A 57671-nucleotide genomic window follows, 5' to 3' on the forward strand; every position below is an offset into this window, starting at 1 on the left:
CACCCGATGTCGTAGAGCGCTGCCGCCGGGGCCACCCGCTCGACCTCCCAGCCCTGCCGGATCGCGACCACGCCGAAGAAGCGGCGGTCGCCGTGCTCGGGGCGGTCCATGAGGTCGCGCATGAGGCGGCGGTAGCGGGGCTCGAAGATCTGCAGCGGCAGGACGACCCCCGGGAACAGGGGGCGGCCCAGCGGGAACAGCGGGATCAGCTCGCCCATCCCGGCAAGCCTACGGGCCGCGCGCGTCTCGCCCGTGCGGGCGCTCCGGGGACGCCGGACGGCGCTGGATACCCTGGGACCCGCGTCGCACCACCCGATCCGACTCCGGAGGCCTCCGTGCTGGCACGCATCGACCTGCGTGGGAACGCGCTGCCCGGCGTGCGAGAGCTCGCCGGACTGCTGCCGCGGGCCGCCACCGACATCGACTCGGTGCTCGCCACCGTCCGCCCGCTGTGCGAGGACGTGCGACTGCGGGGGGCGCAGGCGGTGCGCGAGATCACCGCCCGGCTCGACGGCGTGGACGCCGAGGACTTCGCCGTCCCGCAGGAGGCGCTGACCCGCGCGCTCGCCGAGTGCGACCCGACGCTGCGCGAGGCCCTGGAAGAGTCGATCGCCCGGGTGCGGAAGGTGCACTCGGACCAGCGGCGCAGCGACGTCACCACGGAGGTCGTCCCCGGCGGGACGGTGACCGAGCGCTGGCTCCCCGTCCGGCGGGTGGGGCTCTACGTGCCCGGTGGGCTGGCGCCGTTGCTGTCCAGCGTCGTCATGAACGTGGTGCCCGCGCAGATCGCCGGCGTCGAGTCGATCGCGGTGGCCTCCCCGCCGCAGCGGGACAACGGCGGCCTGCCCGACCCCGGGGTGCTCGCCGCCTGCGCACTGCTGGGCGTCACCGAGGTCTACGCCGTCGGCGGGGCGCAGGCCATCGCCGTCTTCGGGTACGGCGCCGGTTCGTGCGAGCCGGTCGACATGGTGACCGGCCCCGGCAACGTCTACGTGACCGCCGCCAAGCGGCTGCTGCGCGGGCTGATCGGCATCGACTCCGAGGCCGGGCCCACCGAGGTCGCGATCCTCGCCGACGACACCGCCGACCCGGCGCACGTGGCGGCCGACCTGATCAGCCAGGCGGAGCACGACCCCCTGGCCGGGGCGGTCCTCGTGACGTCGAGCGAGGAGCTGGCCGACGCCGTGCTCGCCCTGGTGCCCGGGCAGGTCGCCGCCACCAAGCACTCCGACCGGATCACCACCGCTCTGGACGGCACCCAGTCGGGCGTCGTGCTGGTCGACGACCTCGAGGCGGGGCTGCGGGTCGTCGACGCCTACGCCGCCGAGCACCTGGAGATCCAGACCCGCGACGCGCGCGACGTCGCGATGCGGGTGCGCAACGCCGGGGCGATCTTCGTCGGCGCCTGGTCGCCGGTCTCGCTCGGTGACTACATCGCCGGGTCCAACCACGTGCTGCCCACCGGGGGGTGCGCGCGGCACTCCAGCGGCCTGTCGGTGCAGTCCTTCCTGCGCGGCATACACCTGGTCGAGTACGACGAGCAGGCGCTGGCCGACGTCGCCGGGCACGTCGACGCCCTCGCCGGCGCCGAGGACCTCCCGGCGCACGCGGCCGCGGTGCGGGTCCGGCAGCGGTCGTGACGTCGCTCGACGAGCTCCCGCTGCGGCCGGAGCTGCGCGGCCGCACGCCCTACGGCGCCCCGCAGCTGCCGGCCACCCACCGGCTCAACACCAACGAGAACCCGCACCCGCTGCCGGCCGAGCTGCTGGCCGACCTCGGCGCGGCGCTGGGGCATGCGGCGCTGGAGCTCAACCGGTACCCCGACCGGGACGCCGTCGCGCTGCGCGCCGACCTCGCCGCCTACCTCACCCGGACCGGCGGCCTGGCGGTCGGTCCCGCGCAGGTGTGGGCGGCCAACGGCTCCAACGAGGTGCTGCAGCAGGTCCTGCAGGCGTTCGGGGGCGCGGGCCGCACGGCGCTGGGGTTCACGCCGTCGTACTCGATGCACCCGATCATCGCTGCGGGCACCGGCACGGCGTGGGTCGACGGCCACCGGGCGGCCGACTTCACGATCGACACCGCGGCCGCCGTCGCCCAGGTGCGCGAGGTGCGGCCCGACGTCGTCTTCGTCACCAGCCCGAACAACCCGACCGGCACGGCCGTGGACCTGGCGACGGTCGCCGCCCTGTACGAGGCGACCGAGGGGGTGCTCGTCGTCGACGAGGCCTACGCGGAGTTCGCCCGGGCGGGGACCCCGTCGGCGCTCACGCTGCTCCCGGGCCGGCCGCGGCTGATCGTGAGCCGCACGATGAGCAAGGCGTTCGGCATGGCCGGCCTGCGGCTGGGCTACCTGGCCGCGGACCCCGCCGTCGTCGACGCCCTCCAGCTGGTGCGGCTGCCGTACCACCTGAGCTCGCTCACCCAGGCCGCCGCGCGGGCGGCGCTGGCGCACACCGACGCCCTGCTGGCGACCGTCGACGCGGTCAAGGCCCAGCGCGACCGCATCGTGGCGGCGCTGCCGGCCCTGGGGCTGACCAGCGTGGCCAGCGACGCGAACTTCGTGCTCTTCGGCCACTTCGCCGACGCACCGGCCGCCTGGCGGGCGCTGCTGGACCGGGGGGTGCTCGTGCGGGACGTCGGGCTGCCGGGGTGGCTGCGGGTGACCGCCGGCACCGCCGAGGAGACCGACGCGTTCCTCACCGCGCTGGGTGAGGTCGCGCCGGACCACCGCACGACTCTGGGAGACTGACCCCCATGACCCGCACCGCACGCGTCGAGCGCCAGACCAACGAGACCAAGCTCGTGGTGGAGCTCGACCTCGACGGCACCGGCAGCAGCTCCGTCAGCACGGGCGTGGGCTTCTACGACCATATGCTCACCGCGCTGTCCAAGCACAGCGGCATCGACCTCACCGTGCGGGCCGACGGCGACCTGCACATCGACGCGCACCACACGGTCGAGGACGTCGCCATCGCGCTGGGGCAGGCGTTCGCCGAGGCGCTGGGGGACAAGCGCGGGATCACCCGCTACGGCGACGTGACCATCCCGATGGACGAGGTGCTCGCCCAGGCCGCCGTCGACCTCTCCGGGCGGCCGTACTTCGTGCACGCCGAGCCCGAGAACATGACGCCGATGATCGGGCCGGACTACCCGACGTCGCTGACCAAGCACGTGCTCGAGTCGTTCGCCTTCAACGCGCGGATCAGCCTGCACGTGCGGGTGCTCTACGCCGGCCGGGACGCGCACCACATCGTCGAGGCCCAGTTCAAGGCGCTGGCGCGGGCGCTGCGCGCGGCCGTGGCGATCGATCCCCGGGTCACCGACGTGCCCTCGACCAAGGGCGCGCTGTGATCCCGCGCGGCCGGCGGTGAACGCGGGGCTGCCCCTGCTCCTGCTGGGTGGGTTCCTGCTCGGTGGGGCGTGGAGCATCTGGCGGGCGGACGACGACAGCGTCGGGCGCACCGGCCCGCAGATCGTCTTCGCGGTCATCCTGCTCCTCGCCGCCGTGCTGGCCAGCGCGGCGGGCATCCTGCGCCTGATCTGAGCCGGGCGTGCGCCCGGCCGACGAGGAGCGGTTCCTCGGGATCGTGACGGCCGACCCGACGGTGCGGGCCGTGCTCGAGCGAGCCCCGGTCCTCGGCGTGGGCGAGTGGTGGCTCACCGCCGGGGTGCTGTTCCAGACGGTGTGGAACGACCTGACCGGCCGGCCGCCGGGCAGCGGCATCCGTGACGCCGACTTCTTCTACTTCGACCCCGACACCTCCTGGGAGTCGGAGGACGCGGTGATCCGCGCGGGCGCCGAGCTCTTCGGCGACCTGCCCGTGCCGGTGGAGATCCGCAACGAGGCCCGGGTGCACCTCTGGTACGAGGCCCGCTTCGGGGTGCCGGCGGTGCCGTTCCGCGACTGCGCCGACGCCATCGACCACTTCGCGGCCGTGTGCTGCTGCTACGGCATCCGGGTCGACGGCGCCGGCGGCCTGCAGGTCTACGCGCCGCACGGCTACGCCGACCTGTTCGACCTGGTGGTGCGACCCAACCGGCGGCTGGCGCCCCGGCACGTCTACGAGGCCAAGGCCGCGCGGTGGCAGCAGCAGTGGCCCGAGCTCACCGTCGTCCCGTGGAGCGGGACCCCGGCTCGCTGAACGTGCCCGCGGCTCACCCTGCTCGGGAGTTGGCCGGCTCTGCGCTGATGCGGGGGAGTATCAGGATCTCGGTGCCGTCGGGCCGGTAGGGCGCCATCGGCCGTCGGGTTGTCGTTCGACGCGGAACCCGTGGTGGATCTTGGTGTGGTGCCGTTCGCAGAGCAGGGCTGAGTTCTCCAGCGAGGTGTCCCCGCCGTCGGCCCAGTGCACGATGTGGTGGACGTCGCACCAGTGGGTGGGGGCGTGGCAGCCGGTGAACGAAAGGACCCCTCCGCCCCCCGCCACTCGCAAGCTCGCGGCGGGCCCCTGCGAAGGGGCCGAACGCGGCCGACGTCGAGGGGTTGGCCTTCGGGGCCCAGCACGATGCGGGTGACGGTGCCGTCGCAGGCCAGCCAACGGGCCCGGGCCGCGGAGATCGTCGCCCCGAAGCCGAGGGTGGCCGCGCCGGGGCCGGTGTCCGGGTCGATGAGGTCCTCCAGGTCCACCCGGACCACCACCTGGGGTTTGTGGGTGCGCAGCACCGGCAGGGTGCCCGCGGCCAGGGCGTTGTCGGCGAGCTGCACGAGGGCGTCGCCCTGCTGCTGGGCGCGGGTCCGGGTGTCCCCGGCGGGCCGGGCGGCCTGCAGCAGGGACTCGACCGCGGCCTGGACCTTCTCCCCGCCCACGGCGTCCAGTTCGCCGCGGAAGGAGACCGACCCGTCGGCGTGCTTGACGAAGGTGAGGGAGCGTCCCTCGGTGGGATCGGGTTCGAGCCCACCAGGATCGAGCCGGGCCAGGTAGTGGGCCACGACCTGGCGCAGCTCGGCGTGCGGGCGGCTCGCGGCCACCTCCGCCAGCGCGGCATCGACCCCGGCGAGGTCGACGTCCTGGGCCGCGGCGGCGGCCAGGTTCCCCGGGGTGGCTACCGCGGCGATCACCACCACCGCCTCGGCGGTGATCGCCCCCGCGGCGAAGGCCGCGGCCACCGCCGGCAGCTCCGGCAGCGCCCGGCCCGAGCGCACCAGCCGCGACGCCGCGCCGGCCGAGAGCAGCGCGTGCCCGCGCAGCCAGGAGGCCATCGAGGCCTTCCCGTCGTGCTCGGCGGCCTGGGTGACCTCGCACTCCCGCACCCGGCGGGCCACCTGCGCGGCCAGCCGGTTGGACGCGGTGAGCAGCGCACCCAGCTGCTCGATCAGCTGCGGGCCGAACGCGCCGTCGAGCCGTTCGGCGGCCAGGTCGTCCAGCGCGGCGACCAACCGGTCCACCGCGCCCTCCGCACCTGTCGAACGAATGTGCGAATAATACCGCCGATCGGCCTCCGCCGCTGCATGAATCTGCAGGTCAGCGACTTGTCCACAGATGCCGGGATCAACTTGACGGGGACGGCGATCGGTCCTCGGGGGGGGCGCGGGAACACGTGAGGGGGCTCCGGCGCTGGTCGGTAGCGTGGCAGGCGTGAAGAAGGTGGCGGTCCTCGACTACGGCTCGGGCAACCTGCGCTCCGCGGAGCGCGCCCTGCAGCGGGTCGGCGCCGAGGTCACGGTGACCTCCGACGCGCAGACGGCGCTGGACGCCGACGGCCTCGTGGTCCCCGGCGTCGGCGCGTTCGCCGCCTGCATGGCGGGGCTGGACGCCGTCGACGGCCGCCGCATCATCGGCCGCCGGCTCGCGGGCAGCCGGCCGGTGCTGGGAATCTGCGTCGGCATGCAGATCCTCTTCGAGCGAGGCGTCGAGCACGGCGTGGACGCCGAGGGCTGCGGCGAGTGGCCCGGCGTCGTCGAGCCGCTCGAGGCGCCGGTGCTGCCGCACATGGGCTGGAACACCGTGCAGGCGCCGCGGGACAGCGTGCTGTTCGCGGGGCTGGCCGACCAGCGCTTCTACTTCGTCCACTCCTACGGCGTGCGGAACTTCCCGCTCGGCCAGGACGGCGTCCCCTCGCCGCTGGCCAAGCCGTTGGTGACCTGGGCCGAGCACGGCGACCGGTTCGTCGCGGGTGTGGAAAACGCCGCCCTCTCGGCCACCCAGTTCCACCCCGAGAAGAGCGGGGACGCGGGGGCCCAGCTGCTCACCAACTGGCTGCACAGCCTCGACTGAGGTGGCTCAGCTGCGCAGGTAGCTGGCCCCGTTGACGTCGATGATCGTGCCGGTGGAGAAGCGGGCCTCCGGAGACGCCAGCCAGAGCACCGCGGCGGCGACCTCCTCGGGCCGCGCCACCCGGCCGTAGGGCGACTGCGCCCGCACCGCGTCGCCGCCCGGGCCGTCGAGGACGTCGCGCGCCATCTCCGTCTGCACGAACCCCGGTGCGACGCTGCCCACGCTGATCCCGTGCGGGGCGAGCGCCTGGGCCATCGACTGCCCGAACGCGTTGAGGCCCGCCTTGGCGGCGCCGTAGGCGGGGGTGGCCGGCTCGCCCCGGAACGCGCCCCGGCTGGTCACGTTGACGACCGCGCCACCGCCGGCGGCGACCAGGTGCGGCACCGCCCGGAAGGTCGCGTGCATCGCGCCGACCAGGTTCACCTGCAGCGTGCGGGCCACCACCGCCTGCCAGTCGGCCCAGGAGGTCTCCAGCGGCGGGTGCGGGGTGAAGACGCCGGCGTTGTTGACCAGCACCTGCAGCCCGCCCAGGGCGGCGGCGGCCTCGTCGACCGCCGCTGCGACCGCCTCGGCGTCGGCGACGTCGGCCTGGACGACGGCGTGCCCGCGGCCGGGCAGCTCGGCGGCGACCCGCTCCGCGGCCTCCCGCGAGGTGCCGGAGTGCACGGCGACCCGGTCGCCACGGGCGGCGAAGGCGAGCGCGATGGCCCGCCCGATGCCGCGGGACGCGCCCGTGACGAGGACGGCGCGGGACTCCGGGGCGCTGGTCATGGCGGCAGTCAACCAGCCGCGTCGGCCGCGCCTGCCCCGCCGGGGTGCGCCCGCGCCCTAGGGTGCGCGGGTCCCCGTCCGAGGAGGTCCCGTGCCCGCCGAGCGCCTGTCCCGCCCCGGCCGCCCGGTCGGGCTCGCCGTCGTGGCGCTGCTCCTGGCGCTCGCCGCCTGGACCGTCGCAGGGCTGCAGCCGCCGGACCCGCGCCCCGCCGACGCCCCGCCCGCTGAGTTCAGCGCCGCCCGCGCCGTCGCGCACGTCGAGCGCATCGCGGCCGAGCCGCGCGTGGCGGGCAGCCCCGCGAGCGACGCGGTGGTGGCCGACCTGGTGGCCACGCTGACCGACCTCGGCCTGGACACCCGCGTGCAGAACGCCGTCGGTACCCGGCCCGGCGGGGCGGGGGAGGCGCGCATGGCCCGGGTCCGCAACGTCGTCGCAGTCCTCCCCGGTGCCGACCCCACCGGCCGGCTCTACCTCGTGGCGCACCACGACTCGGTGGAGGGCGGCCCGGGCGCGGCCGACGACGCCGCCGGGGTCGCCACGCTGCTGGAGTCGGTCCGCGCGCTGACGGAGGGCCCCTCGCTGCGCAACGACGTCGTCGTCGTCCTCACCGACGCCGAGGAGGCCTGCCTCTGCGGGGCCGAGGCGTTCACCGCCTCGCACCCGCTGGCCGGCGGGGGGGTGGCGCTCAACGTCGAGGCCCGCGGCACCGGCGGGCCGCCGATCATGTTCGAGACCTCGCGCGGCAACGCCGGCCTCGCCGCGGTGTACGCCGACGCCGCGCCGCACCCGGTCGCGAGCAGCGTCGCCGTCGAGGTCTACCGGGCGCTGCCCAACGACACCGACTTCAGCGTCCTCCTCGAGGACGGCGGCTTCACCGGCATGAACACCGCCTTCATCGAGGGCGCGGCCGCCTACCACTCGCCGCAGGACACCCCGGACCGGCTCGACCGCGGCACGCTGCAGGCCCTCGGCGACAACACCCTGGCTCTGGCCCGCGAGCTCGGGGGCCGCGACCTGGCCGAGCTCGCCGGGCCCGCGGCCGCGGACGCCACCTACTTCCCCCTTCCGGGCCTGCTGGTCCGCTACCCGGGCTCGCTGGTGTGGCCGCTGGCCGGTGCGGCGCTGGCGGCGGCCGCCGGGCTGGCCTGGGCCCTGCACGCCCGCGGGCTCGGCTCGCTGCGGCGCACGGCCGGCGCGGCTGCGCTGGCGATCGTCCCGCTGGTGGCGGCGCCGCTCGCCGCGCAGGGCCTGTGGGCGGCCCTCGTCGGGGTCCGCCCCGGCTACGCCACGATGCTCGACCCCTGGCGGCCGGGCTGGTTCCGGCTGGCCGCGGTGGCGCTGGTGCTGGCCGTGGTCCTGGTCTGGTACGCCCTGCTGCGCCGCCGGGTCGGTGCCGGACCACTGGCCGCGGGTGCGTTCCTCTGGCTCGCCGTGGTGGCGCTCGTGCTCGCCGCTGTGGCGCCCGGCGGCTCCTACCTGGCCGCGTGGCCGGCGCTGGTCGGTGGGCTCACCGGCACCGTCGCCGTCCTCGTGCCCGCCCGGGTCGTCCGCGTCCTGGCCGCGCTGCTCACCGGTGCGGCCGCGGTGCTCGTCCTCGCACCGACCGCCGCGCTCTTCTTCCCGGCCCTCGGGCTGTCCCAGGCGCTCGCGCCGTCGGTCGTCGTCGTCCTCGCCGGGCTCGCCCTGCTGCCGGCGTTCGACCTCCTCTTCCCCGACCCCGCGGGCAGGGCCCGGCTCGGGTCGGCCGCCGTGCCCGTGGTGGCGCTGGCCACCGCGGGGGCGTGCGCTGCGGTCGGGCTGGCGGTCGACCGGTTCGACGCGGACCACCCGGTGCCCAGCCGGCTGGCGTACGTGCTCGACACCGAGCAGGACGAGGCCCGCTGGGTGACGACCGAGACGACGCCGGGGGAGTGGACCGCCCGCTTCGTCGACGGCCGCGGCACGCTCGGCGCCGACCTGCCCTACCTCGCCGGCCGCGACCTGCTGACCGGACCGGCCGAGGTCGCCGACCTCCCGGCGCCGGCGGTCACCGTGGTGTCCGACGAGGTCCTCGGCGGGCGGCGGGAGATCGCCGTGCGGGTGGCGCCTCAGCGGAGCGGCGTCCGGCTGGTCGACCTCGAGCTGACCGTCGACGGCGGCAGCGTCGTCCGCGCCCGGCTCGCCGGCCGGGACGTGCCCGAAGGGTCGCTGGGCGGCAGCGCCCTGCGGATCACCTTCCACGCGCCGCCCGCCGACGGGCTGCAGGCCGCGTTCACGGTGGAGGGCGACGGTCCGGTGCGGCTGCGCGCCACCGACGGCAGCGACGGGCTCGAGGAGCTCCCCGGGTTCGATCCCCGGCCCGAGGGGGTCGACGTCGCCGGCACGCACGGCGCGGACCTGGTGCTCGTCACGGGGATCACCGCGCTCGGCTGACCGGGGATGAGAGCTCTCTCATCCCGCTGTCACCACCGTGCCACCGGGACGGCCGAGGCTGAACCGGTGCGACCTCGTCCGCTGCTCGCCGTGCTCGCCGGCCTCGCCGCCGTCCTGCTCACCGGCGGCCTGGCATGGGCGTTGCTGGGCTCGCCGGCACCGGTGGAGCAGCCGGTGCCGGCGCCCATCGACGTCCCCGCCCGGGTGGAGCTTCCGTCCGAGCCGGCCGCGTCCGAGCCGGTCGCGCCCGGGCCGGGGGACGCGGGTGGGCCGCCGCCGGCCACCGACGTCGTGCCCCCGCCACCCCTGCCCGACGACGATGACGATGACGACGACGGTCCCGGGGACGACGACGGGGGCCCGGACGTTGACGACGACGGTGACGACTGAGCGGTGCACGAGGGGCAGCAGGTGAGGGCCGGGTGGCGCGAGCGCGCCCGGCGCCGGCTGGTGCCCCGGACCGCCCGGACGCGGATCATCGCCTGGGTCCTCCTGCTGGTGCTCCTGGCGCTGGCGCTGGTCACGCTGGTCACCTGGCGGTTGCTCATCCGGTCGATCGACGAGCGGATGGACCTGGCGCTGCGGGCCGAGGTGGAGGAGTTCTCGCAGATCGTCGAGGGCAACATCGACCCGGCGACGGGGGAGCCCTTCGCCTCGGTGGCCGACGTGCTGCGGACCGTGATCACCTACAACCTGGCCCGCCCGAACGAGAAGTTCCTCGGCTACGTGGGCGGCGAGTACCGCTTCCAGAGCCGCATCGAGGCGCCGGTCCTGCTGAGCGAGGACGCCGCCTTCACCGACCTCGTGGGGTCGGTGACCGAGACCCGCGCCGGCAGCTACGCGAGCGGCGCGGGCGAGGTCCGGTACCTCGCGGTCCCGGTCACCCTGGAGGGCGACCCGACCCCGGGCGTCGCCCTCGTCGCCTACTTCGCCGACCAGGAGCGCCAGGCCGCCGACGACACCGCGCGGCTGATGCTGGGTGTCGGCGGGGTGACGGTGCTGCTCGCCGCCGCCGGGGCGTGGGTCGTCGCCGGTCGCGTCCTCGCCCCGGTGCGCGCCGTCGCGACGACCGCGCAGGGGATCACCGAGACCGACCTGACCGGCCGCATCCCGGTCGACGGGCGCCCGGCCGACGAGCTCGGGGACCTCGCCGTGGCCGTCAACGGGATGCTCGACCGGGTCGAGACCGGCGTCGCGGCCCAGCGCCGGTTCCTCGACGACGCCGGCCACGAACTGCGCACGCCGATCACCATCGTGCGCGGGCACCTGGAGGTGCTCGACCCGTCCGACCCCGAGGACGTGCGCCAGACGGTCGCCCTGGTCGACGACGAGCTGGAGCGGATGAACCGCATGGTGTCCGAGCTGCTCCTGCTCGCCCGCGCCGAGCAGCCCGAGTTCGTCCGCCTGCAGCCGGTGGACGTCGCGGAGGTCACCGCCGACGTGTTCGGCAAGGTCCGGCAGCTCGGCGACCGCGACTGGCAGCTGGGCGCCGTCGCCCGGGCCGACCTGCTCCTGGACCCGCAGCGGCTGACCCAGGCGGTCGTTGCGCTGGCCGACAACGCCGTCCAGCACACCGGGACCGGGGACCGCATCGTGCTGGGGAGCCGGCTCAGCGGCGACCGGCTGCTGGTGTGGGTCGACGACACCGGGCCCGGGATCCCCGCGGCGGACCAGGAGCGGGTGTTCGACCGGTTCTCCCGCGGCAGCTCGGCGGCACGGCGCAGCGACGGCGCGGGCCTCGGCCTCTCCATCGTGCGGGCGATCGCGGCCGGTCACGGCGGCACCGTGGAGCTGCACAGTCGCCCGGGGGAGGGGGCGACCTTCACCCTGGTCCTGCCCGCCCGGCCGGCGCCCCCGCACGACGGCGGGCCGGCCGACCTGCCCGCCGGCCCGGAGGGCACCGTCGACGACGCCGCGGACACACCGCTCCTGGGGGCCGGGGTCCCCTCCGCACCGACCGAGGGAGGGTCCCGGTGAGCCGGGTGCTGATCGCCGAGGACGAGCCCCGCATCGCCGCGTTCGTCGAGAAGGGCCTGAAGGCCAACGGCTTCGTGACGGCGGTCGTCGGCGACGGGTTGTCGGCGCTCGACCGCGCCCGCAGCGGCGAGTTCGACCTGGTCGTCCTCGACATCGGGCTGCCGGTGCTCGACGGCTTCTCGGTTCTGCGGGCCCTGCGTGCCGAGCGCTGCACCGTCCCGGTGGTCGTCCTGACCGCGCGGGACAGCGTGCAGGACACCGTCGCGGGGTTGGAGGGCGGCGCGGACGACTACATGGCCAAGCCCTTCCGCTTCGAGGAGCTGCTCGCCCGGGTCCGGCTGCGGCTGGCCGGGGCCCGCGATGCCGAGAGCACTGCCACGGTGCTGACCGTCGGCGGGCTCTCGCTGGACCTGCGGACCCGGCGGGCCAGCGTGGACGGGCGGGTCGTCGACCTCTCGGCGCGGGAGTTCGCCCTCGCCGAGACCTTCCTGCGCCACCCGGGTCAGGTGCTGGCCCGCGAGCAGCTGCTCAGCCACGTGTGGGGGTACGACTTCGACCCGGGCTCCAACGTCGTGGACGTCTACGTCCGGTACCTCCGCAGGAAGCTCGGTGCCGAGCGCATCGAGACGGTGCGCGGCATGGGCTACCGCCTCCCGGCGGCCTGACCCGCGCAGCCGACGGCCCCGGCCCGAGTGGGGACCGGGGCCGTCGGCTCCAGGGATCAGTCGTCGGTGTCCGGGCTGTCGTCGGGGGTGTCGACGTCGGGTGTGTCGACGTCCGGGCTGGCGTCGTCGGGGCTGTCCCCGTCGCGGTCGGACGTGTCCGTGGACGCCTCGGCGACGGCGTCGTCGTCGGGCGAGGCGTCGGGGCTGTCGTCCGCCGCGACGGAGATGGCGGCCGGCGGCTGCGACGAGGCCCCGCCGTCGTCCGCCGCGGCGATGCCGACGCCGGCGACGCCGAGCCCCGCGAGCGCGGTGCCGAAGGTGACGATCTTCCAGGTGGCGGGCGTGCTGCTCATGGTGCAGTCCTCTCGGGAACGGTGCTGGTGCGCTGACGAGGACCACGGTGCCCACCGCGGGTGAGCCCTCCGGGAGACCGCGATGAGGCTGCTCTCATCCGGCGGCGGAGTGCCGCGCCGTGCAGCCGGCCCACTGCTCGGCGAGGGCCAGCCGGGCCTCGGTCGCCGCGGCCCACCCCGGCTGCTGCACCCGGAAGGGGCCGGTGGCCAGACCGACGAGCACGCCCGACACCCGGGCCTCCAGCTGGCCCCGGGGCCAGCGCCCCGCGAGCAGGGAGACCGCCCGCTCGCGGTAGGCGGTGATCGGCTCCCGCTCGACGGCCAGGTGCTCCAGCAGGACCAGGTGTCCCAGCAGGGTGGCCCAGTCGTCGATCCGGGCCCCCGGGCCGGCGGTGTCCACGTCGAGCAGGCCGACGACCGCCCCGGCGTCGTCCACGAGCAGTTGCGCCTCGTAGAAGTCACCGTGCACCGGCACGACGGGGTGCCGGCCGGCGCCGGCCGCCACCGCGGCGGTGACCCGCTCCAGCCGGGGCAGGAGGGCGGGGGACACCGTTCCGAGCACCGCCGCGTGCGCCCGCAGGGCGGGCAGCGGGTCGCCGGGCGCGCCGCGCCTCTTCCGCGCCGCCACGGCCGGGAGCCGGTCGAGCAGGAGGTCGAGTGCCTGCGGGTCGGGCAGCCTCGCGGGGTCCCCGGTCAGCGCCGCCCGCAGGGGCGTGCCGGGCAGGCCGGGCAGCAGGACCACGCCGTCGGCGGTGCTCGCCAGCACCGGCGGGACCGGGACGGCCGGGGCCAGGGCGGTGTGGCGGTGCACGAGGTCCGCGACCGCCGACGGGCGGACGACCTTGAGGAACCAGCGACCGGCGGGCGAGGTCACCTCCACGACCGCGCGCCGGCCGGGCCGGTAGGCGCGCAGCCGCAGCCGGGGGGCGGGGACGTCGACGCCGAGCGCGGCCAGCCGCTCGGCCACCCCGGCGGCCGAGGTCGCCCAGGCCAGCCCGGGCAGCGCGGGGTCCAGCGGCCACCGCCAGAGACCCACGGCGAGCGGTGCACCCCCGGCCTCGCCCTCGACGACGGCGGCCCCCGGCGGCATCGCGGTGCCCGTCGTCGCCGCGAGGTGCTCGCGCGTGGTGCGCCCGTCGGCCCACTCGACGACGGCGGTGTGGCGGACGGTGGCCGCCCCGTCGGGGCGCAGGGACACCGACGTCGCCGCGAGGGTCCGGAGCCGGCCGGACAGCGGCCCCAGCACGGCCGACCAGAGATTGCCGGCCGGCGCGCCGAGCAGGAGCTGCAGCGAGGGGGGCCACCACGGGGGGACCCGCACCGGGCTGAGCGGGCCGCTGTCCACCCCGCCAGCCTCGGTGGCGGCCGTGAACCGCGCGTGAGAGCCCGATGAGGGAGCTCTCACCAGCGGCCCCGGTGCACCACCTCGTCGACGCCCCGCCGGCCCCGGCGCAGCGACGGCGACCGGCGGTCCTCCGCGCCGGGGTAGCCGACCGAGACGCAGCCGACCGGCCGGTACTCCTCCGGCACCCCGAACGCCGACCGGAACGCGCCGACCCGCTCGGCCGGGACGCCGAAGAAGCAGGCACCGAGCCCCTGGTCGACCGCGGTGAGCAGCATCAGCAGCGAGGCCATCCCGGCGTCGACGTCCCAGTAGGGCACCGGCCAGCGGGCCTCGTCGCGGTCGGTCCAGCCCTTGTCCGGCTCGGCGTAGCGGTCGAGGTAGGCGCTCTTGTTGGCCAGCGGCACGACCAGCAGCGGGGCCCGCCGCATGCGGGTCAGCCAGCCGTCCGGGTGGGTGGGGGCCGGCGCAGTCGCCGACCAGAATCGGTCGCGCTCCTCCGGTGTCTCCAGCACGAGGAACGCCCAGCCCTGGCTGAACCCGGCCGACGGCGCCCGGATGGCGTGCTCGAGCAGCCTCTCCCGCACCTCGGGGGGCACCGGGCGGTCGGGGTCGTAGTCGCGCACCATGCGGCGACGGCGGACGACGTCAGCGAACTCCACGGCAGCTCTCCACGCCGTCAGCCTGCCGCACGGGGGCGACGCCGGGTCAGGCCCTCCGGCCGAGCCGGGCCAGCGCCCGCGTCGCCCGGTCGGCGTCGCCGGGCACCTCCAGGGCCGGGCGGCAGATGCCGTCCATGTGCAGGGCGGGGCCGAAGGCGTCCGCGCCCGCCTCGATCCGGTCCAGCTCCTCGTCGGTGAGGCCGGCGTCGGCGCCGACGGCGCGGGCGACGTCCCAGCGGTGCACGACCATGTCCCAGACGTAGAACTGCACGAAGGCGGCGCCGACCGTGGTGGGGCCGAAGAAGCCCTCGAACTCCCGGGCGGCGACGGCGTCGTCCGACACCGCCTCGGCAGTGCGCTTGGCGTGCTCCCGCCAGGCGGTCGCGAGGTCCGCGGCGACGTCCGGGGCCTCGCCGAGGTCGACGCCGTGCGTGGTGAGGAAGTCGCGCTGGGTGCCGATCACGTGCCTGACGACGTCGGCGGCGGTCCAGCCCTCGCAGGGGGACGGGCGGGCCCAGCCGGCCGGGGGGACGGCGTCGAGCAGCGCGGTGAAGGGGCGTTCGGCGGCCTGGAAGCTCGCGGCGGTGGAGGTCATGCCCCGGAACGTAGGAGCGTGCGGCAGGCTCGGTCTTGATGAAACCCGACAGGGCCGGTGGGGCGATGGACCACGTCGAGCGCGCCCACCTCAAGGACCCGGACGACGCCTCGCACGTCATCCACCGCTATCCCGCGGCGCCGGAGTTCGACGGCCTGCTGCAGCGGTTCTGGATCCCGGTGTGGTCGGTCCCGCCCGGCCGCGAGGCCCCGCAGCGGGTCCTGCAGTACCCGGTCGCGCTGCTGGTCGTCTCGGGGGGCTACGCCCGGTTCTACGGCGTCGTGAGCGGGCTGTCGGAGACGACGCTGACCGGCGACGGCTGGGCGGTGGGCGTCATGTGCGCTCCAGCGGCGGGCGCGCTGGTCGCCGGGGGGCCGATGAGCGGGTACACCGACCGGTACGTCGACGTCGCCGAGGTGCTGGGGCCCGAGGGGGAGCGGCTGACCACGCGCGTCCGCGCCGCCATGGCGCAGGACCCGCACGCCCCGGAGGCGCACACCGCGGCGATGGCCGCGTTCGGCGACGCGCTGCGGCCGTTCCTCCCGGTCGACGACGACGGCCGCCTGGTCAACGAGGTGGTGGCGTTCGTCGAGGGCGACCGCGAGGTGGTCCGCGTCGCGCAGGTGTGCGCGCGCTTCGGGCTCTCCGAACGGGCGCTGCAGCGGCTGGTGCACCGCCGCCTGGGGCTCACGCCCAAGTGGCTGATCCAGCGGCGCCGGCTCCAGGAGGCGGCCGAGCGGCTGCGCGGCAACCCGTCGAGCATCGGCGAGGTGGCGGCGGTGCTGGGCTACGCCGACCAGGCGCACTTCACCCGCGACTTCGCCCGCGTGACCGCGATGACCCCCGGGCGGTTCGCCGCCCGGCACGCGGCCGGGAGCTGACGCCGGGCGCCCCGGAGGCGGTCCCTAGGCTGCACCCGTGCCGAAGCTGCAGCTGCTCCCCGCCGTCGACGTCGCCGACGGCCAGGCCGTCCGTCTCGTGCAGGGGGAGGCCGGCAGCGAGACCTCCTACGGCGACCCCCTCGACGCCGCGCTGCAGTGGCAGCGCGACGGCGCCGAGTGGGTGCACCTGGTCGACCTCGACGCCGCCTTCGGCCGCGGCAGCAACCGCGAGCTGCTGGCCCGCGTCGTCGGAGAGCTGGACGTCGACGTGGAGCTCTCCGGCGGCATCCGCGACGACGCGTCGCTCGAGGCGGCGCTGGCCACCGGCTGCCGACGGGTCAACCTCGGCACCGCCGCCCTGGAGTCGCCCGAGTGGTGCGCCCGGGCCATCGCCGAGCACGGCGACCGGATCGCCGTCGGCCTCGACGTCCGCGGCACCCGGCTGGCCGCCCGGGGCTGGACCCAGGAGGGCGGGGAGCTGTACGAGACGCTCGCCCGCCTGGACGCCGAGGGCTGCGCCCGCTACGTGGTCACCGACATCACCAAGGACGGCACCCTCAAGGGCCCGAACCTGGAGCTGCTGCGCGAGGTCTGCGCCGCCACCCCGCGGCCGGTGATCGCCTCGGGCGGGGTCAGCTCGCTCGACGACATCCGCGCGCTGGCCTCGCTGACCGCCATCGGCGTCGAGGGCGCCATCGTCGGCAAGGCCCTCTACGCCGGCGCCTTCACCCTGCCGGAGGCCCTCCGGGTGACCGAGGAGCTGGCGTGAGCGTGGTCCGCCTGGGCTCGGGCAGCCCCTGGGAGGCGGTGGTCGGCTACAGCCGCGTCGTCGTCCGCGGGGACGCGGCCTGGGTCAGCGGGACGACGTCCACCATCGACGGCGAGGTCGCGCACCCCGGCGACGCCGCGGCGCAGACCCGGCAGGCGCTGGCGATCATCGAGCAGTCGCTGGAGCGGGCCGGCTTCGCCCTCGCCGACGTCGTCCGCACCCGGATGTACGTCACCGACATCAGCCGCTGGGAGGAGGTCGGCCGCGCCCACGGCGAGGTGTTCGGCGGCATCCGGCCGGCGTCGACCATGGTCGAGGTCTCCGCGCTCGTCGACCCCGAGCTGCTGGTGGAGATCGAGGCCGACGCCGTGCGGGAGCCCGCGGCGTGACGCTCGCCGTGCGGGTCATCCCGTGCCTCGACGTCGACGCCGGGCGCGTGGTCAAGGGCGTGAACTTCGTCGACCTCCGCGACGCCGGGGACCCCGTCGAGATGGCCCGGGTCTACGACGCCGAGGGCGCCGACGAGCTGACCTTCCTGGACATCACCGCCAGCTCCGGCAACCGCGAGACCACCTACGACGTCGTCCGCCGCACCGCCGAGAGCGTCTTCATCCCGCTGACCGTCGGCGGCGGCGTGCGCGGCGTCGAGGACGTCGACAAGCTGCTGCGCGCCGGCGCGGACAAGGTCGCGGTCAACACCGCCGCCGTGGCCCGGCCCGAGCTGATCGCCGAGATCGCCCACCGGTTCGGCAGCCAGGTGCTGGTGCTGTCGCTGGACGCGCGCCGGACCCGCGACGGCGCGGTGACCGACTCCGGCTACGAGATCACCACCCACGGCGGCCGCCGGGGCACCGGCCGCGACGCCGTCGAGTGGTGCGTGCAGGCAGCGGAGCTCGGGGTCGGCGAGATCCTGCTCAACTCCATGGACGCCGACGGCACGCGCGCCGGCTTCGACACCGACCTCATCGCGCAGGTGCGCCGCGAGGTGAACGTGCCGCTGATCGCCAGCGGTGGCGCGGGCGCGGTGGAGCACTTCCCGCCCGCCGTCGCGGCGGGCGCCGACGCGGTGCTGGCGGCGAGCGTCTTCCACTTCGGCCAGCTCCGCGTCGGCGACGTCAAGGCCGGCCTGGCCGCGGCCGGCGTCCCGGTGCGCCGCGAGGGCGACCAGCCACTCCACTGACGGTTGCCGGGTGAGCGCGCCGGAGCCGGCGTGCGCCGCGCGCGGTATCCCGCATGCGGGACGAAGGTCCGTCGCGGGGGCCGGGAGCCGGGAGCACCATGGTCGCTCCCGACTCCAGGAGGCAGTCATGGCGACTCCCACGCTGCAGTCCGGCATCCGCGGCTTCCGCGGTGAGGTGCTCCGGCCCGGCGACCCCGGCTACGACGACGCCCGCCGGGTCTTCAACGGCATGGTCGACCGTTCGCCCGCACTGATCGCCCGGTGCACCGGCACGGACGACGTCGTGGCGGCGGTGGGGCACGCCCGCGACGCCGGTCTCCCGCTCGCGGTGCACGGCGGGGGGCACGGCGTCGTGGGACACGCCGTCTGCGACGGCGGGCTCATGCTGGACCTCCGCCCGATGAACCGCGTGCAGGTCCAGGTGTCCGACCGTTCGGTGCGCGCCGATGGAGGGGCCACGTGGGCGCAGTTCGACGCCGCCACGCAGGAGCACGGGCTGGCGGTCACCGGCGGGCGGGTGTCGTCGACGGGCGTCGGCGGGCTCGCGCTCGGCAGCGGCAGCGGCTGGCTCGAGCGCACGCTGGGCTACACCTGCGACAGCCTCATCGGCGCCGAGGTGGTGACGGCCGCCGGCCAGGTGCTCGAGGTCGGCCCCGAGCAGGAGCCCGACCTGTTCTGGGCGCTGCGCGGTGGCGGGGGCAACTTCGGCGTCGTGACCCGGTTCGACTTCCGTGCTTCGCCGATGGGGCCGGTGCTCCTCGGCGGCATGGTGATGCACCCGCACGAGGCCGCCGTCGACGTGGTCCGCCACTACCGCGAGTTCATGGCCCAGGCGCCGGACGAGGTCAACGGTGCCGCCGCCTTCATCTCCGCCCCACCGGAGCCGTTCGTACCGGAACCCGTGCGGGGCCGTCCGGTGCTGGGGCTGGTCGTCGTGTACGCCGGCGACGTGGCGCAGGGGCAGGAGGTCCTGCGGCCACTGCTCGAGTACGGCTCCCCGATCGTCACGATGGTGCAGCCGATGCCCTACACGGCGATCCAGCAGATGCTCGACCTCGCCTGCCCGCGAGGCATGCGCAACTGGTGGACGGCGGACTTCCTGCGGGAGCTGCCCGACGACGGCATCGAGAGGATCGCCGAGCTGACCGGTCGCGTGCCCTCACCGATGACCCAGGTGATCCTCGCGCCCGGCGGCGGCGCGCTGGCGCGGGTCCCGCGCGAGGCCACGGCCTTCGACCTGCGGGACGCGCCCTGGAACATCCACTTCCTGAGCATGTGGCCCGACCCGGCCGACGACGAGCGCAACATCGCCTGGACCCGGGAGCTGGCCGCCTCCGTGAAGCCGTACGCCGCCGCCGGCGCCTACCTCAACTTCCTGGGCGACGAGGGGGCCGACCGGGTCCGTGCCGCCTTCGGCCCGGACAAGTACGACCGCCTGGTGGCGATCAAGGACCGCTACGACCCGGACAACCTGTTCTGCCTCAACCAGAACATCGCCCCGTCCAGCAGGCAGCCGGGGCCGCGCCCGGGCAGCTGACCCCTCCGGATGGCGGTCAGCCCACGTCGACGCGGGCGACGTCGCGCCGGCCCGCGGCCCAGAGCAGCAGCTCGAGCGGCTCGCCGGTGACCGTGCGCCCGCCGGCACCGAACCGCTTCTCCTCGCCGGCGGCGTCCGAGCGGCGGAGCACCAGGCCGCGGCGACCGGCGGCCCGCCGGGCGTGGAGCGCGGCGACCGACCACAGCTGGTCCTGCTCGGCCCCGGCCAGCGTGCGCGGCTCCCACCCGGGCTGGGCGCGACGGACGTCTTCGTGGTGGATGGTGAACTCCGACACGTTGATCGCCCGGGCCACGGCCGGCCAGGCCGTGGGCGCCCAGGACGGCGGGCCGGAGCGGACCTGACCCACCACCTCGGCGTAGGGGGTGGACTCGCGCAGCCGGTCCTCCAGCCGGTGGGACCACCAGCCCAGCCGCTCACCGCCGGGCACCATCTCCAGGCCGTAGCCAGGGAGGGCGTCGGGCCGCCGGTCGCGGACGGCGAGGTGCGCGGCCAGGTGCGCCGTGGTCCATCCCTCGCAGCACGTCGGCGCCTCCGGCCCGAGCTCGTCGAGGAGGTCGGCCAGGGCGGCGCGCTCGCGGTCCTGCAGGGGTGGGGGAGAGGCGCTCATCGCACCTTCGTACCGGGCGGGTGCGTCCGGCGACACCCGGGCCCGGGAAGAAGTCGCGTGCGGGCGTGGTTGGCACCGCTTAGCGTTCCTAACGACCGTGCACCCCGTCCCGGTCGCCCGACCCCCGAGGAGCCCCGTGTCCCGCCGCAGAGACGCCGTCGTGCGACGCGGGCTCCGCCACATCCGCCGGGCGGTCCGCGAGCAGCCCCGGATGTTCACCCTGGCCCTCCTGGCCAGCAGCCTCTACGGCGCGATGACCGTCGCCAGCGCGTGGGTGATCGGCGAGATCACCTCCCGCGTGCTGCTGCCCTCCTTCGAGGACGGCGCCACCACCGGCACGGCGCTCGCGCTGGCCTCGGTCGCCATCCTCGGCGTCGCGCTGCTGAAAATCCTGGGCATCCTGGGCCGCCGGCTGTTCGCCGGGATCATGAGCTACCGGCTGCAGGCGGAGTACCGGCGTCGCGTGACCGGCCAGTACCTGCGCCTGCCGCTGTCCTGGCACCAGCGCCACCCCACCGGCCAGCTGCTCAGCAACGCCAACTCCGACGTCGAGTCGGCCTGGTTCTTCGTCGCGCCGCTGCCCTTCGCCTGCGGCGCGCTGGTGATGATCGGGATCACCGTGGTGGCGCTGGTCCTCACCGATCCGCTGCTGGCGCTGGTGGGCCTCGTGGTCTTCCCGCTGGTGTTCGCCGCCAACGTCGTCTACTCGCAGGTCATGAGCCCCCGGATGCAGCGGGCCCAGCAGCTGCGCGCGGAGGTCAGCGAGATCGCCCACGAGAGCTTCGACGCCGCCCTCGTGGTGAAGACCCTCGGCCGCGAGGACACCGAGACCGAGCGCTTCGCCGACCGGGCCGAGCAGCTGCGCGACGGGCTGATCGCCGTCGGCCGGGTGCGCGGGCTGTTCGACCCGCTGATGGAGGCGCTGCCCAGCCTGGGCACGCTCGCCGTCCTGCTCATCGGCGCCGGCCGGGTCGCCGACGGCGCGACCGACGCCGGCGAGCTGGTCTCCATCGCCTACCTGTTCACCCTGCTGGCGCTGCCCATCCGCGCCATCGGCTGGGTGCTGGCCGACCTGCCCCGCGCCCTCGCCGGGTTCGACCGGGTCACCCCCGTCCTGGAGGCGACCGGCGAGACCCCCTACGGGCCGGACGCCGCCGTCGCGGGCGCCGGGGGTGCCGGGGTGGCCCTGCGCGACGTCGCCTTCCGGTTCGACGGGAGCGCCCGGCCCACGTTGAGCGGGGTGACCTTCGACGTGCCGGCCGGCCGGACGGTGGCCGTCGTCGGCCCCACCGGCTCGGGCAAGTCCACGCTCGCCGGCCTGCTGGTGCGCCTGGTCGACCCGGCCGACGGCGGCGTGCTCCTCGACGGGGTCGACCTGCGCCGGCTGCGCGAGGGCGAGGTCAGCGGGCAGGTGGCGTTCGTCGCCCAGAGCGCCTTCCTCTTCGACGACACGGTGCGCGGCAACGTCACCCTCGGCGCCCCCTACGACGACGACGAGGTGTGGGCGGCCCTCCGCGTGGCCGCCGCCGACGACTTCGTGGGCGCGCTGCCCGAGGGGCTGGACACCCGCGTGGGCGAGCGGGGCGCGTCGCTGTCGGGCGGCCAGCGGCAGCGGCTGGCGCTGGCCCGCGCCGTCGTCCGCCGACCCCGCCTGCTGGTCCTCGACGACGCCACCAGCGCCGTCGACCCGGCGGTGGAGGCGCGCATCCTCGACGCGCTCCGCGGCAGCGGGACGCCGACGACCGTCGTCGTGGTCGCCTACCGGCAGGCGACGATCGCGCTGGCCGACGAGGTGGTGTGGCTGGCGGACGGGCGCGCCGTCGCCCGTGGCACCCACCAGCAGCTGCTGGCCGAGGTCCCGGGCTACGAGGCCCTGGTCCGCGCCTACTCGCAGACGGAGGTGCCGGCGTGACCGCCGCTGCCCAGCTCGAGGACCGCGAGCACGAGGGCGCCCTGGCCACGCTGCGGCGGGGCCTGCGCATGATGCCGGAGTTCCGGCGCGGCCTGCCGGTCACCTTCGCCCTCGCGCTGGTCGCCACGGCCGGCCGGGTGGTCGTCCCCATCGCCGTGCAGCAGGTCATCGACCGCGGCCTGGGCTCGCCCGAGGGCCCCGACCTGGACTTCGTCGCGTGGGTGGTGGCGGCCTGCGCGGTCGTCGTCGTGCTCACCGCCGTCGCGGTCTACCGCATGAACGTGCGCCTGTTCCGCACCACCGAGACCGCGCTGGCCGGCCTGCGCGCGCGGGCGTTCCGGCACGTGCACGACCTCTCCGTGCTGCACCAGCAGGGCCAGCGGCGCGGCTCGCTGGTCTCGCGGGTGACCGGCGACGTCGACCAGCTCTCGGTGTTCATGCAGTGGGGCGGCGTGCTCGGGCTGGTCAGCGTGGGCCAGCTCGTCGTCGCCACCGCCGTCATGTTCGTCTACTCCTGGCAGCTCACCCTGCTGGTGCTGGTCTGCTTCATCCCCCTGGTGTTCGCCGTCCGCTGGTTCGCCCAGCGGCTGGTGCAGGTCTACGGCGTGGTCCGCGAGCGGGTCGGCGACGTGCTGGCCGCGGTGGCCGAGTCGGTGGTCGGCGCCCCCACCGTGCGCGCCTACGGGGTCCGGGCCCGCACCGCCGAGCGGCTCGACGCCGCCATCGACCGGCACTACCGCGCGCAGGTCGACGCGCAGAAGGTGACCGCCGCGGTGTTCGTCAGCGGGGAGTTCGTCGCCGCCGTCGCCAACGCCGCCGTCGTGGTCGTCGGCGTGCTGCTCGGGCTCGCCGGCGACATCACCCCGGGCACGCTCGTGGCCTTCCTCTTCCTCGTCACCCTCTTCGTCGCCCCGGTGCAGACCGCCAGCGAGGTGCTCAACGAGGCGCAGAACGCCGTCGCCGGCTTCCGCCGGGTGCTCGACGTGCTCGACACCGAGCCCGACGTCCGCGACCCGGCCGTCTCCGCACCCGGCCGGGTGCGCGAGCTGCCGGCCGGCCCCCTCGGTGTCCGGTTCGAGCACGTCACCTTCCGCTACGCGCCGGGTGCGCGGGCGGCGCTGGACGACGTCGACCTGACCATCGCGCCGCGCACCCGCGTCGCGATCGTGGGCGAGACCGGCTCGGGCAAGACCACCTTCGCCAAGCTCGTCACCCGGCTCATGGACCCGGTCGAGGGGCGGGTGCTGCTCGGCTCCGGCGAGGCCGGCTGGGTGCCGCTGTCCGAGGTCGCCTTCTCCTCGCTGCGCGCGCGGGTGGTGATGGTGCCGCAGGACGGGTTCCTCTTCGACGCCACGGTGGCCGACAACGTCCGCTACGGCCGGCCCGGCATGACCGACGACGACGTCGTCGCCGCGTTCGACGACCTCGGCCTGGCGCCGTGGATCGCCGGCCTGCCGGCGGGCGTGGGGACGGCGGTGGGCCAGCGCGGGGAGTCGCTGTCGGCGGGGGAGCGGCAGCTGGTCGCCGTCGCCCGCGCCTACGTGGCCGACCCCGACCTGCTGGTGCTCGACGAGGCGACCAGCGCCGTCGACCCGGCCACCGAGCAGCGGCTCACCCGCGCGCTGGACACCCTGACCCAGGGCCGGACGACGTTGACCATCGCGCACCGGCTCTCCACCGCGGAGCGGGCCGACGAGGTGCTGGTCGTCGACGCCGGCCGCGTCGTCCAGCGGGGCGCGCACGCCGACCTGGTCGACGCGGACGGACCGTACGCGCGGCTGCACGCGTCGTGGCGTCGCTCGTCGGCGGGGGAGCCGGAACCCGCGCGCTGAGCGGCCGGCGTTGTCTAGCCTGCCGGGATGGGCTCTGCACCGCGGGCGCGCGGGGACACCGGCACCCCCTCCCCGCGGATCCCCGGCATCGCGCTGGCGGCCGCGGCCATCGGGATCGTCGGCGCGATGCCCTCGGTGCTGCTGGCCCTCGTCGTCGTGGGTCTGGAGGGGTGGCAGGCGGTCACCTCCGGGATCTCGTGGACGTGGCTGCTGCTGATCGCCCCGGTGGTGCAGCTGCTCGCCGCGTTCTGGTTGCTGGCCCGGCGTGGCTGGCTGCCGCTGGCGCTGGCCTGGCTGCCGATCGCTCTCTTCATCGGCGCCGTCGCGGTGGTCGGCGCCGACCCTCCCGAGGGCGGCGCGGCGGCCCTCGCGCTGCTCCAGCTCGCCCTCCCGGTCCTCGCCGCGGTGCTGGCCTCCACCCGGCGGGTCCGCCGCTGGACCGCGGGGTGACGGTGCCCCGGCCGGTCCCGGCGGCACCCGGGCGGGCGAGTCGCGCCCGCGCAGGGCGCCGCGCAGCAGCGGCGGCCCGCTAGCGTCACGGTCGTGGACACCGAGAAGGCCGGCATGGAGGCAGACGTCGTCGTGGTGGGGGCAGGCCTGGCCGGCCTCGTCGCCACCGCCGAGCTCGCGGACGCCGGCAAGCGGGTGGTCCTGGTCGACCAGGAGCCCGAGGCGTCCCTCGGCGGTCAGGCCTGGTGGTCCTTCGGTGGACTCTTCCTCGTCGACTCCCCGGAGCAGCGCCGCCTGCGGGTGCGCGACTCCCTCGAGCTCGCCCGCCAGGACTGGTTCGGCACCGCCGGCTTCGACCGCGACAGCGACCACTGGCCCCGCCGGTGGGCCGAGGCCTACCTGCAGTTCGCGGCCGGTGAGAAGCGCGCCTGGCTCAAGGAGCAGGGCATCGGCTTCTTCCCGGTGGTGGGCTGGGCCGAGCGCGGCGGCTACACCGCCACCGGGCACGGCAACTCGGTGCCGCGCTTCCACATCGTCTGGGGCACCGGGCCCGGCATCGTCGCCCCGTTCGAGCGCCGGGTGCGGGCCGCCGTCGACGCCGGCCTGGTGCAGCTGCGGTTCCGCCACCGCGTCTCCGAGCTCGTGGTCGCCGACGGCACCGTGACCGGGGTGCGGGGTGCGGTCCTGGAGCCGAGCGGCGTCGCGCGCGGCGAGGCCAGCTCGCGCACCGAGGTCGGGGAGTTCGAGCTGCGGGCGCAGGCCGTCGTCGTCACCTCCGGCGGCATCGGCGGCAACCACGAGCTGGTCCGGAAGCACTGGCCGGCCCGCCTCGGTCCCGCCCCGCAGCGGCTGCTCTCCGGCGTCCCCGCGCACGTGGACGGGCACATGCAGGAGGCGGCGGTCGCGGCGGGCGCCAGCCTGGTGAACGGCGACCGGATGTGGCACTACACCGAGGGCGTCGTCAACCACTCGCCGGTGTGGGACAAGCACGGCATCCGCATCCTCCCGGGGCCGTCGTCGCTGTGGCTCGACGCCACCGGCCAGCGGCTCCCGGTGCCGCTCTTCCCGGGCTTCGACACCCTCGGGACCCTGGCCCACATCGGGCAGACCGGCCACGAGCACACCTGGTTCGTCGCCACGCACAAGATCGTGGAGAAGGAGTTCGCGCTCTCGGGGTCCGAGCAGAACCCCGACCTCACGGGCAAGGACCTCCGGCTCCTGATGACCCGCGTGAAGGCCGGCGTCTCCGGCCCGGTCCAGGCGTTCCTGGACGAGGGGGAGGACTTCGTCGTCGCCCGCACGCTGCCCGAGCTGGTCGCGGGCATGAACCGCGTCACCGGCGGCACCCCCGAGCTCGACCTCGCCCAGGTCGAGCGGGAGATCGTCGCCCGCGACCGCGAGGTCGGCAACACCTTCACCAAGGACCTGCAGCTCACCGCCATCCGGGGCGCCCGAAACTACCTCGGCGACAAGCTCATCCGGGTCGCGCCGCCGCACCGGCTGCTCGACCCCGATGCCGGGCCGCTCGTCGCGGTGCGGCTCAACCTGCTCACCCGCAAGAGCCTCGGCGGGCTGGAGACCGACCTCTCCGGCCGCGTGCTCCGACCCGGTGGCGAGGTGTTCCCGGGCCTGTACGCGGCCGGTGAGGTGGCCGGCTTCGGCGGGGGTGGCGTGCACGGCTACCGCTCGCTCGAGGGCACGTTCCTCGGTGGCTGCCTCTTCTCGGGCCGGGTCGCGGGGCGCGCGCTCGCGGCCGCGCTGTGACGGGGCAGCGGTGAGCGCACCACGCGACCCCTGGTCGGACCCGGCGACCCCGACCGAGCCGGGGCCGGTCTACACCGGTCCGCCGCCCACACTGCCGCCGCCCTCGCCGTACGGCGCACCGCCGTACGGTGTGCCGTACGGCCACCCCGGCCCGTACGGCTACGGCGGCCCCTGGGGGCCGGCGCCGTTCCCCGGTGGCCCGGTCCCGCCCCGGGCCGGGCGCCGCCCGGGCCAGGTCGTCGGCGCCGCGGTGCTGAGCTTCGTCCAGGCGCTGCTGGTGCTGATCGCCTCGCTGTACGTGTGGTTCTTCGCCTCGCTGGCGCAGATGGCGATCGAGCAGAGCCCGACCGCCGCCCCCACCCAGGCGTACGAGTTCGCCCGCGAGGGAGGCGTGCTCTCGATCGTCCAGGTGGTCTCGGTGGTGCTGCTGGTGACCGCCGGCATCCTCGCGCTGACCCGGCGCACCCGGGTGGCCTGGCTGGCGCTGCTCGCCGCGCACGGCGCCCAGCTGCTGCTCGCCGCCTACTGGTGGGCCGAGCTCACCGACCTGCTCGGCCCGGCCGCGGCCACCCAGGACGTCGGCGGCGTGGTGGCGGCGTTCAGCCTGTTCTTCGCCGCGGCCCCGCTGGTCGCCCTCGGGCTGGTGCTGTTCGGCGGCGGTCGCAGCTGGTTCACCGCCCCGCAGGGTTGAGGCGCCCGCACGGCACACTGGGCGGCATGCCCGCGACCGACCCCTCCGTCCCTGCGCCGGCCCCCGAGGTCGCCGCCCTGCTGCGCCGCGACCCTGCCGGCCTGGTCGCCGCCGTCGTCCAGCAGCACGACACCCGCGAGGTGCTCATGGTGGCCTGGATGGACGACGAGGCCGTGCAGCGCACGCTGACCACCGGGCGGGCCACCTACTGGTCGCGCAGCCGGCAGGAGTACTGGGTCAAGGGGGAGACCTCCGGGCACCGCCAGTGGGTACGGGAGGTCCGGCTCGACTGCGACGGCGACGCGCTGCTGCTGCTCGTCGACCAGGAGGGCGCCGCCTGCCACACCGGCGAGCGCAGCTGCTTCCACCGGGTGCTGCCCGCCGCGCAGGGGGTCGCGCCGTGAGGTTCGGGGTCACCGCGCCCTCGCGCGCGGAGTTCGCGGCGATCGGCGGGGTGGGTGGGCCAGGCATCGTGCCGGTCACCCGCCGCCTGCTGGCCGACGGCGAGACCGCGGTCGGCGTCTACCGCAAGCTCGCCGGCAACCGCCCGGGCACGGTGCTGCTCGAGTCGGCCGAGCAGGGCAAGCGGTGGGCCCGCTACAGCTTCGTCGGCGTCCGCAGCGCCGGCGTCCTGACCGAGCACGACGGGCGCACCCAGTGGCTCGGTGACCACGTGCCCGGGCTCACCGACGACCTCCCCGAGGACCCGCTGGAGGCGGTGCGGGTGCTCGCTCGGCGGCTGCGCTCGCCCCGCGGCGCGGGTCTGCCCCCGCTCACCGGCGGGCTCGTGGGCTACCTCGGCTACGACGTCGTCCGCCGGCTGGAGCGGCTGCCCAGCACGAGCACCGACGACCTCGGCATGCCGGAGCTGGCGATGATGCTGGTCACCGACCTGGCCGTGCTCGACCACAGCGACGGGTCGGTGCTGCTCATCGCCAACGCCCTGCCCGGGCGGGGGGCCGGCTCGGCGGACGCCGCCTACGACGACGCCGTCGCCCGCCTGGACGCCATGGCCGCCGCGCTGGTCCGGCCGGCGCCGTCGGCGGTGGCCGTCTTCGAGCCCGCCGACGTCCCGGCGTCGGTGCGCAGCAACCTGGCGCCCGGCGTCTTCCGGGACGGCGTCGAGGAGGTGCGCGAGCACATCCGCGCCGGCGACGCCTTCCAGGTGGTGCTGGCGCAGCGGTTCGAGCTCGTGACCGACGTCGCCGCGCTCGACCTCTACCGCGTGCTGCGGGCGACCAACCCGTCGCCGTACATGTACCTGCTCCGGTTCGCCGGCCGGGAGAGCCCGTTCGACATCGTGGGCTCGTCCCCGGAGGCTCTGGTGACCGTGTCCGGCAGGTCGGCCGTCGTCCACCCGCCGGCCGGCACCCGCCCCCGCGGGGCGACGCCTGAGGAGGACGTGCGCCTCGCCGAGGGGCTGCTGGCCGACCCCAAGGAGCGCGCCGAGCACGTCATGCTCGTCGACCTCGCCCGCAACGACCTGGGCCGGGTCTGCGTCCCGGGCAGCGTCGAGGTCCCCGACTTCATGCGGGTCGAGCACTACAGCCACGTGATGCACCTGGTCTCGACCGTCGCCGGCGAGGTGCGGCCGGGGTGCGACGCCCTCGACGTCTTCGACGCCACGTTCCCCGCCGGCACCGTCTCCGGCGCGCCGAAGCCCAGCGCCATGACGATCATCGAGTCGCTGGAGCCGACCCGGCGCGCGCTGTACGCGGGCACCGTCGGCTACGTCGACGCCAGCGGGGACATGGACATGGCGATCGCCATCCGCACCGCGGTCCTGCACCAGGGGCGCGCCTACGTGCAGGCCGGCGCGGGGATCGTGGCCGACAGCGACGCCGCCAGCGAGGAGGCCGAGACCCGGCACAAGGCGCGCGCGGTGCTCGCGGCGATCGCGACGGCGGAGAGGCTGCGGGAGCTGGCGTGAGCGGCGCGACGGGCGGCGGCCGGTCCGGCGGGGCGCGGCGCGAGCTGACGGCTGCCGTCGTCGCCGCCGCTGCCGCCGGGGCGCTGGCGCTGTCGGCCGCGAGCCAGCGCTGGGCAGAGGTGACCGCCGAGCGCCGGCCGCCCCTGCCGCCGGTGTCCGGGACGCTCACCGGCGGCGCCGCGGCACCGCTGGTGACCGCCGCCGGGCTGGTGCTGCTGGCCGCCGCCGTCGCGCTGCTGGCCGTGCGGGGCGCCGGCCGGCTGGCCGTGGGGCTGCTGGTCGCCGCCTGCGGTGGCGCCGTGGCCTGGTCCGGTGCCCGGGTCCTGGCCGGGGGAGTGGCCGACGCCGCCGCCGACCTGCCGGGCGTGAGCGGCACCAGCGTCACCGCGACGACGGTCGAGGTCGCCGCGGTCTGGCCCGGGCTCGCCGTCGTCGCCGGCGTGCTGGCGGCCCTCGCCGGGGTGCTCACCGTCCTGCGCGGGGCGTCCTGGCCGGCGATGGGGCAGCGCTACGAGCGCGACGCCGGGCCGGCGCGGGCGCGGTCGGACGAGGACCGCGCGGACGACGCCTGGAAGGCCCTGGACCGCGGGGAGGACCCGACCGAGCCCCCGCCGGCGCCGCGGTCCGACCGCACGGCGTAGCGGAACGGGTCAGGGCCGCCTCGGCCGCCCCCGGGCCGGGGGGCGTCCGGCCCGCCTCTAGAGTGGGCCCACCCATCCGCCCGGGATCGACGTACGAGGAGCAGTGGCGCAGATGAACGACCACGGGACCTCGGCCGAGGCTGCGACCACGCCGTGAACGTGCTCGACGAGATCATCGAGGGAGTCCGCGCCGACCTCGCCGTCCGCGAGGCCGCGACGCCGCTGGACGAGGTGAAGGCCGCCGCGCAGGCGGCCCGGCCGGCGCGCGACGCGCTGGCGGCCCTGCGCGCGCCCGGCGTCGGCGTGATCGCCGAGGTCAAGCGGCGCAGCCCCTCCAAGGGCGACCTGGCCGACATCGCCGACCCGGCCTCCCTGGCGCAGCAGTACGCCGCCGGGGGCGCCCGCGTCATCTCGGTGCTCACCGAGGGGCGGCGCTTCGGGGGGTCGCACGCCGACCTCGCCGCCGTCCGCGCCGTCGTGGACGTCCCGGTGCTGTGCAAGGACTTCATCGTCAGCAGCTACCAGGTGCACGAGGCCCGCGCGCACGGCGCCGACGTCGTCCTGCTGATCGTGGCGGCGCTGGAGCAGAACGTGCTGGTCGGCCTGCTCGAGCGGGTCGAGTCCCTGGGCATGACGGCGCTGGTCGAGGTGCACACGGAGGCCGAGGCCGACCGCGCGATGGCGGCCGGCGCCTCGGTGATCGGGGTCAACGCCCGCGACCTGACCACGCTGCAGGTCGACCGGTCCACCTTCGAGCGGATCGCCCCCGGGCTGCCGTCGGAGGTCGTGAAGGTCGCCGAGTCCGGCGTCCGTGGCCCGCACGACCTGATCAGCTACGCCGCCGCCGGGGCCGACGCCGTGCTCGTGGGCGAGGGTCTGGTCACCGCCGGCGACGCCCGCCAGGCGGTCGCCGACCTGGTGACGGCGGGCAGCCACCCCGCCACCCCGCGCACCACCCGCTGAGGGACTGCGGTCCCGGCCGCTCGACCCGGTCCGACGCGGTGAGCCCCCGGCGCCGCCGCCGGTCCAGGCTCTGACCTGCGGGAAGTGTCCTACCCCCGGCCTAGCCTGCGGTTGTGTCGGTGGTCGGGTTCGCGGTCGGGGTGACGGTTGGGCCGGTGTCCGAGCCGCCCTCGCCCTGGGAGCTGAAGGATCCCGATCCTCAGCGGTGGGACGAGCCGCTGTCGGCGTGGCTGCCGGCCCGCCGGTCGGCGGGCGAGGTGGCGGATCTGCTGGGGCAGATCGTGGCCGCGGAGGCGCGGCTGGCGGCGTTGCGGGTGGAGCTGGTGATGGACCTCGCCGCCGCCCCCCCGACCCCGGTCGATCCGCTGCCCGGCGGGGAGCGGGCCGGAACGGTGGGGCCGGCGGGGGTGAGTGAGTTCGTGCCCGATGAGCTGGCGGCGGTGCACAACGGCAGCCGGGCGGCGGCGGTGACCCTGCTGGAGCACGCCGGGGTGCTCACCACCGGGCTGCCGGCCACCTTCGCCCGGCTGCGGCTGGGCCAGCTGGACTGGCCCCGTGCCCGGGCGATCGCCGCGGAGGTCGCCGCCACCGGGGCCGGCACCGATCCGGCGGTGATCGCCGCGGCGGAGGCCGCGGTGCTGCCCGGCGCCACCGGGCTGGGGCTGGGCCGGCTGCGCGAAGCCATGCGGGCGGAGCTGGTGGCCCGCGACGCCGCCGCGGCCGACCGGCGCCGGGAAGCGCGCCGGCGCGGCGCGGATGTGCCGGTGCGGCCGGTCGGGGACGGGATGGGCGAGCTGCGCGCCCTGCTCCCGCATCCCGACGCCCGCGCCTGCCGGGCGGCGGTGGACGGCCACGCCCGGGCGGCGAAGGCGGCCGGGGATGACCGGCCGGTCGGCATGCTGCGCGCCGGTGCGCTGGCCGATCTGCTGCTCCGGCCGTGGCAGGACCAGCCCGCGGTGACCGCGCAGCTGACCGTGGTCGCCCCGCTGGGCGCGCTCACCCCGGCCGGTTTCCTGGCCGCCGGGAACCCGCTACCGGCCGCCTTCACCGCAGCCGGCACCCAGGCCGGGGTTCCTGCGCCGATCGGGGAGGTCGACGGGGAGCCGATCACCGCCGCCCACCTGCGCGAACTGCTCGCCCAGCTGGACGCCTGCGCCCTGCAGGCACCCCCGGGTGGCGGCCTGGACATCGCCATCACCGACGACACCGGAAAGCTGCGGGCGGTCACCGGCCGCGGCCAGCTGGCCCGGCTGGCGGCCAGCGGCTGCCCCGAGCACCCCGACGCCGCCTGCGGGTGCCCGCTGCTGGGCCCGCCGCCGGCGGTGGCCCGCTACCGCCCGACCGCGGCCCAGCAGCGGTTCCTGCGGGTCCGCGACCGCACCTGCCGCCACCCCGGCTGCACCGTGCCCGCCGGCTGGGCCGACCTGGACCACGTCCTCGCCCACGCCGACGGCGGCCAGACCGCCTGCGAGAACTTGTGCTGCCTGTGCCGCCGCCACCACCGGCTCAAGACCTTCGCCCCCGGCTGGACCCACACCCTGGACGACGACGGCGTGCTCACCGTCACCACCCCCAGCGGGGTCACCGGGACAAGCCGACCACCCGGCTACCGCGTCCTCACCCAGCCACCCGGACCACCACCGGACCCGGACCCGGACGAGGAGCTCGAGCCGGACGACGACCCGCCACCCTTCTGACCGCACGCGGCTGCGCTGGTCCGATCCGGTGATGTCGCGTGCACCCCTGCGGCGCTCGCGGCGCCCGGCGCGGGACACTGTGCGCATGACGACGACCAGCCCACCGCAGACCGGAGACCTCTCGCTCCCGGCGCGACCGGGCTGGCCCGACGCCACCGGGCACTTCGGGGTGTTCGGCGGCCGCTTCGTCCCGGAGGCGCTGATCGCCGCGCTCGACGAGCTGACCGAGGCCTACGAGGCCATGCGGGTCGACCCGGCCTTCCTGACCGAGTTCGCCCGCCTGCAGCGCGACTACACCGGTCGGCCGAGCCCGGTCACCGAGGTGCCGAAGTTCGCCGCCCACGCCGGCGGGGCGCGGATCCTGCTCAAGCGCGAGGACCTCAACCACACCGGCTCGCACAAGATCAACAACGTGCTGGGCCAGGCGCTGCTCACGAAGCGGATCGGCAAGACCCGCGTCATCGCCGAGACCGGCGCCGGCCAGCACGGCGTCGCGACGGCGACCGCGGCCGCGCTCATGGGGCTGTCCTGCACCGTCTACATGGGCGAGGAGGACACCCGGCGCCAGGCGCTCAACGTCGCCCGCATGCGGCTGCTCGGCGCCGAGGTGATCCCGGTGACCACCGGCTCGCGCACCCTCAAGGACGCGATCAACGAGGCCTTCCGCGACTGGGTGACCAACGTGGAGACGACCAACTACGTCTTCGGCACCGTCGCCGGCCCGCACCCGTTCCCCGCGATGGTCCGGGACTTCCAGCGGGTCATCGGCGACGAGGCCCGCGCCCAGGTGCTCGAGCGGGAGGGGCGGCTGCCCGACGCCGTCCTCGCCTGCGTCGGCGGCGGCTCGAACGCGATCGGCATATTCACCGCCTTCGTGCCCGACGAGGGCGTGCGGCTGGTCGGCCTGGAGGCGGGCGGCGACGGCGTCGGCACCGGCCGGCACGCGGCGACGATCACCGGGGGGACCCCGGGCGTGCTGCACGGCGCCCGCTCGTTCCTCCTCCAGGACGAGAACGGCCAGACCGTGGAGTCCCACTCCATCAGCGCCGGCCTGGACTACCCGGGCGTCGGCCCGGAGCACTCCTACCTGCACCACATCGGGCGGGCCGAGTACCGGCCGGTCACCGACGCCGAGGCCATGGAGGCGTTCGCTCTCCTCTGCCGGACCGAGGGCATCATCCCGGCGATCGAGTCCGCCCACGCCCTCGCCGGCGCGCTCGTGCTCGGCAAGGAGCTCGGGCCGGACACGCTGCTCCTGGTGAACCTCTCCGGGCGGGGCGACAAGGACGTCGAGACGGCGTCGCGCTGGTTCGGGCTGGGCGACCGTCAGGAGGTCGACCCGGGCCCGGGTCTGGACACCGACCAGCGGCCCACCGAGGGTGCGGTCAGCAACGCCGAGGCCGTCGCCGGCCAGGACGCGGGGGAGACGGCGTGAGCGCGCTGCAGGAACGGATCGACGCGGCGAAGGCTGAGGGCCGCGCCGCCCTGATCGCCTACCTCCCGGTCGGCTACCCGGACGTCGAGGGCTCGATCGAGGCCATGGTGGCGGCGGTCGAGGCCGGTGCCGACGTCGTCGAGATCGGCGTCCCCTACAGCGACCCCGGCATGGACGGTCCGGTGATCCAGGAGGCCGTGGAGGTCGCCGTGCGCGCCGGGGTCGGCATGCCGGACGTCCTCCGCGCCGTGGCGGCCGTCGCCGCCGCGGGCGCCGTCCCGGTCGTGATGAGCTACTGGAACCCGATCGAGCGCTACGGCGTCGCCCGGTTCGCCGCGGACCTGGCCGCGGCCGGGGGAGCGGGCGCCATCACGCCCGACCTGATCCCCGACGAGGCCGGGGAGTGGCTGGCCGGGGCGGAGGAGCACGGCCTGGACCGGGTGTTCCTCGTCGCGCCGTCGTCGACCGACGCGCGCCTTCGCTCGACCACCGCCGCCTGTCGCGGGTTCGTCTACGCCGCGTCCACGATGGGGGTCACCGGCACGCGGGCCACGGTGGGCGACGCCGCCGAGAAGCTCGTGGCCCGCACCCGGGAGGCCGCGCCCGGCCTGCCGGTCTGCGTCGGCCTGGGCGTCTCGGACGGCGGCCAGGCGGCCGAGGTCGCCGCGTTCGCCGACGGCGTCATCGTGGGCTCCGCCTACGTCCGCGAGCTGCTGGAGGGCCGGGGGGTGGAGGGCGTCCGCGCGCTCACCCGGGACCTCGCCGCCGGTGTCCGCCGGGCGGGGGTGCCGGCGTGACGGTGCTCGCCGCCATCCCGAGCCCCACCCAGGGCGTCTGGGAGCTCGGGCCGCTGCCGATCCGGGCCTACGCGCTGTGCATCGTCGCCGGCATCGTCGCGGCCGTCCTGATCACCGAGCGGCGCTGGGTCGCTCGCGGCGGAGCGCCCGGGGACGTGCTGGACATCGCCGTGTGGGCGGTGCCTTTCGGCATCGTCGGCGGGCGCATCTACCACGTGATCTCCAGTCCGCGGCCGTACTTCGGCGCGGACGGCGACCCGCTGCGGGCCTTCGCCATCTGGGAGGGCGGCCTCGGCATCTGGGGCGCCATCGCGCTCGGCGGCGTGGGGGCCTGGATCGCCTGCCGGCGGCGTGGCATCCCGCTGCCCGCGTTCGCCGACGCCCTGGCGCCGGGGCTCCTGGTGGCGCAGGCGATCGGCCGGCTGGGCAACTGGTTCAACAACGAGCTCTACGGCGGCCCCACCGACCTGCCCTGGGCGCTCACGATCTACGAGTGGAGCGGGGGCCGGGCGGTCACCGGCGCCGACGGCGAACCGGTGGTGCTCGGCACCTTCCACCCCACGTTCCTCTACGAGCTGCTGTGGAACCTCGCCGCGGCGGTGCTGGTCGTCTGGGCCGACCGCCGCTTCCGCCTCGGGCACGGCCGGGCGTTCGCGCTCTACGTGGCCTCCTACTGCGCCGGCCGGCTCTGGATCGAGCTCCTGCGCACCGACCCGGCCGAGACCTTCTTCGGCGTCCGGGTCAACGTCTTCACCTCGATCGTCGTCGGGCTGCTGGCGGTGACCTACTTCGTCTGGCAGCGCGGCCGCCCTCGCGAGGTCATCGACCGCGGCGACGCGGCCACCTCCGGCGAGCCGGCCGCGCCGGGGTCCCCGGCACCCACCGAGGCGTCGGCCGGGCCCTCCTCCGGGGCGACGGCGGCCGCGGCGCGTGAGGACGATCACCGGCCGTCGTCCGGGAGCTGACCGGGGGCTCGCCGGGCGGCCCGCGCCTGAGCGTGTGCACCGTCACGGATCGGCTTCAGCCGTGTCAGGACGGCGTTACGGCTGTGTACGCTTCCGCCTGACCCACCCAGCGATCCTGGCGCGGGTCGTAGTGTCGGACCGGGCCAGCGCTGCCCCGCGGACGACGGCTCGCCGGCACCAACCGGTGGGCTCGCGCGCGTCAGCCGGTCGGGGCCACCTGTGCCCGCCCGGTACCCCGCGATCCGCACGTGCCGCCATCTCCGCCGCCCTTGACCTCCGGCCCGGGCCCCCGCCCCCGTCCCGCCCTCGCCCCCGAGGGACGACGGTGCGCCGACGACGGGAGTGACATGACCGACCTTCCCGCCCCCGCCACCGCGGCAGCCACCACCACCGCCGTGCCGCCGGCCGTGCCGTTCTCGGCCGTGCCCGCGCCGTCGGGCCTGTACGACCCGGCCAACGACAAGGACGCCTGCGGCGTCGCCTTCGTCGCCGACGCCCGCGGCCGCCGCAGCCGCCGCATCGTCCAGGCCGGCCTCACCGCGCTGCACAACCTGGACCACCGCGGCGCCGCCGGGTCCGAGCCGAACTCCGGCGACGGCGCCGGCATCCTCACCCAGATCCCCGACGCGCTGCTGCGCGCCGAGGTCGACTTCGACCTGCCCCCGCTGGGCGAGTACTCCGTCGGCATCGCGTTCCTGCCGACCGACGAGGCCGAGCGCGCCGCCCGCCACGAGGACGTCGCCCGCCTGGCCGAGGAGGAGGGGCTCACCGTCCTGGGCTGGCGCGACGTGCCGGTCGACCCCGACGGCGCCGACCTCGGCCCCACGGCGCGGGCGGTCATGCCGCACTTCGCGCAGGTCTTCGTCGCCGAGACCATGGGCGGTCGGGCCGACGAGAAGGCCTTCGGCGGGAACGTCGTCTGCAACGGCGTGACCCGGCTGGAGCGCCGCTCGTTCGTGCTGCGCAAGCGCGCCGAGCGGGCCGCGGTGGACGCGGGCAGCTCGTTGTACATCACCTCGCTGTCGTCGCGGACCATCACCTACAAGGGCATGCTGACCACCGACCAGCTGCCGCTCTTCTTCCCCGACCTGCGCGACGAGCGCTACGAGTCGGCGATCGCGCTGGTGCACAGCCGCTTCTCGACCAACACCTTCCCGAGCTGGCCGCTGGCGCACCCGTTCCGCTTCATCGCCCACAACGGCGAGATCAACACCATCAAGGGCAACCGCAACCGCATGCGGGCGCGCGAGGCCAAGCTCGACACCCAGCTCTTCGACGGCCCGGCCGGCCCCGCCTCCGAGCTCGGGCTGGACCGGATCTTCCCGGTCACCGCGAGCGACTTCAGCGACTCGGCCACCTTCGACGAGGTGCTCGAGCTGCTGCACCTGTCGGGCCGCTCGCTGCCGCACGCGGTGCTGATGATGATCCCGGAGGCGTGGGAGAACCACGACGAGATGGACCCGGCCCGCCGGGCCTTCTACCGGTTCCACTCCTCGATCATGGAGCCCTGGGACGGCCCCGCGGCCGTCTGCTTCACCGACGGCACGCTCATCGGCGCGGTCCTGGACCGCAACGGGCTGCGCCCGGGCCGCTGGTGGCACACCCGGGACGACCTGGTCGTCATGGCCAGCGAGGTCGGCGTGCTCGACATCCCGGCCGCCGACGTCGTCGCCAAGGGTCGGCTGCAGCCGGGTCGGATGTTCCTCGTCGACACCGCCTCCGGGCGGATCGTCTCCGACGAGGAGGTCAAGGGCGCCCTGGCCACGGAGCACCCCTACGAGGACTGGCTGCACGCCGGCCTGGTGCACCTGCCGCAGCTGCCCGAGCGCCGCCGCTCGCGTCCCAGCCACGAGTCCGTCGTCCGCCGGCAGATGCTCTTCGGCTACACCGAGGAGGACCTGCGCATGCTGGTCACCCCGATGGCCGCCAGCGGCGCCGAGCCGATCGGCTCCATGGGCACCGACACCCCGATCGCGGCGCTGTCGGATCGCTCCCGGCTGCTCTACGACTACTTCGGGCAGCTGTTCGCCCAGGTGACCAACCCGCCGCTGGACGCCATCCGCGAGGAGCTGGTGACCAGCCTGGGCCGCACCTTCGGCCCGGAGCAGAACCTGCTGACCGCCACGCCGGCGTCCTGCCGGCAGGTGCACCTGCCGTTCCCGGTCATCGACAACGACGAGCTGGCCAAGATCCTGCACATCGACGACGACGGCGACCTGCCCGGTTACGCCGCCGTCCGGATCACCGGCCACTTCGACGTCAACGGCGGCGGCACCGCCCTGGCCGAGGCCGTCGAGCAGCTGCGGACCAAGGTCTCGAAGGCGATCTCGGCCGGCGCCCGGATCATCGTGCTCTCCGACCGCGACTGCGACGAGAAGCGCGCGCCGATCCCGTCGCTGCTGATGACCGCGGCGGTGCACCACCACCTGGTGCGGGAGAAGACCCGCATGGAGGTCGGGCTCGTCGTCGAGTCCGGCGACTGCCGCGAGGTCCACCACGTCGCCCTGCTGCTGGGCTACGGCGCCGCGGCGGTCAACCCGTACCTGGCGTTCGAGTCCATCGAGGACCTGATCCGCGACGGCGCCCTGACCGGCGTGGAGCCGGCGCAGGCCGTCCGCAACATGGTCAAGGCGCTGGGCAAGGGCGTCCTCAAGGTCATGAGCAAGATGGGCATCAGCACCGTCGGCTCGTACACGATGGCGCAGATCTTCGAGGCGGTCGGCCTCTCCCAGGAGCTCGTCGACGAGTACTTCACCGGCACCTCCTGCCCGCTGGGCGGCGTCGGCATCGACGTGCTCGCCGAGGAGGTGGCCATGCGCCACCGCCGCGCCTACCCGGAGAACCCGACGGAGCGGGCGCACCGCCGGCTGGAGACCGGCGGGGAGTACCAGTGGCGCCGCGAGGGCGAGGTGCACCTCTTCAGCCCCGAGACGGTGTTCCTGCTCCAGCACGCCACCCGGGCCCGGCAGTACGACGTCTTCGAGAAGTACACGCAGACGGTCGACAAGATGTCCGAGGAGGCCGCGACCCTGCGCGGGCTCTTCACGCTGAAGACGGGCGTGCGGCCGCCCGTGCCGCTCGACGAGGTCGAGCCGGTCAGCGAGATCGTCAAGCGCTTCAACACCGGTGCGATGAGCTACGGCTCGATCTCGCAGGAGGCGCACGAGACCCTCGCCATCGCGATGAACCGCCTGGGCGGGCGGTCGAACACCGGTGAGGGCGGCGAGGACCCCGACCGGTTCACCGCCGACCCGAACGGGGACCTGCGCCGCTCGGCGATCAAGCAGGTGGCGTCCGGCCGCTTCGGCGTCACCAGCGAGTACCTGGTCAACGCCGACGACATCCAGATCAAGATGGCGCAGGGCGCCAAGCCCGGCGAGGGCGGGCAGCTCCCCGGCGGCAAGGTGTACCCGTGGGTGGCGCGCACCCGGCACTCGACGCCGGGCGTGGGCCTGATCAGCCCGCCGCCGCACCACGACATCTACTCGATCGAGGACCTCAAGCAGCTCATCCACGACCTGAAGAACGCCAACGACGCGGCGAGGATCCACGTCAAGCTGGTCGCCGAGGTCGGCGTCGGGACGGTCGCGGCCGGGGTGAGCAAGGCGCACGCCGACGTCGTCCTGATCTCCGGGATGGACGGCGGCACGGGTGCGGCGCCTCTCACGTCGCTCAAGCACGCCGGCTCCCCCTGGGAGCTGGGGCTCGCCGAGACCCAGCAGACGCTCCTCGCCAACGGTCTGCGCGATCGGATCGTGGTGCAGGTCGACGGCCAGATGAAGACCGGCCGCGACGTCGTCGTGGCGGCGCTGCTCGGCGCCGAGGAGTTCGGCTTCGCCACCGCGCCGCTGGTCGTCTCCGGCTGCGTGATGATGCGGGTCTGCCACCTCGACACCTGCCCGGTGGGCGTGGCCACGCAGAACCCGGAGCTGCGCAAGCGCTTCACCGGCCGGCCGGAGTTCGTCGTCACCTTCTTCGAGTTCCTCGCCGAGCAGGTGCGGCACTACCTGGCCGAGCTGGGTTTCCGGTCCATCGACGAGGCCGTCGGCCACGCCGAGCTGCTCGACACCCGCCAGGCCGTCGACCACTGGAAGGCGCAGGGTCTGGACCTCTCGCCGGTCCTCGTCGTCCCGGAGCTGCCCGAGGGCACCCCGCGGCGCGCGGTCCGCGGTCAGGACCACGGCCTGGACGTCGCCCTGGACCAGACGCTGATCCAGCTGTGCGAGGGGGCGCTGCTCGACGCGCGGCCGGTCAGCCTCGAGCTGCCGGTGCGCAACGTCAACCGGACCGTCGGCACGATGCTGGGCTCGATGGTCACCCGCCGCTTCGGGGGCGAGGGGCTGCCCGACGGCACGATCGACCTCACCTTCGGGGGGTCGGCCGGCCAGTCCTTCGGCGCCTTCCTGCCCCGGGGCATCACCATGCGGCTCTTCGGCGACGCCAACGACTACGTCGGCAAGGGCCTGTCGGGCGGGCGGATCATCGTGCGGCCCTCCCGGGAGGCGCCGTTCCTCGCCGAGGACAACGTCATCGCCGGCAACGTCATCGGCTACGGCGCGACCAGCGGGGAGATCTTCCTGCGCGGCCGGGTCGGCGAGCGTTTCTGCGTGCGCAACTCCGGCGCGCTGGCGGTCGTCGAGGGCGTCGGTGACCACGCGCTGGAGTACATGACCGGCGGGCGCGCGGTGATCCTCGGCGCCACCGGCCGCAACATCGCGGCCGGCATGTCGGGTGGGATCGGCTACGTGCTCGACCTCGCGCGGCACCGGGTGAACCCCGAGATGGTGGACGTCGAGCCGCTGGACGTCGAGTCGGCGCAGTGGCTGCGCGACGTGCTCGTGCGCTACGCCGCCGACACGGAGTCCAGCGTGGCCGCCGCGCTGCTGGCCGACTGGGGTCGCTGGTCGGAGCGGTTCAGCGTGATCATGCCGCGCGACTACCGGCGGGCGCTGGAGGCCCGGCGCGCCGCCGAGGCCGCCGGCACCGACGTGGATCGAGCAGTGATGGAGGCAGCACGTGGCTGACCAGACCGGTTTCCTCAAGTACGAGCGCGCGCTGCCGCCGCGCCGGCCCGTGGAGGTCCGCCTCCTGGACTGGAAGGACGTCTACAGCCGGCGGGAGAACGGGGAGGACCCGCTCTTCCCGACGGCCGAGGTGCGCACCCAGGCGGCCCGCTGCATGGACTGCGGCATCCCCTTCTGCCACCACGCGTGCCCGGTGGCGAACCTGATCCCGGAGTGGAACGACCTGGCCCGCCGCGACGACTGGCAGGACGCCATCGAGCGGCTGCACGCGACCAACAACTTCCCGGAGTTCACCGGGAAGCTCTGCCCGGCGCCGTGCGAGGGCTCCTGCGTGCTGAACCTGCAGGAGTCGCCGGTCACCATCAAGCAGATCGAGTGGGAGATCATCGACCGCGCCTGGGACGAGGGCTGGGTCAGCCCCCAGACCCCGGCCGAGCGCACCGGCAAGAAGGTCGCCGTCGTCGGCTCCGGCCCCGCCGGGCTCGCCGCCGCCCAGCAGCTCACCCGGGCCGGGCACGATGTCACCGTCTACGAGCGGGCGGACCGCATCGGCGGCCTGCTCCGGTACGGCATCCCCGAGTTCAAGATGGAGAAGTCCGTCCTGGACCGGCGGCTGGACCAGATGCGCGCCGAGGGCACCCGGTTCGTCACCGGGGTCGACGTGGGCAGCGGCCGGGACGGCGACGTGACCGTCGAGCAGCTGCGGGGCGACTTCGACGCCGTCGTGCTCGCCGGCGGCGCGACCATCGGCCGCGACCTGCCCGCGCCCGGCCGGGAGCTGGCCGGCATCCACCTGGCCATGGAGTACCTGCCCTACGGCAATCGGCAGGCGCTCGGCGAGCTCGACGACCCGCCGATCAACGCGCACGGGAAGCACGTCGTGATCATCGGCGGTGGCGACACCGGCGCCGACTGCCTCGGCACCGCGCACCGGCAGGGCGCCGCCTCGGTCACCCAGCTCGAGATCATGCCGGCGCCCCCGGACCGGCGGGACCAGGCCAGCAACCCGTGGCCGACCTACCCGATGATCATGCGCGTCTCCAGCGCCCACGAGGAGGGCGGCGAGCGGCTCTACTCGGTCAACACCGAGCGCTTCGTCGGCGACGACTCCGGTCACGTGCGCGCCCTGCTGCTGCACGAGGTGGAGCGGGTCGACGGCCGGTTCCAGAAGATCGAGGGGACCGAGCGCGAGCTCCCCGCCGACCTGGTCTTCCTGGCCATGGGCTTCACCGGGGCCCAGCGGGAGGGGCTGGTCGACTCCCTCGGCGTGGAGGTCGACGGCCGCGGCAACGTGGTCCGCGACGACGAGTTCATGTCGACCGTCCCCGGCGTCTTCGTCGCCGGTGACATGGGGCGCGGCCAGTCGCTGATCGTCTGGGCCATCGCCGAGGGCCGGGCCGCGGCGGCCGGCGTCGACACCTGGCTGACGGGGGAGTCCGCGCTGCCCCGGCCGGTCACCCCCACCGCGGTCGCCCTGAGGTAGCCGAGACGCCGTCCTGCCACCGAGCACGCCCGAGGTGGACCGGTCGCGGGGCCCGGAGGGTCCCCGGCCGGTCCACGGGAAGCGGCTCAGCGGCAGTGGGGAACGGCACGAGGCCGCGGTGCGGTCGGGAGGATCGCGATGCCATAGCGTTATCGCCATGTCCCGCCGCGCGAAGATCGTCTGCACCCTCGGTCCGGCCACCAGCTCCCCCGAGCAGGTCACCGCCCTCGTCGAGTCGGGCATGGACGTCGCCCGGCTCAACTTCAGCCACGGCGCGCACGAGGACCACGCCGCCGCGTACCACCTGGTGCGGAAGGCCTCGGACAGCACCGGGCACGCCGTCGCCATCCTGGCCGACCTGCAGGGTCCCAAGATCCGCCTCGGCACGTTCGCCGACGGGCCGGTCACCTGGGCCACCGGCAGCCAGGTCTGCATCACCGTCGAGGACGTCGAGGGCACCGCCGAGCGGGTCTCGACCACCTACAAGGACCTCGCCAACGACGTCCGGGTCGGCGACCGGCTCCTGGTGGACGACGGCAACCTCTCGCTCAGCGTCGTCCGCGTCGAGGGGCCCGACGTCTACTGCCTGGTCGTCGAGGGCGGCAAGGTGTCGAACAACAAGGGGCTCTCGCTGCCCGGCGTCTCGGTGAGCGTGCCGGCGCTGTCGGACAAGGACGAGCGGGACCTGCGCTTCGCGCTGCACCTGGGCGTGGACTTCATCGCGCTCTCCTTCGTGCGCTCGCCCACCGACGTCGCCCTGGTCCGCGACATCATGCGCCAGGAGGACATCTTCGTCCCCGTCATCGCCAAGCTGGAGAAGCCGGAGGCGGTCCGCAACCTCGACGCGATCGTCGAGGCGTTCGACGGGATCATGGTCGCCCGCGGCGACCTCGGCGTGGAGTTGGCCCTGGAGCAGGTGCCGCTCGTGCAGAAGCGCGCCATCCAGGCCGCCCGCGAGCGGAACAAGCCCGTCATCGTGGCCACCCAGATGCTCGAGTCGATGATCACGAACTCGCGGCCGACCCGGGCGGAGGCCTCCGACGTCGCCAACGCCGTCCTCGACGGCGCCGACGCCGTCATGCTGTCGGGGGAGACCTCGGTGGGGCAGTACCCCATCGGCGCGGTCCGGACGATGGACCGGATCATCGAGGCCGTCGAGAGCGACCACCTGTGGGTGCCAGAGCTCGCGCGCCGCTCGCGCTCGCGGTCGGGGGCGATCGTGCGCGCCGCCCGGGACATCGGGGAGTCCCTCGACGTCAAGGCGCTGGCGACCTTCACGCAGACCGGGGAGACCGCCCGCCGGCTGGCCGCCCTGCACCCCCGGCAGCCGCTGCTCGCGTTCACGGTCGACGCCCGTGTCCGGAGCCTGCTGGCCCTCTCCTGGGGTGTCGAGACCTTCCTGGTGCCCGCGGTCGAGCACACCGACGACATGGTCGCCCAGGTGGACTTCTCGTTGCTGTCCATCGGCCGCCTGCAGGTGGGCGATCGCGTGGTCGTGGTCGCCGGCAGCCCGCCGAACACCGTCGGGTCCACCAACCTCATCCGCGTGCACGAGGTGGGTACCGACTCGTGAGCGGCGGGGCGGAGGACACCCAGGCGGCGGCGCTGCTGTCGGTGCTGGACCTGACCGAGCGGGAGCCGGACGTCTTCGTCGGCAAGACGCCGAGCAGCGAGCGGCAGCGCATCTTCGGCGGCCAGGTCGCCGGCCAGGCGCTCGTGGCCGCGGGGCGCACCGTGCCGGCCGGGCGGGGCGTGCACTCGCTGCACTCCTACTTCCTCCGGCCCGGCGACCCCTCGGAGGAGATCCGCTACTCCGTCGACCGCATCCGGGACGGGCGCTCCTTCTCGACGCGGCGGGTGATCGCCTGCCAGCGGCGCAAGGGCGAGGACGTCGCGATCTTCGCGCTCACCGCGGACTTCCACGTCGGCGAGCCGGCCGTGGCCGAGCACTCCCTCCCGATGCCGCAGGTGGCCGGTCCCGCGGAGATGATCGGCACCGAGGAGATCGTCGCCCGGCACGGCGGGCGGGCCGCCTTCATGGCCGCCATGGGACGGGTCGTCGAGCAGCGCTTCCTGCACGACCCGTTCGCGGCGCCGCCCAAGTCACCGCCGCACACGCAGTCCTGGACCTGGTTCCGGGTGGCCGGCGAGCTGCACGACGACCCCGTGGTGCAGGCGGCCGCGCTGACCTTCGTGAGCGACCTGACGCTGCTCTCGGCCGGGTTCGCGCGTCTCGGCGGCGGCTGGCCCGACTTCATCGGCGCGAGCCTCGACCACGCCGTGTGGTTCCACCGTCCGGTGCGCGCGGACGACTGGCTGCTCTACGAGACCGACAGCCCGGCGGCCGCGGCCGGCCGGGCGCTGTGCCTCGGCCAGATCTGGGCCGCCGACGGCACGCACGTGGCGACCGTCGCCCAGGAGGGGCTGATCCGGTCCCCGGAGCGCTGAGCGCCGCTCCGGGGACCGTGCCGGTGCCCCGGCCGATCAGACGGGGTTCGCGACGTCCTCGCCGGCCGGCTCGGTGACCGGCGCGTCCGTCGGCCGGCCCGGTGCCTGCTCGTCGGCGCCCTGCTCGTCGGCGCCCTGCTCGTCGGCGCCCTGCTCGTCGGCCGGCGCCTGCTCGCGCTCCGCCCGCTCCCGCTCCGCGTGCTCCCGCTCCGCTCGCTCGCGCTCGGCGGCCCGGGCCGCGGCCTGCTCCTCGGCCTGCGCGGCGAAGTCGGCGGCGAGCCAGTCGTGGCCCTCGACGAGGAGCGCCCACGCCCGCTCGACGTGCGCCCGCGTGGTCGCCGGCGAGCCGATCGCGACGCGGAGGACCGCTTCCCGCCGGACCGTGGTGTGGGTCAGGAAGACCTCGCCGCCGTCGTTGAGGCGGTCCAGCAGCGTCATCGTCGCGACGTCGGCGTCCACCCCGACCGGCCACCGCGGCTTGAGGCAGACCAGCGAGAGCGGGTGCGGGGCGACGACGTCGAACCGCTCGTCGGCCGCGGCCCAGCCGGCGAGCTCCTGGGCGAGGGCGACGTGGCCGCGCACGTGGGCGCGCAACCCCTCGGCGCCGTACCAGCGGAGGACGAACCAGAGCTTGAGGGCGCGGAACCGGCGGCCCAGCTCGATCTGCCAGTCCCGGTAGTCGACGACGGCCCCGGCATCGGTGGCGGCGTTGCGGAGGTAGTCGGGGAGGATCGACAGCGCGCCGGTGAGGGCCGCGCGGTCGGCGACCCAGAAGAGCGTCGCGTCGAAGCCGGTGAGCAGCCACTTGTGGGCGTCGGTGGTGTAGCTGTCGGCCCACTCGACCCCGGCCTGCAGCTCGCGCAGCTCGGGCGCGACCGCGCTGACGCCGGCGTACGCGGCGTCGACGTGCAGCCAGACCCCGAAGCGCTGGCAGATCGGCCCGATCGCGGCGAGGGGGTCGACCGCGGTGGTGGAGGTGCTGCCCACCGTGGCGCAGACCAGCACGGGCCGGTACCCGCGGGCGACGTCGCGCTCGAGCCGTGCGGCGAGCGCGGCGGGGTTCATGGCGAGCTCGCCGTCGACCTCGACGATCCGGACCGCCTCGGTCCCGAGCCCGGCGATGCGGACGGCCTTCTCCATGGAGGAGTGCGTCTCGCTGGAGACGTAGACGGTGGCGCGGTCCGGCTGCACGCCCTGGCGGACGGTCGCCCCGCCGCTGGCCCGGTGCAGCGCGGCGAGCAGGGCCACGAGGTTGGCCCCGGAGCTGGAGTCCTGGACGACGCCGCCGCCGGTGCCGGTGGAGAGGAACGAGTCGGGGAGCCCGAGGAGCCCGGCGAACCAGTCCATGACGTGCTGCTCGAGCTCGGTGGCCGCTGGGCTGGTCACCCACGACATGCCCTGCACCCCGAGGCCGGCGGAGACCAGGTCGCCCAGCACCGAGGGGCCGGAGGTGTTCGCCGGGAAGTAGCCGAGGAAGCCGGGGTGCTGCCAGTGGGTCACGCCCGGGAGGACGACCCGGTCGAGGTCGGCGAGCACCGCGGCGAAAGGCTCGCCCTGCTCCGGCGGCTGCTCCGGCAGCATGGCCCGGACGTCGCCGGGGGAGACCTGCGAGCGCACCGGGAAGGAGCCGATGCGCGCCCAGTAGTCGGCGATCCAGTCGACCACCTCGTGGCCGTGCTGCCGGAACTGCTCGGGCGTCATGTGCGGCGCGGGCTCGGTCACAGGGCCACGGTAGGGGGATCGTGGCGAGGGGGGCCCGGAGGGTCCCGCGTAGCCGCGATGGACGCGCTCGTCGCAGCGGGGGAGCGGCACGTGGGCGCGGTGTCGTCCGGAGGACGACGGACCACGAGGACGACGGATCACACGGTGCCCCCGGTGCGACTCGAACGCACACTGCGCGGGTTTTGAATCCGCTCCCTCTGCCGATTGGGGTACGGGGGCGTGCCGGGTGCGACCGGCGCCCGAGAAGAGTAGCCGGGCGGTGCTCCCCGGCTGACGCCGATAGGCTCCACCCCCGTGAGCAGCGAGCCGATCCGTGTCCTGATCGCCGAGGACGAGGCACTCATCCGTCTGGACCTCAAGGAGATGCTCGAGGAGGAGGGGTACAGCGTCGTCGCGGAGGTCGGCGACGGGCAGCAGGCCGTGGAACGCGCCGAGGAGCTGCGCCCCGACCTGGTGATCCTCGACATCCAGATGCCGGTGCTCGACGGCCTGTCGGCCGCGGAGCGGATCGCCTCGGCCCGCACCGCGCCGGTCATCGTGCTCACGGCCTTCAGCCAGCGCGAGCTGGTGGAGCGGGCCCGCGACGCCGGCGCCATGGCCTACCTGGTCAAGCCGTTCTCCAAGAACGACCTCGTGCCGGCCATCGAGGTGGCGCGCGGCCGGTTCGCCGAGATGACCGCGCTCGACGGCGAGGTGCGCACGCTGGAGGAGCGCCTGGAGACGCGCAAGGTCGTCGAGCGGGCGAAGGGCCGGCTCATGGCCGAGCAGGGCATGACCGAGGCCGAGGCCTTCCGCTGGATCCAGCGCACCGCCATGAACCAGCGGACGAGCATGAAGGCTCTGGCGGAGTCGGTCCTGGCGGCGGCGACGGCCGACGAGGGCCCTGCCTGACCCCTGATCGCCTCCCCGCTGCGCCCGCCGGGCGGCAGGGTCGTGCGGCCTCACGCGGCGTGTTTCCTGGTCCACGGTGCGGACGGCGAGGTCACGACCTCATCACGGTCGTTGCGCATGAGGGTGCAACCCCCAGTGCGGAAGCTAGGTTCTGCGCACTGATCGGCGCCCGGTCGGTGGTCGTCGCGTACGCGCGCCGGCGCCCGGGTGCACTGATGACACTGGGAGTTGCTTGATGCGCACTGGCACTACTGCCCGCAGCATCGCCGTCACCGGTGCTGCCCTGCTGGCGCTGACCGCCTGCGGTGGCGGCGACGAGGGCGGCACGTCGGCCGAAGGTGGCGGCGGCGGCGAAGGCGAGAAGCAGGTCAACGTCTACGGCACCGACGGCAACATGGGCAACGCGCTCGGGGAGTCGTTCTCGGAGCAGGGTGCCCTCGCCGGTATGCGGGGCACCACGCCGCTCACCGAGCTGGGCACGGAGTTCACCGACCGGCTGCTGGAGATCGACCCGGACCTCCAGGACTTCAACTACGCCGGCGAGACCTATGACGCGATCATGATCTCCGCGATCGCCGCGCAGCTGGCCGGCAGCACCGACCCGGCCGTCTTCGCCCCCTACATCAACGGGGTCACCTTCGGCGGCGAGGCCTGCGAGGACTTCGCCTCCTGCAAGGAGATCGTCGACGGCGGGGGCAACCCCGACTACGAGGGCGTCTCCGGTCCGCTGGCCTTCGCCGAGCCCGGTGAGCCGTCGGTCGCCAGCTTCGGCATCCTGCAGTTCGGCGAGGACAACACGATCGCCGCCGACGAGACGCAGTACGTGCTCGCCGGTGACGAGGCCAACGCCGCGTCCGACGAGGGACCGGCCCCGGCCGCTCCCGGCGCCACCGCGACCGACCCGCTGGTCATCGGCACGCTGCTGCCGCAGACCGGTGACCTGGCCTTCCTCGGCCCCCCGGAGATCGCCGGCGCCGACCTGGCCGTCCAGGAGATCAACGAGGCCGGTGGGGTCCTCGGCCAGCCGGTCCAGCTGATCCAGCGTGACTCCGGTGACACCTCGACCGACATCGCCACCCAGTCGGTCGACGCGCTGCTGCAGCAGAACGTCGACGTCATCGTCGGTGCGGCCTCCTCGGCCGTCACCCGCACGGTCATCGACAAGATCACCGGCGCCGGTGTCGTGCAGATCTCGCCGGCCAACACGTCGGACGAGTTCACGTCGTACAACGACAACGGGCTGTACTTCCGCACCGCCCCGCCGGACACGCTGCAGTCGCGTGCCCTCGCCGACCTCATCATCGAGGACGGCGCGAACACGGTGGGCATCCTGGCCCGCAACGACTCCTACGGCACCGGCCTGGCGGAGAACACCGTCGAGAACCTGGTGAGCAGCGGGCTCTCGGAGGACAGCATCGAGCTGGTCATCTACGACCCCACGGCGTCCAACTACGACGCCGAGATCCAGGACATGGTGGAGCTGAACCCCGACGCGATCGTGGTCATCGGCTTCGACGAGTCGGCACGGATCATCGAGGGTCTGAACTCGCAGGGCATCGGCCCGGCGCGCGGCTGACCCGGCCGGCGGATCGCTGATCCGCGCACGGCCAGCAGGAGCCCGGCACCGCATCGCGGTGCCGGGCTCCTGCGCGTCCGCCCGCCGCCGGCCGCGGCCGCACCCCGGCGATGCGCAGGACGACGACGGCGCCGGCAACCCCGTGGGGGTCACCGGCGCCGTCGTCGTGCGTGCGGGAGGTGCTAGTGCGCCTTGGCGAGGGTCCCCAGGTAGAGCTCGATGACCTTGGGGTCGTGCATGAGCGACTCGCCGGTCGCGGTGTAGGCGTTGCGGCCCTGGTCCAGGACGTAGCCGCGGTCGCAGATCTGCAGGCAGCGCCGGGCGTTCTGCTCGACCATGATGATCGAGACCCCGGTCGCGTTGATCCGGCGGCACCGGATGAAGACCTCGTCCTGGTAGGCGGGGGAGAGGCCCGCCGAGGGCTCGTCGAGCAGCAGCACCGACGGCTCCATCATCAGCGCCCGCCCCATGGCGACCATCTGGCGCTCACCGCCCGAGAGCGAGCCAGCCTTGATGCGGCGACGCTCGCCGAGCATGGGGAACAGCTCGGCGACGTAGTCGAACCGCTCCCTGAACGCCTTGGGGCGCAGGTAGGCGCCCATCTGCATGTTCTCCTCGATGGTGAGCGAGGGGAACACGTTGTTGTTCTGCGGCACGTACCCGACGCCCAGGGACACCAGCCGGTGTGCGGGTGCGGAGGTGATGTCCTCCCCGCGCAGCGTGACCGCGCCCGACCGGACCGGGATCAACCCGAAGAGCGTCTTGAGCAGCGTCGACTTCCCGGCCCCGTTCGGGCCGATGATGCCGACGAGCTCGCCCTCCTGCAGGTAGAAGTCGCAGCCGTTGAGGATGTTGACGCCGGGCACGTAGCCCGCGACGAGCTCGTCGGCGCGCACCAGGGCGCCCTCCGCGAGCCTGCTGTGCTCGGGGCGCGTCGCGGCGAGCTCGGCGGGGGAGAGGCCGGTGGTCGCGCCGTCGCGGTCGCCCGCGGCGTCGGTGGCCGCCGGGGCGTCGCCGCCCTGGTCGACCGGACGGTCGAACTCGTACTCGGGGTTCGTGCTGGTGCGGGGGTCCTTGCCCGCTCCCGGATCGATCGTCATCGGTCGCCGCCCTTCCGGTGCGTGCCCTCGGAGCCCAGGACGTCCCCGTCCCGGGTGTTCTGCCGCGCGATCGCCTCCTCGGCCTCGGCGAGCTGCGCCTCCTCCTCCTCGACGGTGAGGGGGGCGTCGTGGTGGGCGCCGAGGTAGGCGTCGACCACGGCCTGGTTCTGGCTGATCGACTCCGGCGGGCCCTCGGCGATCACGTTGCCCGCGGCCATCACGACGACCCAGTCGCTGATGTCGCGGACGACGTCCATGTCGTGCTCCACGAAGATGACCGTCATGCCCTGCTCGCGCAGGTCCTTGACGTGGCCGAGCAGGCTCTGCGTCAGGGCGGGGTTCACCCCGGCCATCGGCTCGTCCAGCATGACGACCTTCGGGTCGCTCATCAGCGCCCGTGCCATCTCCAGCAGCTTGCGCTGCCCACCGGAGAGAGTGCCGGCGAACTCGTCCTTCTTGGTGTCGAGCTTGAAGCGGCGCAGCAGCTCGAGCGCCTTCTCGGTGTTGGCCTTCTCCTGCGCCCGCCACAGGCCGGGCACCAGCGCGGAGAAGAAGCCCTCACCCTTCTGGCCCTGGGCGCCGAGCAGCATGTTTTGCAGCACGGTGAGCCGGGACAGCGCCTTGGTGAGCTGGAAGGTGCGGACGACGCCGAGGCGGGCGACCTGGTGCGAGGGCAGCTTGCCCAGCGGGCGGCCGTCGAAGGACCAGGTGCCGCCGTCGGGCTGGTCGAACCCGGTGAGCAGGTTGAACAGCGTGGTCTTGCCGGCGCCGTTCGGGCCGATCAGCCCGGTGATGCCGCCGCGCTGGATCTCCAGGTGGTCGACCGAGACGGCGGTCAGGCCGCCGAAGGTGCGGGTCACCCCGTCGACGACGATCGTCGGGTCCGGCTTGGCGACGCCGACCTCCCACGGGATGTCCCGCAGGGCTGCCTGGGCGAGCCGCTGCGGCGCGGCGCCGGTGGACGCGGCGTGCGCGCCGGTGGGGATGGGCTCAGCGGGCATCGAGCATCACCTCTCGTCGGTCACCGAAGATGCCCTGCGGCCGGAACACCAGCAGCAGGATCAGCCCCAGACCGATGATGACGAAGCGGATCTGTGCGACGTCGGTCGTCGAGAGCAGGCCCTCGGGGATGACGCCGGTCTGGATGAGGCTCCGGAGACCGGAGTCGGCGAACTGGATGATGAAGTACATCAGCATGGCGCCGGCGACGGGACCGAGCACGCGCGCCGCGCCACCGAGGATGAGCGCGCCGTAGGCGAGGAACGTGTTGGCGTTCTGGTACTGGTCCGGCGTGGCCGAGCCCGTGCCGAGGGCGTAGATCATGCCGCCCAGCGCCCCGAAGACGCCACCGAGGACCAGCGCCTGCATCTTGTAGACGTACACGTTCTTGCCGAGGGCGCGCACGGCGTCCTCGTCCTCGCGGATCGACTTCACGACCCGGCCCCACGGGCTGCGGACCAGGCCCCAGATGAGCAGGCAGGCCAGGGCGACCAGGGTCCAGCCCACCGCGGTCACCCACAGGTCCGCGCCGCTCCAGAAAGTGCCCAGCAGCCGGTACCGGCGGCTGGTGTCCCACGGGGCGAGCTCGACGAAGGCGTTGTTGAAGCCGGAGATGCCGCGGGAGCCGTTGGTGACCGGCGTCGCGGAGACCGATCGGAAGAGCAGGCGGAGCCCCTCCGCCGTCGCGATGGTCGCGATGGCCAGGTAGTCGGCGCGCAGCCGCAGCGTGGGCAACCCGAGGAGCAGGGCGAGGAGGACGGCGCCGGCGATGCCGATGGCCACGCCGACCCAGAAGTTCAGCCCCCACTGGCTGACCGAGACCGCGATGCCGTAGGCGCCGACCATCGCGAAGGCGATCTGGCCGAAGTTGAGCAGCCCGGTGTACCCGAACTGCATGTTGATGCCGAGCGCCAGCAGGGCCAGGAACACGGCCTGGAAGCCGAGGCCCGCCTTGACGGCGATCGCCAGTGCGTCGATGAACTCACCCATTGCTCAACCCACCCGAACCCGGCTGCCGAGGATGCCCTGCGGCCGCACCATGAGGATCACGATCAGCAGCAGCAGCCCGCCGACGTACTTGATGTCGTTGGGGATGACCAGCGTGGACATCTGCACGAAGACGCCCACGACGATGCTGCCGACCAGGGCGCCGTAGGCAGTGCCGAGCCCGCCCAGGGTGACGCCGGCGAACATCAGGAGCAGCAGGCGGAAGCCCATGTCCCACTGCACCTCGTCGGAGAGGCCGAGCAGCACGCCGCCCAGGGCCGCGAGTGCGCCGCCCATCATCCAGACGACCAGGATGACCCGGTTGACGTCGATGCCGGAGGAGGCCGCGAGGTCGCGGTTGTCGGCGACGGCGCGCATCGCCTTGCCGATGCTGGTGCGCTGCAGCATGAGCGCGACCAGCACGAGCACGACGAGGGCGATGACGATCGAGTAGAGGTCCTTGTCCGTCAGGTTGAAGGGGCCGTAGTCGACCGCCCGCTGGCCCCGGTAGTCGGCGTAGGCCTCGGAGCTGCCGCCGAAGAAGATCTGGTAGCCGTAGCGGAGCAGCAGCGACAGGCCGATGGAGATGACCAGCGCGGCCACCAGCCCGGTGCCCCGCCGCCGCAGCGGCCGCCACAGCAGCCGCTCGTTGGCCGCGCCGATGAGGGCGCCGATGAGCATGGCCAGCAGTGCGGCCGGGATGAGCGGCACCCCGCCGTCGACGTTGATGAACCAGGCGACGATCGCCCCGATGGTGACCAGCTCGCCGTGCGCGAAGTTGGTGAGCCCCGTGGTGCCGAAGATGAGCGAGAGGCCGACGGCGGCCATGGCGATCAGCAGCCCGAAGCGCAGGCCGTCGACCAGGAGCTGGATCCACAGGACCGTGCCGCCCCCGGAGTTCCGGCTGCCGTCGTCCAGGCCGATGATGACGCCCTGGTTGCGGCCGGCGTCGACGGTGACGGTGCGGCTGTTGCCCGCGGCGAACTCCACGCCCTCGGGCAGCGCGTCCTCGGGGACGGTGACCGTGTACTCGCCGGGGCCGGGCACCTCCACGGAGAAGCGGCCGTTCTCGTCGGTCTCGTCGGTGCCGACCTCGTCACCGTCGGGGGTCGTGACGACGACCTCGACCCCTTCGATCGGTCCGCTGAGGCTGGTGCGCAGGGTGCCCGAGACGGACTCCCCCTGGGCGCGGGCGACACCGGGGGTCAGCGTGGCCAGGCCGGCGGTGAACAGCGCGACCAGCAGCAGGTGCAGGGCGGTGAGGCCCCTGCGGCGCGCTGCACCGGCCGGCGTCCGAGACCCTGCTCGCGCGGGCCTGCTTCGTCGACCGTGCCGGCGGACACGGCCCGTCGGGTGCGTCACTCGACCTCCTCGGCGGATTCGTTGAGGTCGGAACCTAACGCAGTTGCCGGGTCCTGCCGCCACCATGCGCCGAGCTGTGACCTTTCCGCGACACGCCGTGGCGTCCGGGTCGCGCACAGTGGTGAAGCACCGGCGCGGTCGGGTGACGGGTGGCTCAGCCCCCGTCGCGGCCGGCCGGGCGCCGCGCGGCGAGGGTCATGCAGGTCAGCCGCGCGGTGGCGGTGCGCCGTCCCTGGTCGTCGGTGACGTCGATGAGGAAGGTGGAGAGCGTGCGGCCCCGGCGCACCGGCGTGCAGACGGCGGTCACCGTGCCCGCGGTCGCCGCGCGGAGGTAGCTGACGTTGAGCTCGATGCCGACGACCTGCCGGTCCGGGCCGGCGCCCACGGCCGCGGCCATCGACCCGATCGTCTCCGCGAGCGTGCAGGTGGCGCCGCCGTGCAGGAGGCCGAAGGGCTGCTCGTTGCCCGCGACCGGCATCGTCGCGACCAGCCGGTCGGGGTTCCAGTCGGTGATCCGCACGCCGAGCTTGTCGTCGAGAGGGCTGCTGATGCCGTCGGGCAGCCAGTCCGGGGGAGGGGTGCTCACGGCACGGCACGGTAGTGGCCCCGTCGCAGGGACCCGCGGCGAGCGTGCGAGTCGTGGGGGCGACGGAGTCCTTTCACTACGATCGGCGGCGATGTCCGCTCCGGTCTCCACCTCCGCGCCCGCCGCCTCTTCGAGCCCGGGCACCCGCCCGCGGCTGCTGCTCCTCGACGGGCACTCGCTGGCCTACCGGGCGTTCTTCGCGCTGCCGGTGGAGAACTTCTCGACCACCACGGGCCAGCCGACGAACGCCGTCTACGGCTTCACGTCGATGCTGATCAACATCCTGCGCGACGAGCAGCCCACGCACCTCGCCGTCGCCTTCGACGTCGGCCGGAAGACGTTCCGGAGCGAGATCTTCGCCGAGTACAAGGCCAACCGCGCCGAGAGCCCGACCGACTTCCGCGGGCAGGTCAGCCTCGTGCAGGAGGTGCTCGGCGCGCTGCGCGTCCCGGTCATCACCGCCGAGGGCTACGAGGCCGACGACGTCATCGCCACGCTCACCGTGCAGGCCGTCGAGCAGGGCATGGACGTGCTGATCGCCACCGGCGACCGCGACGCCCTGCAGCTGGTCAACGAGCACGTCACCGTGCTGTACCCGCGCAAGGGCGTCTCGGACATGACGCGCTTCACGCCGGAGGAGGTCGAGACCAAGTACGGCCTGTCGCCCGCGCAGTACCCCGACTTCGCGGCGCTGCGGGGCGACCCCAGCGACAACCTGCCCAGCATCCCGAGCGTCGGCGAGAAGACCGCCGCCAAGTGGGTGCGCGAGTACGGCTCGCTGGACGCCCTCGTCGACCAGGTGGACACCGTCAAGGGCAAGGTGGGGGAGAAGCTGCGCGAGCACCTCTCCTCCGTGCTGCAGAACCGGCGGCTCACCGAGCTGGACCGGCAGGTGCCGCTGGAAGTGGGGCCGGCCGACCTCGCCGTCCAGCCGTGGGACCGCAACGAGGTGCACACCCTCTTCGACAACCTGCAGTTCCGCGTGCTCCGCGACCGGCTCTTCGCCACCCTCACCAGCGCCGAGCCGGAGGTCGAGGGCGGCTTCGACGTCACCGTCGACGAGGTGCCGGCCGGCGGGCTGGGCGCCTGGCTCGACGCGCACGCCCGCACCGGCCGCACCGGTGTGATCTTCCGCGGCACCTGGGGGCGCGGCGCCGGCGAGCTGACCGGCCTGGCCCTGGCGGCGGCCGACGACCACACCGCCTTCGTCGACCTGGGCCCGGCCCTGGACGTCGCGGACGAGCAGGCGCTGGCCGCCTGGCTCGCCGACGCCGACCGGCCGAAGGTGGTGCACGAGGTCAAGGGCCCGCTGCTGGCGATCTGGGCCCGCGGCTGGGAGCTCGCCGGGGTGGTCAGCGACACCGCGCTCGCCGCCTACCTCGCGTTGCCAGGGCAGCGCTCCTTCGACCTCGGCGACCTGGCGGTCCGCTACCTGCGCCGGGAGCTCAAGGACGCCGCCGAGCCGGAGGAGCAGCTGACCCTCGACGGCCTGGGCCCCAGCGAGGACGACGTCGCCGCCGAGGCCGCGAAGGCCGACGTCCTCAAGGCCGTGGCGGTCAACGACCTCTCCGACGCGCTCGAGCAGGTGCTCGGCCAGCGCGGCGGCGGCCACCTGCTCGGCGAGATCGAGCTGCCGCTGACGTTCGTGCTGGGCCGCATGGAGCACCGAGGAATCGCCGCCGACCTGGAATTCCTGCACGAGCTGCAGCGGGAGTTCGCCGAGGGGGTCGCCGCCGCGGCGGCCGAGTGCTACGCCGTCATCGGCCGCGAGGTGAACCTCGGCTCGCCCAAGCAACTGCAGATCGTGCTCTTCGACGAGCTCGGCCTGCCCAAGACGAAGAAGAACAAGACCGGCTACACCACCGACGCCGAGGCGCTGACCAACCTGCTCGCCCAGACCGGGCACCCGTTCCTCGAGCACCTCATGCGCCACCGCGACGTCACCCGGCTGCGCACCGTCATCGACGGGCTGATCCCCATGGTCGACGACGCCGGGAGGATCCACACCACCTTCCAGCAGACCATCGCGGCGACCGGGCGGCTCTCCTCGACCGACCCGAACCTGCAGAACATCCCGATCCGCACCGCCGAGGGCCGACGGATCCGCCAGGCCTTCGTCGTCGGGCAGGGCTACGAGTCGCTGATGACGGCCGACTACAGCCAGATCGAGATGCGGATCATGGCGCACCTCTCGGGCGACGAGGGGCTCATCGAGGCCTTCATGTCGGGGGAGGACCTGCACTCCTTCGTCGCCTCGCGCGCGTTCGACATCCCGATCGAGGAGGTCGACCCGGAGATGCGCCGCCGGATCAAGGCGATGAGCTACGGGCTGGCCTACGGGCTCTCCGCCTACGGGCTGTCCGGGCAGCTGCGCATCTCCGTCGAGGAGGCGCGCGAGCAGATGCACGCCTACTTCGAGCGCTTCGGCGGCATCCGCGACTACCTCGACGGCGTCGTGGACGACGCCCGCCAGACCGGCTACACCGAGACGACCCTGGGCCGGCGGCGCTACCTGCCCGACCTCACCAGCGACAACGGGCAGCGCCGGCAGATGGCCGAGCGCATGGCGCTCAACGCCCCCATCCAGGGCTCCGCGGCCGACGTCATCAAGGTGGCGATGCTGAACGTGGAGAAGGCGATCGCTGCCGAGGGGCTGGCCTCGCGGATGCTGCTGCAGGTCCACGACGAGCTCGTGCTCGAGGTCGCGCCGGGGGAGAAGGAGGCCCTGGACGAGCTGGTCCGCCGGGAGATGGCGGGCGCCGCGCAGCTGTCGGTGCCGCTCGAGGTCTCCGTCGGCGTCGGCGCGAGCTGGGACGCCGCGGCCCACTGACGGCAGGCGTCCCGCGTTACAGGCTGTTGTCGATCCGGGCCGGTCGGCCCGTCGGATGTGTCACGGGCCGCTCCCTGGCCCACACCGGGTCCATGGGCTTCCCCGCACCTTCCGGTCCGACCCGTCCACCGGTCCCCGCCTGGCTCGCCACGTCCTCGGCCGTGGGCGGCCGGCTGCTCGTGCTCGCCGTCCTGCTGTGGCTCCTCGCGGGCTTCGCGGTCAAGCTGACGCTGCCCCTGGTGGCCGTCCTCATCGCGCTGCTCGTCGCCGGCATCCTGACGCCGCTCGTGGAGTGGTCGCACGGTCGCGGGGCGCCGCGCTGGCTGGCCGCGGGCGGGGCGGTGCTGCTCCTGGTCGGCGTCCTCGGTGCCGTGCTCCTGGCCCTGGGTGCGCGCATCTCCGGCCAGCGGCCCCGGTTGCGGGAGCAGTTCCAGCAGGTCGCCTCGGACCTGTCGCAGCGCTTCGGCGTCGAGTTGCCGGGCCTCGGCTCTGCCGGCTCCGGCGGGGGCGGATCGGGCGGTGGTACCACCGCCGGCGACCTGCTCGCCCCCGCGCGGACGGTGGCCGAGGTGGTGGTCGGCGCCTTCCTGGTCGTCGCCCTGGCCTACCTCTTCCTGCACGGTGGCCCGGGGATCTGGCGCTGGCTGCTGGGGAAGTTCGGCGACCGGCTGCGGGAGGACGTCGACGCCGGCGGCCGCGCGGCCTGGACCACCGTGGGTGGCTACGTCCGCGGCCTGACGATCGTGGCGCTCTTCGACGCGGTGGGCATCGGGGTCGGCCTGCTGGTCATCGGGGTCCCGCTGGCGCTGACCCTCGCGGCGCTGCAGTTCCTGGCGTCCTACATCCCGACGATCGGCGCCTTCGTCGCGGGGCTGGTCGCCGTCGTCGTCGCCTACGCCTCCGGGGGGCTGGCCACCGCCGCGCTGGTCCTGGGGCTGGTCGTGGTCGTGCAGCAGCTCGGCAACTCGTTCGTGGAGCCCTACGTGATGCGCAACCGGCTGCCCCTCAACGCCGCGACGGTGCTGCTCGCGGTCACCGTCGGGGGGGTGCTGTGGGGGATCGCCGGGGCGCTGCTGTTCGTGCCGCTGGCCGCCGCGATCTCCGCCGCCGCCCACGAACTGTGGGTGCGGCACGGGCGCCGGCCCGTCGCGGGCGGGTGACCCCTCACGCGGGCGCGCGGCAGACCAGGATCAGCGTGCCCGGGACCAGGGCGCCGCGCTCGGGGGACCACTGCCCCCAGCTCTCCGTGCGGCCGGGCGTCCACTCCGGCTCGACCAGGTCCTCCAGCACCAGACCGGCGCCCACGACGGCGCGCACCCAGTCGCCCACGGTGCGGTGGTGCTCCACGTAGACGGCCCGGCCGCCGTCGTCGGTCTCCACGTAGGGGGTGCGGTCGAAGTAGGAGGAGACGATCCGCAGGTCCTCCGGGTCGGGGGAGTCGGGGAACGGCCAGCGCATCGGGTGGTTGACCGACGCGACGAAGCGCCCACCCGGTCGCAGCACCCGGGCCACCTCCCGCAGCGCCCCCTCGACGTCGGCGACGAACGGCAGCCCGCCGAACGCCGAGCAGGCCAGGTCGACGCTGGCACCGGCCAGCG

General features: G+C 74.7%; 51 protein-coding genes, 1 tRNA gene and 1 pseudogene (2 of these 53 cut by a window edge). 36 read left to right on the top strand and 17 right to left on the bottom strand.

Going from position 1 to position 57671, the window contains the following annotated elements:
• Positions 1-218 carry the 5' portion of an LON peptidase substrate-binding domain-containing protein gene (locus ACI794_RS15840; RefSeq protein WP_456616828.1) on the bottom strand. The gene continues 583 nt to the left of window position 1, outside the view, so only the first 218 of its 801 coding nucleotides appear in the window; it begins with the start codon at positions 216-218; its stop codon lies off the left edge, out of view.
• A gap of 117 nt (positions 219-335) precedes the next feature.
• On the opposite strand from ACI794_RS15840, the gene hisD reads away from it, so the two are divergent.
• Genes hisD through ACI794_RS15865 form a run of 5 tightly spaced genes read left to right on the top strand, consistent with a single transcriptional unit; the run spans position 336 to position 4142 of the window.
• On the top strand, positions 336-1640 hold the full coding sequence (gene hisD, locus ACI794_RS15845; protein WP_456616829.1) for a histidinol dehydrogenase: 1305 nt from the start codon (positions 336-338) through the stop codon (positions 1638-1640).
• The gene (locus ACI794_RS15850; protein WP_456616830.1) at positions 1637-2749 is read left to right on the top strand and encodes a histidinol-phosphate transaminase; all 1113 of its coding nucleotides are present in this window, start codon (positions 1637-1639) and stop codon (positions 2747-2749) included. The genes hisD and ACI794_RS15850 overlap by 4 nt, the downstream gene beginning before the upstream one ends.
• Positions 2750-2754: 5 nt before the next feature.
• Positions 2755-3351: an imidazoleglycerol-phosphate dehydratase HisB gene (gene hisB, locus ACI794_RS15855; protein WP_456616831.1), complete on the top strand. Its 597-nt coding sequence runs from the start codon at positions 2755-2757 to the stop codon at positions 3349-3351.
• 16 nt (positions 3352-3367) lie between these two features.
• A complete protein-coding gene (locus ACI794_RS15860; protein WP_456601898.1) occupies positions 3368-3544 on the top strand; it encodes a hypothetical protein in 177 nt (58 codons plus the stop codon).
• A gap of 7 nt (positions 3545-3551) precedes the next feature.
• Positions 3552-4142 (top strand): nucleotidyltransferase family protein, encoded by a 591-nt coding sequence (locus ACI794_RS15865; protein ID WP_456616832.1) that lies wholly within the window; start codon positions 3552-3554, stop codon positions 4140-4142.
• Positions 4143-4202: 60 nt separating this feature from the next.
• Here ACI794_RS15865 and ACI794_RS15870 read toward each other — a convergent pair whose 3' ends face one another.
• Together ACI794_RS15870 and ACI794_RS15875 are read right to left on the bottom strand one after the other, a co-directional pair.
• Positions 4203-4427, bottom strand: coding sequence for an HNH endonuclease signature motif containing protein (locus tag ACI794_RS15870; protein WP_456616850.1), 225 nt, complete (start codon positions 4425-4427; stop codon positions 4203-4205).
• Positions 4428-4522: 95 nt separating this feature from the next.
• A pseudogene (locus ACI794_RS15875) lies at positions 4523-5386 on the bottom strand (DUF222 domain-containing protein); the annotation flags it as partial.
• A 190-nt stretch (positions 5387-5576) separates the two neighbouring features.
• Here ACI794_RS15875 and hisH point away from each other — a divergent pair.
• Entirely contained in the window at positions 5577-6215 is a 639-nt protein-coding gene (hisH, locus tag ACI794_RS15880; protein ID WP_456601901.1) for an imidazole glycerol phosphate synthase subunit HisH, read from the top strand.
• A gap of 6 nt (positions 6216-6221) precedes the next feature.
• Here hisH and ACI794_RS15885 read toward each other — a convergent pair whose 3' ends face one another.
• Positions 6222-6986: an SDR family NAD(P)-dependent oxidoreductase gene (locus ACI794_RS15885; protein ID WP_456582601.1), complete on the bottom strand. Its 765-nt coding sequence runs from the start codon at positions 6984-6986 to the stop codon at positions 6222-6224.
• 91 nt (positions 6987-7077) lie between these two features.
• On the opposite strand from ACI794_RS15885, the gene ACI794_RS15890 reads away from it, so the two are divergent.
• From ACI794_RS15890 to ACI794_RS15905, 4 genes are all read left to right on the top strand, one after another.
• The gene (locus ACI794_RS15890) at positions 7078-9399 is read left to right on the top strand and encodes a M28 family peptidase (RefSeq protein ID WP_456616833.1); all 2322 of its coding nucleotides are present in this window, start codon (positions 7078-7080) and stop codon (positions 9397-9399) included.
• A 66-nt stretch (positions 9400-9465) separates the two neighbouring features.
• Positions 9466-9789 (top strand): hypothetical protein, encoded by a 324-nt coding sequence (locus ACI794_RS15895; RefSeq protein ID WP_456601904.1) that lies wholly within the window; start codon positions 9466-9468, stop codon positions 9787-9789.
• A gap of 21 nt (positions 9790-9810) precedes the next feature.
• On the top strand, positions 9811-11376 hold the full coding sequence (locus ACI794_RS15900; protein ID WP_456616834.1) for a sensor histidine kinase: 1566 nt from the start codon (positions 9811-9813) through the stop codon (positions 11374-11376).
• Positions 11373-12041, top strand: coding sequence for a response regulator transcription factor (locus tag ACI794_RS15905; RefSeq protein ID WP_456601906.1), 669 nt, complete (start codon positions 11373-11375; stop codon positions 12039-12041). Before ACI794_RS15900 ends, ACI794_RS15905 begins: the two co-directional genes overlap by 4 nt.
• A 56-nt stretch (positions 12042-12097) precedes the next feature.
• Here the strand turns inward: ACI794_RS15905 and ACI794_RS15910 are convergent, their stop codons facing one another.
• From ACI794_RS15910 to ACI794_RS15925, 4 genes are all read right to left on the bottom strand, one after another.
• On the bottom strand, positions 12098-12394 hold the full coding sequence (locus ACI794_RS15910; protein ID WP_456601907.1) for a hypothetical protein: 297 nt from the start codon (positions 12392-12394) through the stop codon (positions 12098-12100).
• A gap of 94 nt (positions 12395-12488) precedes the next feature.
• Entirely contained in the window at positions 12489-13739 is a 1251-nt protein-coding gene (locus ACI794_RS15915) for an aminoglycoside phosphotransferase family protein (protein ID WP_456616835.1), read from the bottom strand.
• A gap of 56 nt (positions 13740-13795) precedes the next feature.
• A complete protein-coding gene (locus ACI794_RS15920) occupies positions 13796-14398 on the bottom strand; it encodes a nitroreductase family protein (RefSeq protein ID WP_456601909.1) in 603 nt (200 codons plus the stop codon).
• A gap of 46 nt (positions 14399-14444) precedes the next feature.
• Positions 14445-14993: a TIGR03086 family metal-binding protein gene (locus tag ACI794_RS15925; protein WP_456601910.1), complete on the bottom strand. Its 549-nt coding sequence runs from the start codon at positions 14991-14993 to the stop codon at positions 14445-14447.
• Between the two features lie 38 nt (positions 14994-15031).
• Here ACI794_RS15925 and ACI794_RS15930 point away from each other — a divergent pair, with 38 nt between their 5' ends.
• The 5 genes from ACI794_RS15930 (at position 15032) to ACI794_RS15950 (ending at position 19360) form a co-directional block, all read left to right on the top strand.
• Positions 15032-15874: a helix-turn-helix domain-containing protein gene (locus tag ACI794_RS15930; RefSeq protein ID WP_456616836.1), complete on the top strand. Its 843-nt coding sequence runs from the start codon at positions 15032-15034 to the stop codon at positions 15872-15874.
• A gap of 37 nt (positions 15875-15911) precedes the next feature.
• Complete coding sequence (priA, locus tag ACI794_RS15935; RefSeq protein ID WP_456601912.1) at positions 15912-16643, top strand: bifunctional 1-(5-phosphoribosyl)-5-((5-phosphoribosylamino)methylideneamino)imidazole-4-carboxamide isomerase/phosphoribosylanthranilate isomerase PriA; 732 nt, start codon at positions 15912-15914, stop codon at positions 16641-16643.
• A complete protein-coding gene (locus tag ACI794_RS15940) occupies positions 16640-17032 on the top strand; it encodes a RidA family protein (RefSeq protein WP_456601913.1) in 393 nt (130 codons plus the stop codon). The genes priA and ACI794_RS15940 overlap by 4 nt, the downstream gene beginning before the upstream one ends.
• A complete protein-coding gene (gene hisF / locus ACI794_RS15945) occupies positions 17029-17823 on the top strand; it encodes an imidazole glycerol phosphate synthase subunit HisF (protein WP_456616837.1) in 795 nt (264 codons plus the stop codon). Before ACI794_RS15940 ends, hisF begins: the two co-directional genes overlap by 4 nt.
• Positions 17824-17950: 127 nt before the next feature.
• Positions 17951-19360, top strand: a complete 1410-nt coding sequence (locus ACI794_RS15950; protein ID WP_456616838.1) for an FAD-binding oxidoreductase — start codon at positions 17951-17953, stop codon at positions 19358-19360.
• A gap of 16 nt (positions 19361-19376) precedes the next feature.
• Here ACI794_RS15950 and ACI794_RS15955 read toward each other — a convergent pair whose 3' ends face one another.
• Positions 19377-19988, bottom strand: coding sequence for a TIGR03085 family metal-binding protein (locus ACI794_RS15955; protein ID WP_456616839.1), 612 nt, complete (start codon positions 19986-19988; stop codon positions 19377-19379).
• Between the two features lie 136 nt (positions 19989-20124).
• On the opposite strand from ACI794_RS15955, the gene ACI794_RS15960 reads away from it, so the two are divergent.
• From ACI794_RS15960 to ACI794_RS16040, 17 genes are all read left to right on the top strand, one after another.
• Positions 20125-21900: an ABC transporter ATP-binding protein gene (locus ACI794_RS15960; protein WP_456601917.1), complete on the top strand. Its 1776-nt coding sequence runs from the start codon at positions 20125-20127 to the stop codon at positions 21898-21900.
• The gene (locus ACI794_RS15965; protein WP_456616840.1) at positions 21897-23732 is read left to right on the top strand and encodes an ABC transporter ATP-binding protein; all 1836 of its coding nucleotides are present in this window, start codon (positions 21897-21899) and stop codon (positions 23730-23732) included. Before ACI794_RS15960 ends, ACI794_RS15965 begins: the two co-directional genes overlap by 4 nt.
• Before the next feature lie 27 nt (positions 23733-23759).
• Entirely contained in the window at positions 23760-24182 is a 423-nt protein-coding gene (locus ACI794_RS15970) for a hypothetical protein (RefSeq protein ID WP_456601919.1), read from the top strand.
• 93 nt (positions 24183-24275) lie between these two features.
• Positions 24276-25946, top strand: a complete 1671-nt coding sequence (locus tag ACI794_RS15975) for an FAD-binding dehydrogenase (RefSeq protein ID WP_456601920.1) — start codon at positions 24276-24278, stop codon at positions 25944-25946.
• A gap of 10 nt (positions 25947-25956) precedes the next feature.
• Positions 25957-26637: a hypothetical protein gene (locus tag ACI794_RS15980; RefSeq protein WP_456616841.1), complete on the top strand. Its 681-nt coding sequence runs from the start codon at positions 25957-25959 to the stop codon at positions 26635-26637.
• A 26-nt stretch (positions 26638-26663) separates the two neighbouring features.
• Positions 26664-27041 carry a phosphoribosyl-AMP cyclohydrolase gene (gene hisI, locus ACI794_RS15985; protein WP_456601922.1) on the top strand — a complete coding sequence of 126 codons (378 nt, stop codon included), beginning with the start codon at positions 26664-26666 and terminating at the stop codon, positions 27039-27041.
• Entirely contained in the window at positions 27038-28567 is a 1530-nt protein-coding gene (locus tag ACI794_RS15990; protein WP_456601923.1) for an anthranilate synthase component I, read from the top strand. The genes hisI and ACI794_RS15990 overlap by 4 nt, the downstream gene beginning before the upstream one ends.
• Entirely contained in the window at positions 28564-29208 is a 645-nt protein-coding gene (locus ACI794_RS15995; RefSeq protein WP_456616842.1) for a Trp biosynthesis-associated membrane protein, read from the top strand. Before ACI794_RS15990 ends, ACI794_RS15995 begins: the two co-directional genes overlap by 4 nt.
• Positions 29209-29361: 153 nt before the next feature.
• A complete protein-coding gene (gene trpC, locus ACI794_RS16000; RefSeq protein ID WP_456601925.1) occupies positions 29362-30171 on the top strand; it encodes an indole-3-glycerol phosphate synthase TrpC in 810 nt (269 codons plus the stop codon).
• A 155-nt stretch (positions 30172-30326) separates the two neighbouring features.
• A complete protein-coding gene (locus ACI794_RS16005) occupies positions 30327-31868 on the top strand; it encodes a DUF222 domain-containing protein (RefSeq protein ID WP_456616843.1) in 1542 nt (513 codons plus the stop codon).
• 85 nt (positions 31869-31953) lie between these two features.
• Positions 31954-33303: a tryptophan synthase subunit beta gene (gene trpB, locus ACI794_RS16010; protein ID WP_456582580.1), complete on the top strand. Its 1350-nt coding sequence runs from the start codon at positions 31954-31956 to the stop codon at positions 33301-33303.
• Positions 33300-34100 carry a tryptophan synthase subunit alpha gene (trpA, locus tag ACI794_RS16015; protein WP_456582579.1) on the top strand — a complete coding sequence of 267 codons (801 nt, stop codon included), beginning with the start codon at positions 33300-33302 and terminating at the stop codon, positions 34098-34100. The genes trpB and trpA overlap by 4 nt, the downstream gene beginning before the upstream one ends.
• The gene (gene lgt / locus ACI794_RS16020; protein WP_456601928.1) at positions 34097-35065 is read left to right on the top strand and encodes a prolipoprotein diacylglyceryl transferase; all 969 of its coding nucleotides are present in this window, start codon (positions 34097-34099) and stop codon (positions 35063-35065) included. Before trpA ends, lgt begins: the two co-directional genes overlap by 4 nt.
• Positions 35066-35412: 347 nt before the next feature.
• The gene (gene gltB / locus ACI794_RS16025) at positions 35413-40089 is read left to right on the top strand and encodes a glutamate synthase large subunit (protein WP_456601929.1); all 4677 of its coding nucleotides are present in this window, start codon (positions 35413-35415) and stop codon (positions 40087-40089) included.
• Positions 40082-41572 (top strand): glutamate synthase subunit beta, encoded by a 1491-nt coding sequence (locus tag ACI794_RS16030; protein WP_456601930.1) that lies wholly within the window; start codon positions 40082-40084, stop codon positions 41570-41572. Before gltB ends, ACI794_RS16030 begins: the two co-directional genes overlap by 8 nt.
• A gap of 157 nt (positions 41573-41729) precedes the next feature.
• Positions 41730-43145: a pyruvate kinase gene (gene pyk, locus ACI794_RS16035; protein WP_456601931.1), complete on the top strand. Its 1416-nt coding sequence runs from the start codon at positions 41730-41732 to the stop codon at positions 43143-43145.
• Positions 43142-44020, top strand: a complete 879-nt coding sequence (locus tag ACI794_RS16040) for an acyl-CoA thioesterase (RefSeq protein WP_456616844.1) — start codon at positions 43142-43144, stop codon at positions 44018-44020. Before pyk ends, ACI794_RS16040 begins: the two co-directional genes overlap by 4 nt.
• Positions 44021-44056: 36 nt before the next feature.
• On the opposite strand, the gene ACI794_RS16045 is transcribed toward ACI794_RS16040, so the two are convergent.
• Both ACI794_RS16045 and ACI794_RS16050 read right to left on the bottom strand, forming a co-directional pair.
• Positions 44057-45742 (bottom strand): pyridoxal-dependent decarboxylase, encoded by a 1686-nt coding sequence (locus ACI794_RS16045; RefSeq protein ID WP_456601933.1) that lies wholly within the window; start codon positions 45740-45742, stop codon positions 44057-44059.
• A gap of 145 nt (positions 45743-45887) precedes the next feature.
• A tRNA-Leu gene (locus ACI794_RS16050) sits at positions 45888-45961 on the bottom strand.
• Between the two features lie 75 nt (positions 45962-46036).
• Between ACI794_RS16050 and ACI794_RS16055 the strand changes: the two genes are divergently transcribed.
• Positions 46037-46633 carry an ANTAR domain-containing response regulator gene (locus ACI794_RS16055; protein ID WP_456601934.1) on the top strand — a complete coding sequence of 199 codons (597 nt, stop codon included), beginning with the start codon at positions 46037-46039 and terminating at the stop codon, positions 46631-46633.
• A 235-nt stretch (positions 46634-46868) separates the two neighbouring features.
• Entirely contained in the window at positions 46869-48209 is a 1341-nt protein-coding gene (locus ACI794_RS16060) for an ABC transporter substrate-binding protein (protein ID WP_456601935.1), read from the top strand.
• A 182-nt stretch (positions 48210-48391) separates the two neighbouring features.
• Here the strand turns inward: ACI794_RS16060 and ACI794_RS16065 are convergent, their stop codons facing one another.
• The 5 genes from ACI794_RS16065 to ACI794_RS16085 all read right to left on the bottom strand — a co-directional run bounded on the left by ACI794_RS16065 (position 48392) and on the right by ACI794_RS16085 (position 53243).
• Positions 48392-49309, bottom strand: coding sequence for an ABC transporter ATP-binding protein (locus ACI794_RS16065; protein WP_456601936.1), 918 nt, complete (start codon positions 49307-49309; stop codon positions 48392-48394).
• Positions 49306-50310: an ABC transporter ATP-binding protein gene (locus ACI794_RS16070; protein ID WP_456601937.1), complete on the bottom strand. Its 1005-nt coding sequence runs from the start codon at positions 50308-50310 to the stop codon at positions 49306-49308. Before ACI794_RS16070 ends, ACI794_RS16065 begins: the two co-directional genes overlap by 4 nt.
• A complete protein-coding gene (locus ACI794_RS16075; RefSeq protein WP_456601938.1) occupies positions 50300-51298 on the bottom strand; it encodes a branched-chain amino acid ABC transporter permease in 999 nt (332 codons plus the stop codon). The genes ACI794_RS16070 and ACI794_RS16075 overlap by 11 nt, the downstream gene beginning before the upstream one ends.
• Positions 51299-51301: 3 nt before the next feature.
• Positions 51302-52657 carry a branched-chain amino acid ABC transporter permease gene (locus ACI794_RS16080; protein ID WP_456616845.1) on the bottom strand — a complete coding sequence of 452 codons (1356 nt, stop codon included), beginning with the start codon at positions 52655-52657 and terminating at the stop codon, positions 51302-51304.
• 154 nt (positions 52658-52811) lie between these two features.
• Positions 52812-53243: a PaaI family thioesterase gene (locus ACI794_RS16085; RefSeq protein ID WP_456601940.1), complete on the bottom strand. Its 432-nt coding sequence runs from the start codon at positions 53241-53243 to the stop codon at positions 52812-52814.
• 91 nt (positions 53244-53334) lie between these two features.
• Between ACI794_RS16085 and polA the strand changes: the two genes are divergently transcribed.
• Together polA and ACI794_RS16095 are read left to right on the top strand one after the other, a co-directional pair.
• On the top strand, positions 53335-56073 hold the full coding sequence (polA, locus tag ACI794_RS16090) for a DNA polymerase I (RefSeq protein ID WP_456616846.1): 2739 nt from the start codon (positions 53335-53337) through the stop codon (positions 56071-56073).
• Positions 56074-56165: 92 nt separating this feature from the next.
• The gene (locus ACI794_RS16095) at positions 56166-57233 is read left to right on the top strand and encodes an AI-2E family transporter (RefSeq protein ID WP_456616847.1); all 1068 of its coding nucleotides are present in this window, start codon (positions 56166-56168) and stop codon (positions 57231-57233) included.
• A 4-nt stretch (positions 57234-57237) separates the two neighbouring features.
• On the opposite strand, the gene ACI794_RS16100 is transcribed toward ACI794_RS16095, so the two are convergent.
• On the bottom strand, positions 57238-57671 hold the 3' portion of the coding sequence (locus tag ACI794_RS16100; protein ID WP_456601943.1) for a class I SAM-dependent methyltransferase. Its footprint extends 418 nt past the window's final position; the window shows 434 of its 852 coding nt (coding positions 419-852); the start codon falls outside the window, past its right edge; its stop codon occupies positions 57238-57240.

Source organism: Blastococcus sp. SYSU DS0541, assembly GCF_054050875.1.

Coding starts and splice junctions, on each gene's coding strand:
- polA (WP_456616846.1), top strand. CDS start 53,335: ATGTCCGCTCCGGTCTCCACCTCCGCGCCCGCCGCCTCTTCGAGCCCG.
- ACI794_RS15925 (WP_456601910.1), bottom strand. CDS start 14,993: ATGACCTCCACCGCCGCGAGCTTCCAGGCCGCCGAACGCCCCTTCACC.
- hisB (WP_456616831.1), top strand. CDS start 2,755: ATGACCCGCACCGCACGCGTCGAGCGCCAGACCAACGAGACCAAGCTC.
- ACI794_RS15885 (WP_456582601.1), bottom strand. CDS start 6,986: ATGACCAGCGCCCCGGAGTCCCGCGCCGTCCTCGTCACGGGCGCGTCC.
- gltB (WP_456601929.1), top strand. CDS start 35,413: ATGACCGACCTTCCCGCCCCCGCCACCGCGGCAGCCACCACCACCGCC.
- ACI794_RS16070 (WP_456601937.1), bottom strand. CDS start 50,310: ATGCCCGCTGAGCCCATCCCCACCGGCGCGCACGCCGCGTCCACCGGC.
- ACI794_RS16065 (WP_456601936.1), bottom strand. CDS start 49,309: ATGACGATCGATCCGGGAGCGGGCAAGGACCCCCGCACCAGCACGAAC.
- ACI794_RS16060 (WP_456601935.1), top strand. CDS start 46,869: ATGCGCACTGGCACTACTGCCCGCAGCATCGCCGTCACCGGTGCTGCC.
- hisI (WP_456601922.1), top strand. CDS start 26,664: ATGCCCGCGACCGACCCCTCCGTCCCTGCGCCGGCCCCCGAGGTCGCC.
- ACI794_RS15950 (WP_456616838.1), top strand. CDS start 17,951: ATGGCGACTCCCACGCTGCAGTCCGGCATCCGCGGCTTCCGCGGTGAG.
- ACI794_RS15955 (WP_456616839.1), bottom strand. CDS start 19,988: ATGAGCGCCTCTCCCCCACCCCTGCAGGACCGCGAGCGCGCCGCCCTG.
- ACI794_RS16095 (WP_456616847.1), top strand. CDS start 56,166: ATGGGCTTCCCCGCACCTTCCGGTCCGACCCGTCCACCGGTCCCCGCC.
- ACI794_RS15970 (WP_456601919.1), top strand. CDS start 23,760: ATGGGCTCTGCACCGCGGGCGCGCGGGGACACCGGCACCCCCTCCCCG.
- ACI794_RS16075 (WP_456601938.1), bottom strand. CDS start 51,298: ATGGGTGAGTTCATCGACGCACTGGCGATCGCCGTCAAGGCGGGCCTC.
- ACI794_RS15930 (WP_456616836.1), top strand. CDS start 15,032: ATGAAACCCGACAGGGCCGGTGGGGCGATGGACCACGTCGAGCGCGCC.
- pyk (WP_456601931.1), top strand. CDS start 41,730: ATGTCCCGCCGCGCGAAGATCGTCTGCACCCTCGGTCCGGCCACCAGC.
- trpB (WP_456582580.1), top strand. CDS start 31,954: ATGACGACGACCAGCCCACCGCAGACCGGAGACCTCTCGCTCCCGGCG.
- ACI794_RS15910 (WP_456601907.1), bottom strand. CDS start 12,394: ATGAGCAGCACGCCCGCCACCTGGAAGATCGTCACCTTCGGCACCGCG.